At 65.9% G+C, this 54666-nt stretch carries 56 protein-coding genes and 1 pseudogene (1 of these 57 running past the window's edge); 32 read left to right on the top strand and 25 right to left on the bottom strand.

Going from position 1 to position 54666, the window contains the following annotated elements; genetic code table 11:
- From ccoG to V8Z74_RS05500, 7 genes are all read right to left on the bottom strand, one after another.
- Positions 1 to 637 carry the 5' portion of a cytochrome c oxidase accessory protein CcoG gene (gene ccoG, locus V8Z74_RS05530; protein ID WP_349708386.1) on the bottom strand. It extends 806 nt beyond the left edge of the window, so the window shows 637 of its 1443 coding nt (coding positions 1-637); it begins with the start codon at positions 635 to 637; its stop codon lies off the left edge, out of view.
- An 82-nt stretch (positions 638 to 719) separates the two neighbouring features.
- Entirely contained in the window at positions 720 to 1637 is a 918-nt protein-coding gene (gene ccoP, locus V8Z74_RS05525) for a cytochrome-c oxidase, cbb3-type subunit III (RefSeq protein WP_066470542.1), read from the bottom strand.
- Positions 1638 to 1663: 26 nt separating this feature from the next.
- Positions 1664 to 1801 carry a cbb3-type cytochrome oxidase subunit 3 gene (locus V8Z74_RS05520; RefSeq protein ID WP_066470545.1) on the bottom strand — a complete coding sequence of 46 codons (138 nt, stop codon included), beginning with the start codon at positions 1799 to 1801 and terminating at the stop codon, positions 1664 to 1666.
- A gap of 18 nt (positions 1802 to 1819) precedes the next feature.
- Entirely contained in the window at positions 1820 to 2452 is a 633-nt protein-coding gene (ccoO, locus tag V8Z74_RS05515; protein WP_066470557.1) for a cytochrome-c oxidase, cbb3-type subunit II, read from the bottom strand.
- 19 nt (positions 2453 to 2471) lie between these two features.
- On the bottom strand, positions 2472 to 3908 hold the full coding sequence (gene ccoN / locus V8Z74_RS05510; protein WP_349708384.1) for a cytochrome-c oxidase, cbb3-type subunit I: 1437 nt from the start codon (positions 3906 to 3908) through the stop codon (positions 2472 to 2474).
- 63 nt (positions 3909 to 3971) lie between these two features.
- On the bottom strand, positions 3972 to 4109 hold the full coding sequence (ccoS, locus tag V8Z74_RS05505; protein WP_066470565.1) for a cbb3-type cytochrome oxidase assembly protein CcoS: 138 nt from the start codon (positions 4107 to 4109) through the stop codon (positions 3972 to 3974).
- A complete protein-coding gene (locus tag V8Z74_RS05500; RefSeq protein WP_502879453.1) occupies positions 4109 to 6622 on the bottom strand; it encodes a heavy metal translocating P-type ATPase in 2514 nt (837 codons plus the stop codon). Before V8Z74_RS05500 ends, ccoS begins: the two co-directional genes overlap by 1 nt.
- A 119-nt stretch (positions 6623 to 6741) precedes the next feature.
- Here V8Z74_RS05500 and V8Z74_RS05495 point away from each other — a divergent pair, with 119 nt between their 5' ends.
- Positions 6742 to 7185 (top strand): universal stress protein, encoded by a 444-nt coding sequence (locus tag V8Z74_RS05495; RefSeq protein WP_066470568.1) that lies wholly within the window; start codon positions 6742 to 6744, stop codon positions 7183 to 7185.
- 248 nt (positions 7186 to 7433) lie between these two features.
- On the opposite strand, the gene V8Z74_RS05490 is transcribed toward V8Z74_RS05495, so the two are convergent.
- From V8Z74_RS05490 to lgt, 4 genes are all read right to left on the bottom strand, one after another.
- Positions 7434 to 8987 carry a malonate--CoA ligase gene (locus V8Z74_RS05490; protein ID WP_349708455.1) on the bottom strand — a complete coding sequence of 518 codons (1554 nt, stop codon included), beginning with the start codon at positions 8985 to 8987 and terminating at the stop codon, positions 7434 to 7436.
- Between the two features lie 223 nt (positions 8988 to 9210).
- Positions 9211 to 10173: a Bug family tripartite tricarboxylate transporter substrate binding protein gene (locus tag V8Z74_RS05485; protein ID WP_349708453.1), complete on the bottom strand. Its 963-nt coding sequence runs from the start codon at positions 10171 to 10173 to the stop codon at positions 9211 to 9213.
- Positions 10174 to 10358: 185 nt separating this feature from the next.
- Positions 10359 to 11783, bottom strand: a complete 1425-nt coding sequence (locus V8Z74_RS05480) for a malonyl-CoA decarboxylase (RefSeq protein ID WP_349708382.1) — start codon at positions 11781 to 11783, stop codon at positions 10359 to 10361.
- 237 nt (positions 11784 to 12020) lie between these two features.
- On the bottom strand, positions 12021 to 12863 hold the full coding sequence (gene lgt / locus V8Z74_RS05475) for a prolipoprotein diacylglyceryl transferase (RefSeq protein ID WP_349708381.1): 843 nt from the start codon (positions 12861 to 12863) through the stop codon (positions 12021 to 12023).
- A 125-nt stretch (positions 12864 to 12988) separates the two neighbouring features.
- Between lgt and V8Z74_RS05470 the strand changes: the two genes are divergently transcribed.
- Both V8Z74_RS05470 and V8Z74_RS05465 read left to right on the top strand, forming a co-directional pair.
- Complete coding sequence (locus V8Z74_RS05470) at positions 12989 to 14053, top strand: GlxA family transcriptional regulator (protein ID WP_349708379.1); 1065 nt, start codon at positions 12989 to 12991, stop codon at positions 14051 to 14053.
- 147 nt (positions 14054 to 14200) lie between these two features.
- Positions 14201 to 15400 (top strand): MFS transporter, encoded by a 1200-nt coding sequence (locus V8Z74_RS05465; protein ID WP_349708377.1) that lies wholly within the window; start codon positions 14201 to 14203, stop codon positions 15398 to 15400.
- Positions 15401 to 15470: 70 nt separating this feature from the next.
- Here V8Z74_RS05465 and V8Z74_RS05460 read toward each other — a convergent pair whose 3' ends face one another.
- Together V8Z74_RS05460 and ilvD are read right to left on the bottom strand one after the other, a co-directional pair.
- Positions 15471 to 16412: a Bug family tripartite tricarboxylate transporter substrate binding protein gene (locus V8Z74_RS05460; RefSeq protein ID WP_349708376.1), complete on the bottom strand. Its 942-nt coding sequence runs from the start codon at positions 16410 to 16412 to the stop codon at positions 15471 to 15473.
- A 325-nt stretch (positions 16413 to 16737) separates the two neighbouring features.
- Entirely contained in the window at positions 16738 to 18597 is a 1860-nt protein-coding gene (ilvD, locus tag V8Z74_RS05455; protein WP_349708375.1) for a dihydroxy-acid dehydratase, read from the bottom strand.
- 153 nt (positions 18598 to 18750) lie between these two features.
- Here ilvD and V8Z74_RS05450 point away from each other — a divergent pair, with 153 nt between their 5' ends.
- The 5 genes from V8Z74_RS05450 to V8Z74_RS05430 all read left to right on the top strand — a co-directional run bounded on the left by V8Z74_RS05450 (position 18751) and on the right by V8Z74_RS05430 (position 27033).
- The gene (locus V8Z74_RS05450; RefSeq protein WP_066470588.1) at positions 18751 to 19416 is read left to right on the top strand and encodes a response regulator transcription factor; all 666 of its coding nucleotides are present in this window, start codon (positions 18751 to 18753) and stop codon (positions 19414 to 19416) included.
- Positions 19413 to 20870, top strand: a complete 1458-nt coding sequence (locus tag V8Z74_RS05445) for a sensor histidine kinase (protein WP_349708373.1) — start codon at positions 19413 to 19415, stop codon at positions 20868 to 20870. The genes V8Z74_RS05450 and V8Z74_RS05445 overlap by 4 nt, the downstream gene beginning before the upstream one ends.
- Before the next feature lie 237 nt (positions 20871 to 21107).
- Entirely contained in the window at positions 21108 to 22334 is a 1227-nt protein-coding gene (locus V8Z74_RS05440; protein ID WP_066470595.1) for an efflux RND transporter periplasmic adaptor subunit, read from the top strand.
- A 39-nt stretch (positions 22335 to 22373) separates the two neighbouring features.
- Positions 22374 to 25559, top strand: a complete 3186-nt coding sequence (locus V8Z74_RS05435) for an efflux RND transporter permease subunit (protein WP_349708371.1) — start codon at positions 22374 to 22376, stop codon at positions 25557 to 25559.
- A gap of 28 nt (positions 25560 to 25587) precedes the next feature.
- The gene (locus V8Z74_RS05430; protein WP_349708370.1) at positions 25588 to 27033 is read left to right on the top strand and encodes an efflux transporter outer membrane subunit; all 1446 of its coding nucleotides are present in this window, start codon (positions 25588 to 25590) and stop codon (positions 27031 to 27033) included.
- A gap of 75 nt (positions 27034 to 27108) precedes the next feature.
- On the opposite strand, the gene V8Z74_RS05425 is transcribed toward V8Z74_RS05430, so the two are convergent.
- On the bottom strand, positions 27109 to 27348 hold the full coding sequence (locus V8Z74_RS05425; protein WP_066470604.1) for a TIGR04438 family Trp-rich protein: 240 nt from the start codon (positions 27346 to 27348) through the stop codon (positions 27109 to 27111).
- 104 nt (positions 27349 to 27452) lie between these two features.
- Between V8Z74_RS05425 and V8Z74_RS05420 the strand changes: the two genes are divergently transcribed.
- The 3 genes from V8Z74_RS05420 to V8Z74_RS05410 all read left to right on the top strand — a co-directional run bounded on the left by V8Z74_RS05420 (position 27453) and on the right by V8Z74_RS05410 (position 28942).
- On the top strand, positions 27453 to 27758 hold the full coding sequence (locus V8Z74_RS05420) for a c-type cytochrome (protein ID WP_066471804.1): 306 nt from the start codon (positions 27453 to 27455) through the stop codon (positions 27756 to 27758).
- A 347-nt stretch (positions 27759 to 28105) separates the two neighbouring features.
- On the top strand, positions 28106 to 28369 hold the full coding sequence (locus V8Z74_RS05415; RefSeq protein ID WP_349708369.1) for a hypothetical protein: 264 nt from the start codon (positions 28106 to 28108) through the stop codon (positions 28367 to 28369).
- A 258-nt stretch (positions 28370 to 28627) separates the two neighbouring features.
- A complete protein-coding gene (locus V8Z74_RS05410) occupies positions 28628 to 28942 on the top strand; it encodes a hypothetical protein (RefSeq protein WP_066470607.1) in 315 nt (104 codons plus the stop codon).
- Positions 28943 to 29043: 101 nt separating this feature from the next.
- Here the strand turns inward: V8Z74_RS05410 and V8Z74_RS05405 are convergent, their stop codons facing one another.
- From V8Z74_RS05405 to V8Z74_RS05395, 3 genes are all read right to left on the bottom strand, one after another.
- The gene (locus V8Z74_RS05405) at positions 29044 to 29442 is read right to left on the bottom strand and encodes a PRC-barrel domain-containing protein (protein WP_066470611.1); all 399 of its coding nucleotides are present in this window, start codon (positions 29440 to 29442) and stop codon (positions 29044 to 29046) included.
- Between the two features lie 664 nt (positions 29443 to 30106).
- On the bottom strand, positions 30107 to 30640 hold the full coding sequence (locus V8Z74_RS05400) for a P-loop NTPase family protein (protein ID WP_066471806.1): 534 nt from the start codon (positions 30638 to 30640) through the stop codon (positions 30107 to 30109).
- Between the two features lie 183 nt (positions 30641 to 30823).
- Positions 30824 to 31279: an Lrp/AsnC family transcriptional regulator gene (locus V8Z74_RS05395; protein WP_066470614.1), complete on the bottom strand. Its 456-nt coding sequence runs from the start codon at positions 31277 to 31279 to the stop codon at positions 30824 to 30826.
- A gap of 104 nt (positions 31280 to 31383) precedes the next feature.
- Between V8Z74_RS05395 and V8Z74_RS05390 the strand changes: the two genes are divergently transcribed.
- Positions 31384 to 32004 (top strand): LysE family translocator, encoded by a 621-nt coding sequence (locus V8Z74_RS05390; protein WP_349708367.1) that lies wholly within the window; start codon positions 31384 to 31386, stop codon positions 32002 to 32004.
- A gap of 43 nt (positions 32005 to 32047) precedes the next feature.
- Here V8Z74_RS05390 and V8Z74_RS05385 read toward each other — a convergent pair whose 3' ends face one another.
- On the bottom strand, positions 32048 to 33274 hold the full coding sequence (locus tag V8Z74_RS05385) for an MFS transporter (RefSeq protein ID WP_066470624.1): 1227 nt from the start codon (positions 33272 to 33274) through the stop codon (positions 32048 to 32050).
- A gap of 373 nt (positions 33275 to 33647) precedes the next feature.
- Between V8Z74_RS05385 and V8Z74_RS05380 the strand changes: the two genes are divergently transcribed.
- Complete coding sequence (locus tag V8Z74_RS05380) at positions 33648 to 34211, top strand: helix-turn-helix transcriptional regulator (protein WP_502879452.1); 564 nt, start codon at positions 33648 to 33650, stop codon at positions 34209 to 34211.
- A gap of 40 nt (positions 34212 to 34251) precedes the next feature.
- On the opposite strand, the gene V8Z74_RS05375 is transcribed toward V8Z74_RS05380, so the two are convergent.
- On the bottom strand, positions 34252 to 34749 hold the full coding sequence (locus tag V8Z74_RS05375; RefSeq protein WP_349708451.1) for a MerR family transcriptional regulator: 498 nt from the start codon (positions 34747 to 34749) through the stop codon (positions 34252 to 34254).
- A gap of 101 nt (positions 34750 to 34850) precedes the next feature.
- Here V8Z74_RS05375 and V8Z74_RS05370 point away from each other — a divergent pair, with 101 nt between their 5' ends.
- Positions 34851 to 35792, top strand: coding sequence for an NAD-dependent epimerase/dehydratase family protein (locus V8Z74_RS05370; protein WP_349708366.1), 942 nt, complete (start codon positions 34851 to 34853; stop codon positions 35790 to 35792).
- A 177-nt stretch (positions 35793 to 35969) separates the two neighbouring features.
- Here V8Z74_RS05370 and V8Z74_RS05365 read toward each other — a convergent pair whose 3' ends face one another.
- Both V8Z74_RS05365 and V8Z74_RS05360 read right to left on the bottom strand, forming a co-directional pair.
- Positions 35970 to 36368: an Hsp20/alpha crystallin family protein gene (locus tag V8Z74_RS05365; protein WP_083526474.1), complete on the bottom strand. Its 399-nt coding sequence runs from the start codon at positions 36366 to 36368 to the stop codon at positions 35970 to 35972.
- Between the two features lie 23 nt (positions 36369 to 36391).
- Positions 36392 to 36832, bottom strand: coding sequence for an Hsp20/alpha crystallin family protein (locus tag V8Z74_RS05360; protein WP_349708363.1), 441 nt, complete (start codon positions 36830 to 36832; stop codon positions 36392 to 36394).
- Positions 36833 to 37097: 265 nt separating this feature from the next.
- Here V8Z74_RS05360 and V8Z74_RS05355 point away from each other — a divergent pair, with 265 nt between their 5' ends.
- Positions 37098 to 37415 carry a hypothetical protein gene (locus tag V8Z74_RS05355; RefSeq protein WP_349708362.1) on the top strand — a complete coding sequence of 106 codons (318 nt, stop codon included), beginning with the start codon at positions 37098 to 37100 and terminating at the stop codon, positions 37413 to 37415.
- 66 nt (positions 37416 to 37481) lie between these two features.
- Here V8Z74_RS05355 and V8Z74_RS05350 read toward each other — a convergent pair whose 3' ends face one another.
- Positions 37482 to 38297 (bottom strand): IclR family transcriptional regulator, encoded by an 816-nt coding sequence (locus V8Z74_RS05350; RefSeq protein ID WP_349708361.1) that lies wholly within the window; start codon positions 38295 to 38297, stop codon positions 37482 to 37484.
- Positions 38298 to 38413: 116 nt separating this feature from the next.
- On the opposite strand from V8Z74_RS05350, the gene V8Z74_RS05345 reads away from it, so the two are divergent.
- The 15 genes and pseudogenes from V8Z74_RS05345 to V8Z74_RS05275 all read left to right on the top strand — a co-directional run bounded on the left by V8Z74_RS05345 (position 38414) and on the right by V8Z74_RS05275 (position 51613).
- Complete coding sequence (locus V8Z74_RS05345) at positions 38414 to 39418, top strand: Bug family tripartite tricarboxylate transporter substrate binding protein (RefSeq protein ID WP_349708360.1); 1005 nt, start codon at positions 38414 to 38416, stop codon at positions 39416 to 39418.
- Positions 39419 to 39441: 23 nt separating this feature from the next.
- Positions 39442 to 40326, top strand: a complete 885-nt coding sequence (locus V8Z74_RS05340; protein ID WP_349708359.1) for an amidohydrolase family protein — start codon at positions 39442 to 39444, stop codon at positions 40324 to 40326.
- 12 nt (positions 40327 to 40338) lie between these two features.
- Positions 40339 to 41343, top strand: a complete 1005-nt coding sequence (locus tag V8Z74_RS05335) for a Bug family tripartite tricarboxylate transporter substrate binding protein (RefSeq protein WP_349708358.1) — start codon at positions 40339 to 40341, stop codon at positions 41341 to 41343.
- Positions 41344 to 41373: 30 nt separating this feature from the next.
- Positions 41374 to 42059 (top strand): annotated as a pseudogene (locus tag V8Z74_RS05330) (RraA family protein).
- On the top strand, positions 42056 to 42985 hold the full coding sequence (locus V8Z74_RS05325) for an NAD(P)-dependent oxidoreductase (RefSeq protein ID WP_349708357.1): 930 nt from the start codon (positions 42056 to 42058) through the stop codon (positions 42983 to 42985). Before V8Z74_RS05330 ends, V8Z74_RS05325 begins: the two are co-directional and overlap by 4 nt.
- An 87-nt stretch (positions 42986 to 43072) precedes the next feature.
- Positions 43073 to 44044 (top strand): Bug family tripartite tricarboxylate transporter substrate binding protein, encoded by a 972-nt coding sequence (locus V8Z74_RS05320; RefSeq protein WP_349708355.1) that lies wholly within the window; start codon positions 43073 to 43075, stop codon positions 44042 to 44044.
- 64 nt (positions 44045 to 44108) lie between these two features.
- On the top strand, positions 44109 to 45101 hold the full coding sequence (locus tag V8Z74_RS05315; RefSeq protein WP_349708354.1) for a Bug family tripartite tricarboxylate transporter substrate binding protein: 993 nt from the start codon (positions 44109 to 44111) through the stop codon (positions 45099 to 45101).
- 31 nt (positions 45102 to 45132) lie between these two features.
- Positions 45133 to 46110 carry a Bug family tripartite tricarboxylate transporter substrate binding protein gene (locus tag V8Z74_RS05310; protein WP_349708353.1) on the top strand — a complete coding sequence of 326 codons (978 nt, stop codon included), beginning with the start codon at positions 45133 to 45135 and terminating at the stop codon, positions 46108 to 46110.
- Entirely contained in the window at positions 46107 to 46970 is an 864-nt protein-coding gene (locus tag V8Z74_RS05305; RefSeq protein ID WP_349708351.1) for an amidohydrolase family protein, read from the top strand. The genes V8Z74_RS05310 and V8Z74_RS05305 overlap by 4 nt, the downstream gene beginning before the upstream one ends.
- 11 nt (positions 46971 to 46981) lie before the next feature.
- Positions 46982 to 47896 (top strand): SMP-30/gluconolactonase/LRE family protein, encoded by a 915-nt coding sequence (locus tag V8Z74_RS05300; RefSeq protein WP_349708349.1) that lies wholly within the window; start codon positions 46982 to 46984, stop codon positions 47894 to 47896.
- 275 nt (positions 47897 to 48171) lie between these two features.
- On the top strand, positions 48172 to 48675 hold the full coding sequence (locus V8Z74_RS05295) for an MgtC/SapB family protein (protein WP_349708348.1): 504 nt from the start codon (positions 48172 to 48174) through the stop codon (positions 48673 to 48675).
- 126 nt (positions 48676 to 48801) lie between these two features.
- Positions 48802 to 48987: a hypothetical protein gene (locus V8Z74_RS05290; protein ID WP_066471818.1), complete on the top strand. Its 186-nt coding sequence runs from the start codon at positions 48802 to 48804 to the stop codon at positions 48985 to 48987.
- Between the two features lie 311 nt (positions 48988 to 49298).
- Positions 49299 to 49910 carry a DUF4124 domain-containing protein gene (locus V8Z74_RS05285; RefSeq protein ID WP_349708346.1) on the top strand — a complete coding sequence of 204 codons (612 nt, stop codon included), beginning with the start codon at positions 49299 to 49301 and terminating at the stop codon, positions 49908 to 49910.
- A 198-nt stretch (positions 49911 to 50108) separates the two neighbouring features.
- On the top strand, positions 50109 to 50891 hold the full coding sequence (blaOXA, locus tag V8Z74_RS05280) for a class D beta-lactamase (protein WP_349708449.1): 783 nt from the start codon (positions 50109 to 50111) through the stop codon (positions 50889 to 50891).
- A 476-nt stretch (positions 50892 to 51367) separates the two neighbouring features.
- Positions 51368 to 51613 carry a hypothetical protein gene (locus V8Z74_RS05275; RefSeq protein ID WP_349708345.1) on the top strand — a complete coding sequence of 82 codons (246 nt, stop codon included), beginning with the start codon at positions 51368 to 51370 and terminating at the stop codon, positions 51611 to 51613.
- Positions 51614 to 51675: 62 nt separating this feature from the next.
- On the opposite strand, the gene V8Z74_RS05270 is transcribed toward V8Z74_RS05275, so the two are convergent.
- Positions 51676 to 52029, bottom strand: a complete 354-nt coding sequence (locus V8Z74_RS05270; RefSeq protein ID WP_349708344.1) for a hypothetical protein — start codon at positions 52027 to 52029, stop codon at positions 51676 to 51678.
- Positions 52030 to 52155: 126 nt separating this feature from the next.
- Here V8Z74_RS05270 and V8Z74_RS05265 point away from each other — a divergent pair, with 126 nt between their 5' ends.
- Positions 52156 to 52515, top strand: coding sequence for a hypothetical protein (locus V8Z74_RS05265; protein ID WP_066470709.1), 360 nt, complete (start codon positions 52156 to 52158; stop codon positions 52513 to 52515).
- Between the two features lie 29 nt (positions 52516 to 52544).
- Here V8Z74_RS05265 and V8Z74_RS05260 read toward each other — a convergent pair whose 3' ends face one another.
- Positions 52545 to 53624 (bottom strand): SDR family oxidoreductase, encoded by a 1080-nt coding sequence (locus V8Z74_RS05260; RefSeq protein WP_349708342.1) that lies wholly within the window; start codon positions 53622 to 53624, stop codon positions 52545 to 52547.
- Between the two features lie 73 nt (positions 53625 to 53697).
- Between V8Z74_RS05260 and V8Z74_RS05255 the strand changes: the two genes are divergently transcribed.
- Entirely contained in the window at positions 53698 to 54081 is a 384-nt protein-coding gene (locus tag V8Z74_RS05255; protein ID WP_066470714.1) for a MerR family transcriptional regulator, read from the top strand.
- 260 nt (positions 54082 to 54341) lie between these two features.
- On the opposite strand, the gene V8Z74_RS05250 is transcribed toward V8Z74_RS05255, so the two are convergent.
- A complete protein-coding gene (locus tag V8Z74_RS05250; protein ID WP_349708340.1) occupies positions 54342 to 54575 on the bottom strand; it encodes a hypothetical protein in 234 nt (77 codons plus the stop codon).
- Positions 54576 to 54666: the final 91 nt, after the last annotated feature.

The raw sequence follows: 54666 nt of genomic DNA, 5'->3' as shown, positions 1-54666 counted from the left end.
CGAAGCCATAGAACAGCACCCAGAATATCTGCCAGCCGCCCTGCAGCGCCATCAGCTGCATGCCCAGTTCGCGGATGGGTACGAAGTAGCCGACAAAGGTGAATCCGGTCCATGCCGAGACCGCAATCCACAGCAGCTGCTTGAGCGACTTCTTCCAGAGTTTCTCGAAGGTCCAGCCGCTCTTGTCGATGCGCATGCGGGCGCTGCGGTCGCCCTCCACCTTGCGCTCGATCCACATGAAGATTTCGGTGTACACGGTCTGCGGGCAGGAAAAGCCGCACCACAGCCGACCGGCCACGGCCGTGAACAGGAACAGCGCCAGCGCGCAGATGATGAGCAGGCCAGCGAGGTAGATGAAGTCCTGCGGATACAGTACCAGCCCGAACAGATAGAAGCGCCGCGCCTCCAGGTCGAACAGCACCATCTGGCGCTCGCCCCAGTCGAGCCAGGGCAGGCCATAGAAGACCAGCTGGGTGGCGAACACCATGATCCAGCGCCAGCGCGAGAAAAATCCGGCGACGGAGCGCGAATAGACCTTCTGCTCGGACACGAACATCGGCACTTCGTGGAGCCCGCCCTCGGATTCGACGGGGGTGATCGGGATCACCTTGCGGGGTTTGCCGTGATCGGGTTGCATGGCAGTTCCTTAATATTTTTGTAATTTCTGAAAATGCAAACGCAAAAAAGGCGGCGCCGCCGGCACCGCCTTTCAGACGAGCTTACTGCGGGGCAGCACCGCTCTTGTTCGACAGGCTCCACACATAGGAGGCCAGCACGGCGATCTGCGCTTCGGTCAGCTTTTCCTTCTGGGCCGGCATCTCGTTTTGCTTGCCGTTGTTGACGATGTTCATGATTGCGGCTTCGCCGTAACCGTGCAGCCAGATGTCGTCGGTCAGGTTGGGCGCGCCCATGGCCTGGTTGCCCTTGCCGTCCATGCCGTGGCAGGCGGCACAGGCCACGAACTTGGACTTGCCCAGCGAGGCGCGCACGGAGTCGTGCGGGCTGCCCGACAGGCTCAGCACATAGTGGGCCACGTTGCGCACATCGTCTGCCGTCCCCACCGCCGCGGCCATGGGCGGCATGACGCCGATGCGTCCGTTGGTGATGGTTTCCCTGATCTTCTCGGGCGTGCCGCCATGCAGCCAGTCGCCGTCGGTCAGATTGGGGAAGCTCTTGCCGCCGCGCGCATCGGAGCCATGGCATTGCGCGCAGTTGTTCATGAACAGGCGCTCGCCGATGGCCATGGCCTGCGTGTCCCTGGCCATCTCCTGGGCAGGCATGGACGTGAACCTGGCATACAGCGGCTCCAGGTCCGCCTGGGCCTTGGCCACTTCCTTTTCATAGGCGCCGGTCTGGCTCCAGGCGAGCTTGCCGGTGTAGCTGCCCAGGCCGGGATAGATCGCCAGGTAGGCCAGGCTGAAGACGACGGTGATCACGAACAGCCCCATCCACCATTTGGGCATGGGGTTGTTGAGCTCGCGCAAGTCTTCGTCCCAGACATGGCCCGTGGTGTTGTCCGCCGCCGAAACGACCTTCTTGCGCGCCACCACGATGAGCAGCAGCAGACAGCCAAGAATGCCGAGCAGCGTGAGCGCGACGACATACATCGACCAGAAATTGTTGATGAAATCACTCATGGGATGTTCTCGTTATGTGAGCGGACTCAGTCCTGCAGGAAAGGCAGCTGGGCCGCCTCTTCGAAACGGGCCTGGTTGCGGCGGGCAAATGCCCACCACCAGATGCCGAGGAAGCACGCCAGCGATGCCAGCGTGACCACGATGCGCACGGTGGTGATATCCATTTCCGGTTCCCCCCTGGCTTACTTGACGGCACGGCCCAGGACCTGCAGATAGGCGATCACGGCCTCCATCTCGGTCTTGCCCTTGACCTGCTCGGCAGCGCCGGCGATCTCCTCGTCGGAGTACGGCACGCCGACCTTGCGCAGCGCCGTCATGCGCTGGGCCACGGCGGTGTCGTCGACCTTGCTGGCCTCCAGCCAGGGATAGGCCGGCATGTTGGACTCGGGCACCACGTCGCGTGGGTTGTGCAGGTGGACGCGGTGCCATTCGTCGCTGTACTTGCCGCCCACGCGGTGCAGGTCGGGGCCGGTGCGCTTGGAACCCCACTGGAAGGGATGGTCGTAGACGAATTCGCCGGCCACCGAGTAGTGGCCGTAGCGCATGGTCTCGGCGCGGAACGGGCGGATCATCTGCGAGTGGCAGTTGTAGCAGCCTTCGCGCAGATAGACGTCGCGGCCCATCAGCTGCAGCGGCGTGTAGGGCTTGAGGCCCGCCACGGCTTCGGTCGTGGATTTCTGGAAGAACAGCGGCACGATTTCCGCCAGGCCGCCGATGGCCACGACGAGCAGGATCAGCGTGATCAGCAGGAAGTTGCTGGTCTCCACCTTCTCGTGGGAAAAGCTCTTGGGAGCCGTATTGTTGTGTTCAGACATTGCTTGCGCTCCTCGATGCTCAGGCGTGGGCCACGGCGGCAGGCACGGCTACCTTGACGGAACGGCCGGACATGGCGGTCTTCCAGGTATTCCAGGCCATCACCAGCATGCCGCCCAGGTAGAGCAGGCCGCCGGTCACACGGATCACATAGAAGGGATAGGTCGCCTTCACGCTTTCCACGAAGGTATAGGTCAGCGTGCCGTCGGGATTGACGGCGCGCCACATTAGGCCCTGCATCACGCCGGCGATCCACATCGCGGCGATGTACAGCACGATGCCGATGGTGGCCATCCAGAAGTGCAGTTCGATGGCGGGCACCGAGTGCATCTTGGTCTTGCCGAACAGGCGCGGGATCAGGTAGTAGAGCGAACCCATGGTGATCAGGCCCACCCAGCCCAGCGCGCCGGAGTGCACGTGGCCCACGGTCCAGTCGGTGTAGTGCGACAGCGCATTGACGGTCTTGATGGCCATCATCGGGCCTTCGAACGTGGACATGCCGTAGAACGACAGGGACACGATCAGGAAGCGCAGGATGGGGTCGTCGCGCAGCTTGTGCCAGGCGCCCGACAGCGTCATGATGCCGTTGATCATGCCGCCCCAGCTGGGCGCCAGCAGGATCAGCGAGAACACCATGCCCACGGACTGCGTCCAGTCGGGCAGTGCCGTGTAGTGCAGGTGGTGCGGGCCGGCCCACATGTAGGTGAAGATCAGCGCCCAGAAGTGGACGATGGACAGGCGGTACGAGTAGACGGGACGGCCGGCCTGCTTGGGGATGAAGTAGTACATCATGCCCAGGAAGCCCGCGGTCAGGAAGAAGCCCACGGCGTTATGGCCGTACCACCACTGCACCATGGCATCCTGCACGCCGGCATAGGCCGAATAGCTCTTCATCCAGCCCGCGGGAATGGCCGCGCTGTTGACGATGTGCAGCAGCGCCACCGCCAGGATGAAGCCGCCATAGAACCAGTTGGCCACATAGATGTGCCGGACCTTGCGGATGCCGACGGTGCCGAAGAACACGATGGCGTAGGCCACCCAGACTGCCGCGATCAGCAGGTCGATGGGCCATTCGAGTTCGGCGTATTCCTTGCCCTGCGTATAGCCCAGCGGCAGGCTGACGGCGGCGGCCAGGATGACCAGTTGCCAGCCCCAGAACGTGAAGCTGGCCAGCTTGGGCATGAACAGCTTGGTCTGGCAGGTACGCTGCACCACGTAGTAGCTGGTGCCCATCAGCGCGCAGCCGCCGAAGGCGAAGATCACTGCATTGGTGTGCAGCGGACGCAGACGGCCATAGCTCAGCCAGGGAATGCCGAAGTTGAGTTCCGGCCAGGCGAGCTGGGACGCGATGAACACGCCCACGGCCATGCCAACCACCCCCCATACCACGGCCATGATAGAGAACTGTCTCACGACGGTGTCGTCGTAATAGACAGCATTGTTATTCGTAGCTTCCATCGGGCACCTCTAAGATTGCTTGCAAAGTGTTCATTGGTTTGTTCTCAGGCTGTTTGATCCACCTCAATCGTCACGGAGAATGCGCTCCCCCTCCTGTTCCACGCTCTCGAACTGCCCGCGATACACGGCCCACCAGAGCGCGGCCACGATGGCCAGCACCAGCACCACGGACAGCGGAATCAATACGTACAGCACTTCCATCAGCGGCCTCCTTGGGGACCTGCGGCCGCCATGCCCAAAGCCGGCGAGGCGCCTCCCGCGCCTGCCGTGGCGGCGGTGGACATGGCGGCATGCGCCACAGGCAGGCGCCGGGCCAGCCTCGCGGCATTGAGCACCACCAGCAGCGAGCTGGCCGCCATGCCCAGGCCGGCCAGCCAGGCCGGCATCCAGCCCATGAGGGCCAGGGGAATCGAGACCGCGTTGTAGGCTGCCGCCCAGCCCAGGTTCTGGCGCACGACGGACAGCGTGCGGCGCGCGAGCAGCACGCTTTGCAGCACCAGCTCCAGACTGTCGCCCAGGACGACAAAGTCAGCGCGCGATTGTGCCAGCGGCACTGCTTTGCCAAACGCAAAAGAGACATGCGCTCCAGCTAAAACCGGGCCGTCGTTGAGGCCGTCGCCGACCATGGCCACATGGTGGCCGGCAGCCTGCGCGGTCTGCATCTGCGCCAGCTTGTCCTGGGGGGTGCAGCCGCCCTGCGCCTGCACGACGCCCAGAGCCTGGGCCACGGCATGCACTGCGGCCGGACGGTCGCCCGACAGCAACTGCACGGCCACGCCGCCGGCCTGCAGCGCGCGGATCACGTGTGCCGCCTCGGGGCGCAGGTCCTCGCTCAGGTGAAATTGCGCCAGCGCCCGCCAGCCCTGCTCCGTGGCTTCGGCCAGCATCACGCTCTGGCCGGGCTCCTGCGGGGCCAGCTCGGCCACTTCGCAATGCCGGGCCGAACCCAGGCGCAGGTGCAGACGCGGGGGCCGCATGCCCTGTCCGCTCCCGCCTGCCGCCTCGACCCAGGCATCCAGGCCCGCGCCGGCCTGCTCCTGCACGGCATCCAGCTGCCAGCCGCACGCCGGGCCGGCCGGCAATCCGGCTGTCTGCGCCGCGGCGGCCAGCGCCCTGGAGACAGGGTGCATGGACTGGCGGGCCAGCAGTGCGGCCAGGGCCAGCACCTCGTCATGCTCCTGGCCGGGTGCCGCCGTCATGGCGCGCAGCACCAGGCCGTCGCGCGTGAGCGTGCCGGTCTTGTCGAACACCAGGGTGTCTACGGCGGCCAGCGCCTCCAGACCCTGCAGATTGCGCACCAGCACGCCATGGCGCGCCAACGTGCCGGCGGCCGTGAGCATGGCCACGGGCGTGGCCAGCGACAGCGCGCAGGGACAGGTGACGATGAGCACGGCCACGGCCACCATCACGGCCTTGCCGGGATCCGAGGGCCACCACCAGACGGCGGCAGCCAGTGCGGCCAGCAGCACGACCACCAGGAATGGGCGCGCCACCTTGTCGGCCAACTGGGCCAACCGTGGCTTTTGCAGCGAGGCGCTTTCCATCAGCTCGACGATCTGCGCAAAGCGCGTGCCCTCGCCCACGCTGTCCACGCGCATGTCGACCATGGCGTCCAGGTTGTAGCTGCCCGCCGTGACGCTGTCGCCCACGCCGCGCGGTACGGCCGTGGACTCGCCCGTCAGCAGGGCCTCGTCGGCATGGGTGCGGCCGCGCACGATGGTGCCGTCCGCCGGAAAGGCCTCGCCGGCCAGCACGCGCACCACATCGCCCACGCGCAGGCGGCGCGTGGCCACGCGCTCGAAGTCATCGCCGTCGCCGCCCTGCCCGTTGCCGCAGCCCCTGCTGCGCAGCACCGAATCGGGGAGGCGGTTCATCACGGCCTCCAGCGCGCCGGCCGTGCGGTCGCGCAGGCGCAGCTCCAGCCAGCGGCCCGTGAGCAGGAAGAAGACGAACATGGTCAGGGAATCGAAAAAGACTTCGCGGCCGAAGGGCCCCGAAGGATCGAAGGTGCCCATGGTGCTGATCACAAAGGTGATCAGCATGCCGATGGCCACGGGCAGGTCCATGCTCACGCGGCGCTGGGCGATGTCCTTGAGCGCGCTGCGCAAGAACGGCCCGCAACAGAACAGCACCACGGGCAGGGAGATCACCCACGAAGCCCAGCGCAGCAGCGTCTCCATCTCCAGCGACAGATCGCCGGGCTGGGCGATGTAGGCAGGCCATGCATACATCATGACCTGCATCATGCAAAAGCCCGCCACCAGCCAGCGCCACAGCGCGCGGCGCGTCTCGGCCTGGCGCAGCTCGCGCACAAAGGCATCGCGCGCCGGCAGCGCGCGGTAGCCGGCACGCGCCACCGCCTCCATCCACTGCGATGGAAGCACCTGGGCGGGGCGCCAGACGACGCGGGCGCGGCGCGTGGCTGCGCTGACTTCGGCCTCCTGCACTCCGGGCACGGCGCGCAGCGCCTCCTCGATGGTCAGCGCACACGCAGCACAATGCATGCCCTCCAAAACGACGTACGAATCCCACACCGGAGATTCGGCATCGTGTTCAGAGGGTTGCGAAGTCTTGCGGCCCGTAGGCCGTCCAAAGGAGTTCCACTCCTGTGGATCATCCAGCAGCAGGCTGACAGCCCGGGCCTGGACGTAGAGGCCAGAATCAACATCAGCCTGCCGTTGCCCGGTGGGCGTGACAGGGTTGTTCTGGTACATATGTCGAGCGTAATGGAGCACGATCATACTGACGTTGACATTAATCAAGCGTTAACAGCCAGAACAATCTATGCTTTCATTGCATAGACCGTAGAAGCCCATCAAGAAAGGAGTTGCATATGTACAACCGCATCCTGATCGCCACTGACGGCACGGAGCTGTCCGACAAAGCAGTGCACAGCGGGCTGGACCTCGCGGCGCTTTGCGGCGCCAGCGTGATTGCGCTCAAAGTGGTGTCGCACTATCCGCGCAGCTACCTGGAAGGCAGCGACCTGCTGGACATCAAGGAAGCCAAGCGCATCGAGGAACAATGGACCCAGCAGGCCCAGACGCTGCTGGACGGCATCAAGGCCTTCGGCCATGAGCGCAAGGTTGCCGTGACCACCGAGGTCGTGCATTCGGACCTGGTGGCGGAGTCCATCGTGGAAGCGGCCAAGAAGCATGACTGCGACCTGATCGTCATGGCTTCGCATGGCCGCAAGGGCCTGCAGCGCCTGTTGCTGGGCAGCGAGACCCAGCATGTGCTGACGCACTCGCACATACCGGTGCTGGTGCTGCGCTGAAGCGCTGCATTGCGGCCGCCGCGCCAGGGCCGCAGCCCCAATGCCCTGCTCCTGGCGCTCTCAAAACAAAAGCAGCTCGCGCACGAGCTGCTTTTGTTTGGGGCATTTTCCATACTGGCTTGGCCTGCCCGCCTGCGCTAGCTGCTAGCAAATATGCAGTCAAGGCAAAGATCAATTCACTTTGCCATGCATAGCCGTTCGGCCGGTTTGTGCTTTTCCGGACCCGACCGGCCTTCCCGGCAGCCGGGTCATGCGAATTCCCGCGCGTACTGGTCGCGCAGCAGCTTTTTCTGCACCTTGCCCATGGTGTTGCGCGGCAGGCTGTCGACCACGTAGCAACGCTTGGGCACCTTGAAGTGGGCCAGCTGCGCCCTGAGCGTATCGATCACGGCCTGGCCATCGATCTGTGCCCCCGCGCGCGGCACGATGACCGCCACGCCGACCTCGCCGAAATCCGGATGCGGCACGCCGATCACGGCGCTTTCGTCCACGCCGGGCAGTTCGTTGATGAAGCCTTCCACCTCGGCCGGATAGACGTTGTAGCCGCCCGAGATGATCAGGTCCTTGCTGCGCCCCACGATGGAGAAATAGCCGCGCTCGTCCTGCATGCCCACGTCGCCGGTCTTGAACCAGCCGTCCGCCGTGAACTCCTCGGCCGTTTTCTCGGGCATGCGCCAGTAGCCCTTGAACACATTGGGGCCCTGCACCTGGATGTTGCCGATCTCGCCGCGGCCCAGCGGCTGCCCGTCGTCGCCCTGCACGCGCACGCCCACGCCGGGCAGCGGAAAGCCCACGGTGCCGCCGCGGCGCTCGTCCTGGTTGTCGAAGCGCGGATCGGCCGCATAGGGGTTGGAGGTGAGCATGATGGTCTCGCTCATGCCGTAGCGCTCCAGGATGGCGTGGCCCGTGCGCCGGCGCCAGGCGCGGAAGGTCTCGATCAGCATGGGCGCCGAGCCCGAGATGAACAGCCGCATGTGCGCCGCCTTCTCGCGGTCCAGCCGTGCATCGGCCAGCATGCGCACATACAGCGTGGGCACGCCCATGAAGACGGTGGCGTCCTTGAAGCGGTCGATCACAGCGGCAGGCTCGAACCTGGAGAACCAGATCATGGGGCTGCCGTTGATCAGCGCGCCGTGGATGGCCACGAACAGGCCATGCACATGGAAGATGGGCAGCGCATGGATGAGCACGTCGCCCTCCTGCCAGCCCCAGTACACCTTGAGCGTGGCCGCATTGGTCAGCAGGTTGCCGTGCGTGAGCATGGCGCCCTTGCTGCGCCCCGTGGTGCCGCTGGTGTAGAGGATGGCGGCCAGATCGTCGGCCCTGCGCGCCACGGGCTCCTGCGCATCGCCGTGGTGGGCCGCGCGCTCCAGCAGCGTGCCGGTACGGTCCGTGCCCAGCGTGTATACATGGCCCACGCCCCGGTTGAAGGCCAGCTTGGAGACCCAGCCGAAATTGCCGGGCGCGCAGACCACGACGGCAGGCTCGGCGTCAGAGATGAAATACTCCATCTCCGCCCCCTGGTAGGCCGTGTTGAGCGGCAGGAACACATATCCGGCGCGCAGCGTGGCCAGGTACAGCATCATGGCCTCGACCGATTTTTCCACCTGCACCGCAATGCGGCTGCCCTCGGGCAGCTGCAGCGACTGCAGCAGATTGGCCATGCGCGCGCTGCCGCGGTCCAGGTCCGCCCAGGTGTAGTACAGGCTTCGGCCATCGGGCTCCACGGCCTCGACGGCGATCTGCTCCATCTGCTTGGGAAACGCGGCGCGCAAGGCGCTGAAAAGATTGGCTTGAGGCATTTCGGTCATCGTGATTCGGTCGGACTCGGTAACTACGGAAGCAAAACAATGCCAGCCCATCATAGGGCCGGACCGGGTTCATTCCTGTCGCCCGCCGGGCAGGCGCCAGCGCGGCATCACCGCGCAAAGGCCAACGCCGCCGTGCGGCATGAAAGGCCCCGGCGGCGGCATCGTCCCACTGCGCGCCATCTCCTCGGAGGAAAGCCGCGCAGCAGCACGGGCGCTATGAATCAATCTTCACGCCGGCGGCCTTGACGACCTGCGCCCAGCGCTGGATTTCGCTGTGGATCATGGCGGCGAACTGCTGCTGGCTCAGCCTGCCGTAGTCGGCGCCGTTCTTGGCCCAGGCCGCCTTGATGTCGTCGGCGGCACCGATCTTCTGCACCTCGTCGATCATCTGCTGCTGCACGGCCGCCGGCGTGCCCCTGGGCGCCCACAGGCCGTACCAGGTGGTCACGGTGAAATCGGGCAGGCCGCATTCGCTGGCGCAGGGTACGTCGGGAAAGGCGGGGTTGCGCTGAGCGCCCGCCACCATCAGCGCCCGGATCCGGCCGCTCTTGATGTGCTGGGCCGAGGAGCCCAGGCCGTCGAACAGCATGTCCACATTGCCGGCAATCAGGTCCTGCAGCGCGGGTCCCGCTCCCTTGTAGGGGATGTGGGTGATATCGGTATGGGTCTGCAGCTTGAACAGCTCGCCGGCCAGATGGTGGGAGGAGCCCGGCCCCGCCGAGGCGTAGTTGAACTTGCCCGGATGGGCGCGTACATCGGTGAGCAGCGCCTGCAGTGTCGTATGCGGCACCTTCTTGGGATTGACCACGACCACCTGGGGCACGCTGGCCAGCAGCGCCAGCGGTATGAAGTCGCGCTCCAGGTCGTACTCGAGCCGGGGATAGACTGAAGGCGCGATCACGTGATGGGTGCCGCCCATGAAGAAGTTGTAGCCGTCCGCCGGTGCCTTGGCCGCGATGGCGGCGCCCAGCGTGCCGCCGGCACCGCCGCGGTTGTCCACCACCAGCGTCTTGCCCGTGGCCTTGGCGAACTGGCTGGAAAACGGCCGGGCAAAGGCGTCGGTGCCGCCGCCGGCCGGGAAAGGCACGACCAGGTTCACGGGCCTGGCAGGCCAGTCGCCGCCCGCCCGCGCCATGCCGGCCCAGCCGGACAGGCCTGCGGCTGCCACCGCCCCCATCGATCTGAGCAGTGCGCGCCGCCGCGCCTGCTCCTGTCCCCACTGCCCGCCCTCACCTGCGCACTCCTGCGGAAAAACCTGCATCGCATGCCTCCTGATGTGCAAGACCTGGCGCTTGCATGGATGCGCCGGCCCGCTTGTGGTTGGACAGCGCAGGGCAAAGACAGAGGCAGTTCAGGAACGCATCATCCTTTGCACAGGGATTCGATCTCCGAAGACACCGGAATCTTGCCCTGCGCCAACAGGCTGCGGTGCCTGTCCAGGCGCTTGAGGTCATACAGATAGTTGACCATCAGCCCCATGGACTGCTTGAGCCCCTTGGACGACAGGTCTGCCGCCCAGTTCAGGCGCTCCACGCGCGCACCGTTGCCAAGGTGAAAGCGTGCCACGGCATCCAGCGGACGGCCCTTGGCAGTTTCCCGGCCCAGGTAGCGGGCTGCGCAGAACAGGGCGACCTGCCGCACGGGAGATTTGTCCTTGAGCGATGCGGGGTCCTCCAGCGCGGCCAGCAGGTGCGCGGCATCCAGGCCGCCGGCGGCCTTCTCCAGCGCGGCCTTTTGCTTGTCGTCGAGTTCCTGCAGCACGGCATCGCCCTGCTTGGCCAGCCAGCCGCGCAGGCCCGGGATCGGCGACAGCGTGGCGAAATGCTTGAGCCTGGGGAACTCCTGGGTGAGCGTTTCCACCACATGCTTGATCAGCGAATCGCCGAAGCTCACGCCCTTGAGGCCGGTCTGCGTGTTGCTGATCGAATAGAAGATGGCCGTGTTGGCCTTGGCGATGTCCACCGCGGCGGCCGACTCGTCGAGCAGCGGCGCAATGCTGCCCGCAAGCTTGTCCAGCAGCGCCACCTCCACGAAGATCAGCGGCACGTCGGGCATGCGCGGATGGAAGAACCCGTAGCAGCGGCGGTCGCTGTCGAGCCGGTTCTTGAGGTCGGCCCAGCTGCGGATGTCGTGCACGGCCTCGTACTGGATCAGCTTTTCGAGCAGCGAAGCCGGCGAATCCCAGCTCAGGCGGCGCAGCTCCAGCAGCGCCACGTCGAACCAGCTGGAAAACAGATGTTCGAGTTCCGCATCCAGCGCCACATAGCGCTGTTCGGCCCTGGGCAGGGACAGCAGCTGGGCGCGCATGTCGACCAGAAAGCGCATGCCGCCCTGGGGCTGGGCAAAGCGCTGCAGCAGCCGCGTACGCGAGGACAGCAGCGCGCGGCGCAGGCGCATCTCGGCCTCGCTGCGCTCGGCATCGCTGCCCGCCTGATCATACTGCTGGCGCGCCGCCTGCAGCGCCTGGGCGTCGGGCCCGAACTGCTCGACGATCAGTGTCCAGAAATCCTTGCGCTCCGGCAGCGGGGCCTTGGCATACCACTCCATCAGCGCCTGGGCATGGCGGCCGCCCTCCACATCGCTGAGCGCGGCATCGGCCACCTGCTGCAAATCCTCCAGCAGGCGGCGCAACTCGCGTGGCGACAGGGCTTCCTGCCCGCGCCGCAAGGTGGCCTCCAGGCGCTGCGCCAGCGGGCGCTGCTCGGACTCCCCCTTGCCGGCTTTCCCGCCTTCCACGCCGCGCACCCACAACTTGGTCTGCTCAATCCAGTCTGCTGCCCAACTCATCTGCTGCCTTTGTTGTTTCAAATGCTCTCAATGCCGAAGCATATAACGCCTGCATGCATTGGCCTGCAGAGCATTATGGCCATGCATTCGGCGCCGCGGAGTCATCCAACATCCATCGCTGCAGCGCCGCAACAGCGAAACGGCGGCCCCCTCCATCAGGGTCTTTTCATCCCGGGATGGCCCGGCAATGAAAAACGCAGGCACGGGGCCTGCGTCGATGGAAGGGAAAGGAGCTCCTCAGCCCGCCGAGCGCTGCACCTCATAGGGCGCGCGCCTGCCGCACCACAGCCACATCGCGATACCGCCCACGATCATGGGCACGCACAGCCACTGGCCCATGCTCATGCCCAGCGACAGCAGGCCCAGGAAGTCGTCGGGCTCGCGGAAATACTCGGCCGTGAAGCGGAAGACACCGTAGCCCACCAGGAAGACCGCCGCCACCTGCCCCGGCCTGCGCTCCTTGCGGGCATAGAGCCACAGGATGATGAACAGCAGCAGGCCTTCGAGCAGGAACTGGTAGATCTGCGAAGGATGGCGCGGCAGCATGGAGCCGCTTTGCGGAAACACCATGCCCCAGGGCAGGTCGGGGCTGGCAAAGCGGCCCCAGAGCTCGCCGTTGATGAAGTTGCCGATGCGGCCCGCCGCCAGGCCCGTGGGCACGCAGGGCGCGACGAAATCGGCCACCTCCAGCCAGGGGCGCCGGCGCGAATGGGCAAACCACAGCATGGCCGCGATCACGCCCAGCAGGCCGCCGTGAAAGCTCATGCCGCCCTGCCAGACCGCAAAGATCTCCAGCGGATGCGTGAGGTAGTAGCCGGGCTTGTAAAACAGGCAGTAGCCGAGCCGCCCGCCCACGACCACGCCGACCACGCCGAGGAACAGGATGTCTTCCACGTCCTTGCGGGCCCAGGCCCTCTCGCCCGTCATGTATTTGAAGGGCGGATGGCGCAGGCGGCGCGTGCCCAGGAACAGGAACAGCGCAAACGCGGCCAGATAGGTCAGGCCATACCAGTGCACGGCCAGAGGGCCGATCTGCACTGCCACAGGATCAATGTGCGGATACATCAGCATGGCAGGCATTGTGCCGCAGTGCAGCACCCACCCGGCGAAACCGGCTCTGCCGGCAGTTAGCGCGCCGGTCCGGTGGCAGAAACTGTGCGGTCGATGTCATTGCTGCCACAGGCCATTGCCTGCACACTGCGCCCATGCCTTCACGCCCCACCCGCTCCAACAGCCGCCCCGCGGCCCAGCCGGCCCCGCCCCTGCCCCGGGCGCGGCCCGGGCACCGCATCCTCTGCACCGCCTACGAGGGCGCCATGAGCCTGGACATCACCGGCCCCATGCAGGTGTTTGCCACGGCCAACGATGTGCGCGCCCGCCAGGGGCTGGCGCCGTTCTATGAGCTGGCGCTGCTGGCCGCGCGCTCCGGCGCGGTGGCGACCAGCTGCGGCCTGCAGCTGCTGGCCCGCCAGGCATGGAGCGAATGCGCGCCGGACGGCAACTGCACGGTGCTGGTGCCCGGCGGCGACGGCGTGGAGCTGGCACAGCACGATGCGGGCCTGCGCCGGTGGTTGCGACAGGCGGAGCCCGTGGTGCAGCGCCTGGGCTCGGTCTGCTCGGGCGCCCTGGTCCTGGCCCGCGCCGGCCTGCTGCACCAGCGCACGGCAACCACGCACTGGTGCCGCATGGACGAGCTGAGGGGGATCCACCCGAGCATCGCCGTGGATCCGGACCGCCTGCACACCTACGAGGCCTCGCATCCGCAGGGACGCCACATCTTCACCTCGGCCGGTGTCACGGCAGGCATAGACCTCGCGCTGGCCCTGGTGGAGGACGACCTGGGCAGCGCTATGGCGCTGGCCGTGGCCCGGCATCTGGTGATGTTCGTGCGGCGCCCCGGCGGGCAGGCCCAGTTCTCGCCGCTGCTCACGCCCGAGCCTGCGCATGCGCCGCGCCTGGCCAGGCTGCTGGAGTGGATACCCGGGCAACTGGGCGGCGACCTCAGCGTGGAACGCCTGGCCGAGCAGTCCTGCCTGCCGCCGCGCACGCTGGCGCGCGTGTTCCGGCGCGAGCTGGGCACCACGCCGGCGCGCTATGTGGAGCAGGTGCGCGTGCAGGCTGCCGCCACGCTGCTGGGCCAGCGCCAGGCATCGGTGGCCACCGTGGCCCGGCTGTGCGGCTTCGGCCATCCCGAAAGCCTGCGCCGCAGCTTTCACAAGCACCTGTCGGTCAGCCCACAGGCCTTTGCCGAACGCTTCGGCACAGGCTGAATTCATAGGAAATCAGCAGCAAACGCTTTGCTGGCAAGCGCCAGCAGCTACTGAATCCATAACAAGCCCGATGCTCCCGCATGGCGCCATCCAGGTGCCAGGGGGGCGCTTTGCCCTTGCAAGCAAAAAAGAGAAGAAAGGAAAAACATGCTGCTTCGCTATCCCGCCCTGGGCCTCTTGAGCCTGGCCCAGGCGCTGTACTGGTCGTGCTCCATCATCGGCATTGCGCTCACGGGCCTGGTCGGCCAGCAGCTCACGCCCTGGCCCTGGCTGGCCACGCTGCCGCTGCTGGTCGTCGGCAATCTGCTGGCCATCGGGCGCCTGGCGCGCTGGATGCAGCGGCACGGCCGCGCGCGCGGCCTGCAGCGCGGCGCCCTGCTGGGCATGGCGGCGGGCCTGGTGGCGGCCTTGGCGCTCTACCAGCGCAGCTTCGTGCTGTTTGGCGCAGGCATGCTGCTGCTGGGAGCCTACCAGGCGTCGAGCGGCTTTTACCGCTTTGCCGCGCTCGACGGCGTGGATGCCGCGCACAGGGGGCGCGCCGCGTCCTGGGTGGTGGCCGGCGGTATTGCGGCCGCGCTGCTGGCGCCCAGCCTGGCGCTGCAGGCGCAGGGCTGGCTGCCCCTGCCCGCGCCCCTGCACATGGCCGGCGCCTATCTGGCCATCACGCTGCTGGCCGCCTGCGCCGCCGCGCTGCTGCACTGGCTGCCGGCGCCCGCACCGGCAAGCGCCGGGCAGGCCGGCGCGACGGCGGCCGAACTGGCCGGCCAGCGCAAGGCCTTGCTGCGGCGCCCTGCCATTCGCCAGGCTTTGCTCGTGACCGCCTGTGGCCACGGCCTGATGATTCTGGTCATGAACGCCACTCCGCTGGCCATGCACGGGCTGGGCATGGGGATGGCGCATTCCACCCATGTGATCCAGTGGCATGTGCTGGGCATGTTCGCCCCCTCGCTGCTGGCCGGCCCGGCCATCGACCGGCTGGGCGCCCGGCGCGTGGCCTGGCTGGGCACTGCGCTGCTGGCGGCGAGCGCCGCGCTGGCCCTGGCCGGACTGACGCAGCCGTACTTCCTGGCCAGCTCGCTGCTGCTGGGCGCGGGCTGGAACCTGATGCTGCTGGCCGGCACCACGCTGCTGTCGCAGGCCCATACCCCCGACGAACGCGCCGCAGCCCAGCCCCTGATGGAATGGAGCAACAACGGCATGGCCGCGCTGATGTCGCTGAGCTGTGGCGTGCTGGTGCAGACCCTGGGCTGGCGGGCCATCAATCTGGCGATGCTGGCGGCGATTGCGCTGCTGGCGGCCTGGCTGTGGCGCAGCGAGCGCCGGTTGCCCCGGCTGGCCGCCGTCTGAAAATAGAGAAAAACGTTCGCCAACCCTTATGCATGCCGCGCCGGCAGCTCCCGTTTCAGAAGCGCCATGCTCAGCGGCCTGCAGGCAGCTGGATCCGCTGCTCCTGCACGATTTCGCGCACGGTGCGCTCGGACTCTTCCATCATTTCCTGCAGGCGCTGCGGCGATCCGCCCAGGGCCTGCACGCCCATGGCCTGCAGCTTTTCCTGGACGGCGGGATCTGCCAGCGCCGCGTTGGCGGCCGCATTGAGCGTCTGCACCACGGCCGCCGGCGTGCCCCTGGGCGCGACCAGGCCGAACCAGGTGATGGCCAGGCTGTTGAGTCCCTCGTGGCCCAGCTCCCTGAGCGTGGGCACCTGGGGCAAGGCCGGCAGGCGCTGCTGCGCGGCCACGGCAAACGGAATCAGGCGGCCGGAAGCCACATGGGCCGCCGAGGAAGGGTACTGGTCGCTGAGCACCTGGGTCTCGCCGGAGAGCACGCTGCTGACCACGGGGCCCTGCCCCTTGTAGGGAATGTGGTGCAGCTGGATCTTGAGAGCGGCATTCATGCGCAGCACGATCAGGTGCCCGATCGAGCCCACCCCCGACGAACCGATATTGAGCTGGCCGGGCCTGGAGCGCGCCAGCGCCACGAACTGGCCGAAGGTATGCACGCCCAGTGCGGGATGCACCGAAAACACCGAGGGAATCGATGCCAGGGCGACAACGGACACGAAGTCCCGCGCCGGGTCGAGTCTGGACGACGGGGGCATCAGGACCGGATTGGCAGCCAGGGTGCTGATCGTGCCCAGGCCCAGGGTATAACCGTCGGCCGGAGCGCGGGCCACGGCTTCCGCGCCGGCCAGGCCGCTGCCGCCGGCCCGGTTGTCGACCACCACGGACTGGCCCAGCGGCGCGGCCATGGCATCGGCCACCACGCGAGCCACCATGTCGGTGGAGCCGCCCGGCGTGAACGGCACGACCAGCCGTATGGGGCGCTGCGGATACGGCGCGGGCGCGGCATGGGCCGGCACGGCAAGGCAGCAGGCCAGCAGGAGGCCGGCCAGCCTTGGCCTTGGCCTTGGCCTTGGCCTTGGCCCTGCCCCGGCCGTCCGAAAACGCCGGGCACGCGGCCCTGCGGGTGCCGCTTCATGGTTCACGCTTTGCTGCCGCATGCCTTCTGGCCCTGTTCGCCCGCCCTATCGTCAAGAATGCACTCCGCACCCGCCTGCGCCCAGGTCAGCCTTGCCGTCCTGGCGCGGCCCGGAGCAATAAAAAAAACCGCCGCAGGCCCGAAGGCAAGGCGGCGGTCGGATTGTCGGCCAACGCGCGCACGCGCGTTGACGCCAAGGTGAAAACTCAGTCCTCCAGCAAGGACAGATCGCGCACGGCGCCGGTATCGGCGCTGGTCACCAGCTTGGCATAGGCCTTGAGCGCGGCCGAGACCTTGCGCGGGCGCGGGTTGGCGGGCTTCCAGCCCTTGGCATTCTGCTCCTCGCGGCGCTTGGCCAGTTCCTCGTCGCTGACCAGCATGTTGATGGTGCGGCTGGGAATGTCGATGCGGATGCGGTCGCCGTTCCTCACCAGGCCGATGGCGCCGCCGGCGGCCGCCTCGGGCGAGCAATGGCCGATGGACAGGCCCGAGGTTCCGCCCGAGAAGCGTCCGTCGGTCAGCAGCGCACAGGCCTTGCCCAGGCCCTTGGACTTGAGGTAGCTGGTGGGATACAGCATTTCCTGCATGCCGGGGCCGCCCTTGGGGCCTTCGTAGCGCACGATGACCACGTCGCCGGCCTTGACCTGATCGTTCAGGATGTGCTCGACGGCCTCGTCCTGCGATTCGACCACATGGGCCGGGCCTTCGAAGACCAGGATGGACTCGTCCACGCCGGCGGATTTGACCACGCAGCCATTGAGGGCGATGTTGCCGGTCAGCACGGCCAGGCCGCCCTCCTTGCTGAAGGCGTGGTCGTAGGAGCGGATGCAGCCTTCGGCGCGGTCCAGGTCCAGGCTGGGCCAGCGGGTGTTCTGGCTGAAGGCGACCTGCGTGGGGATGCCGGCCGGGCCTGCCATGTAGAAGGTCTTGACGGCTTCGTCGCTGGTGCGGGTGACGTCCCACTGGGCCAGCGCCTCGCCCATGGTTTTGGCATGCACGGTGGGCACGTCGGTGTGCAGCTTGCCGGCGCGCTCGAGCTCGCCCAGGATGGCCATGATGCCGCCGGCGCGGTGCACGTCCTCGATGTGGTATTTCTGGGTGTTGGGCGCCACCTTGCACAGCTGGGGCACGACGCGCGAGAGACGGTCGATGTCGGCCATGGTGAAGCCGATGCCGGCCTCCTGGGCAATGGCCAGCAGGTGCAGGATGGTGTTGGTGGAGCCGCCCATGGCGATGTCCAGCGTCATGGCGTTCTCGAAGGCCTTGAAGCCCACGGAGCGCGGCAGCACGGACTCGTCGTCCTGCTCGTAGTACTGGCGGGCCAGTTCCACGATGCGGCGGCCGGCGCGCTTGAACAGCTGCTCCCGGTCGGCGTGCGTGGCCACCACGGTGCCGTTGCCGGGCAGGGACAGGCCCAGCGCCTCGGTCAGGCAGTTCATGGAGTTGGCAGTGAACATGCCCGAGCAGGAACCGCAGGTCGGACAGGCCGAGCGCTCCACCTGGGCCACCTGTTCGTCGGTGTAGTTCTTGTCGGCCGCGATCACCATGGCATCCACCAGGTCCAGCTTCTTGAACTCCATCACATGGGTGGTGGGGTTGGCCAGCTTGGTCTTGCCGGCCTCCATGGGGCCGCCGGAGACGAAGATCACCGGGATGTTCAGGCGCATGGCGGCCATCAGCATGCCGGGGGTGATCTTGTCGCAGTTGGAGATGCACACCAGCGCGTCGGCGCAGTGGGCATTGACCATGTATTCCACCGAGTCCGCAATGATGTCGCGGCTGGGCAGCGAATACAGCATGCCGTCATGGCCCATGGCAATGCCGTCATCCACGGCGATGGTGTTGAATTCCTTGGCCACGCCGCCCGCGGCCTCGATCTCGCGCGCCACCAGCTGGCCCAGGTCCTTCAGGTGCACGTGGCCGGGCACGAACTGGGTGAACGAGTTGGCAATGGCGATGATGGGCTTGTCGAAGTCGCCATCCTTCATGCCGGTGGCACGCCACAGAGCGCGTGCGCCGGCCATATTGCGGCCGCCAGTGGAGGTTTTGGAGCGGTATGCGGGCATGGGGTGAATCTGCTTGTAAGACGAAAACAGTCCATTATGTCCCACCCTGCAAGACCATTGCGGCCCCGGCAAGCGCCATGGCAGGCGCTTGTGCTTCCCGTTTGAGGCAAAAATAGCGGTCATCCGAATTCCCGCTTTCCCCCAGGCAAAACCATGCGTGTACTCGTCGTTGAGGATGATCCCGCCCTGAGATTGGGCATTACCCGTATGCTGCAGGCCGAGGGCTGGCAGGTGGACGCCGTCACGGATGGCGAATACGCCCTTTCCGCAACGGCAACGGAGCACTACGACGCGGCCGTGCTGGACCTGGGCCTGCCCAGGCGCAGCGGCCAGGAAGTTCTGCTCAAGTGGCGCAGCCAGGGCAAGGACCTGGCCGTCATCATCCTCACGGCCAACGACGGGCTGTCCAGCCGCCTGCAGGGCCTGAACAACGGCGCCGACGACTATCTGCCCAAGCCCTTCGAGCCCGAGGAGCTGGTGGCGCGCCTGCGCGCCATCACGCGCCGGCGCAGCGGCAACGCGAGCAACGTGCTGGCCATGGGTGCCCTGAGCTTCAACACCGACACCAAGGAATTGCATTTCGACGGCGAGCGCCTGGCACTGAGCCCGCGCGAGACCGCGCTGCTGGAGCTTTTGATGTCCTCGCACGGCACGGCCGTGCCCAAGACGCGCATCATTTCGGCCATGTCCAGCTGGGAAAGCAACTTCAGCGCCAACTCGGTGGAGATCTACATCCTCAAGCTGCGGCGCAAGCTGGCGCCGGCGGGCGTGACCATCGTCACGCTGCGCGGCGTGGGCTACGCGCTGGAGGCCTTGTGAGCCTGCGCCTGAACCCGCTGGGCTGGATCAATCCCAGCCTGCTCAAGCAGCTCATGCTGCCCGTGGTCGCGCTATGGGTGGCCTGCGCAGTGCTGGCCGCCGGCGCTGCCTACCTGCTGGCCGGGCGCAGCACCAACACCTCGTTCGACCGCCTGCTGGCCGACGATGCCCAGGCCCTGGCCGCCCAGCTGCGCTGGAACAACGGCGTGGCCAGCTTCATCGCCAGCAAGGAAACAGCCGATTCGCTGGTCTTCGACTCGCTGTCGCTCAGCCATTACTCGGTGCATACGGCCTCGGGACGCAAGCTGGTCGGAGACCTGCACCTGGAGACCGCCGAGGTAGAGGCCCGCACCGACACCCAGCCCATCTTCTTCAGCCAAGTCAGCCCGCATGGCACGCACTTGCGGGCCGTGGCCCTGCGCCTGCAGCCCTCGCCTTCGGACGAGGCAGTCTGGGTGATGGTGGCCGAATCCAAGCTCAAGCGCCGACAGGTCAAGGAGGAGATCGCCACGGCCATCTTCCTGCCGGCGGCGCTGGCCGGCTTCATCATCATTCCGCTGTTCTACTACAGCATCCGCGCAGCCCTGTCGCCGGCGCGCCGGCTCAGCGCACTGGTCGTGGCCCATGGCGATGCCGACCTCTCGCCGCTGCCTGTCGAAGAGGTGCCCGAAGAGCTGCGCGAGCTGGTGGCGCACACCAATCTGCTGCTGCAGCGGCTGCAGGCCTCGGTGGACGAGCAGCGCCGCTTCATCGCCGATGCGGCCCACCAGCTGCAGACGCCGATGGCCGGCATACGCCTGCTGGTAGGCGACATGCGGCGCATACAGCGCGCCGACCCCGACCAGCCCATGGACGCCCAGGTGCTGGCCCAGCTGGACGAGGTGGCCACGCGCGGCGCACGCATGGTCAAGCAGCTGCTGGCCTATGCCCGCGTTGCGGACAACACCGCGAACAACAGCGACAGCGCGGCCCTCCAGTACGAGCGCTTCGACGCCGTGGACGCCATTCTGGAAGCGGCGGCGCGCTGGCAAGCCCCGGCCCGGGCGGCCCACAAGACGCTGGTCGTCGAGGACCATGTTCCCGCGGCGCTGGATTTCCATCTGCAGGGTTCGTCCATGCTGCTGGGCGAAGTGGTCTCGAACCTGCTCGACAACGCCATCCGCTATGGCGGCCCGCATATCCGGCTAGACCTGCACCACCGCTCCACCACGCTGATCGTGCGTGTGCGGGACGACGGACCGCCGCTGGATGCAGCCACGCGGGAGAATCTGCTGCTGCCCTTCTGGCGCGGCAACCACGGCCTGCCCGACGGCTCGGGCCTGGGCCTGTCCATTGCCCAGCGCATCGTGGAAAGGCTCGGCGGCACGCTGAGCCTGCTGGCCGACAGCAGGCAGGGAACCTGCTTCGAGATAGAGCTGCCCTGCGGCACCGCTTCGCCGGGCGTGCAGGCCTGAGCCTGCTGCCGGGAGGCGCCGGCAAAGCCTTCTGCCGCCGTCTTTCCGATGTCTCGCCGTTGTCTCGCGCGAGACAGCCAAGTGCTGCAGAAAAAAGCAGCTGCCGCATGGCGACCTGCCGGCATCAAGCCAATGTAAAGCTTGCCCGATTTAAGTTCGCACCATCGTGGCCAGCTGCGCCGGTTTTCCGGGCAGCGGCCGATACAGGAGCAGCTTGAGAATAAGGAGGGCTGGAACATGTCGACACAGGCCCCAACACCGCAATTCCCCGCCAGAAAACGCCTCATCATTGCCGCAGCCGCGCTGGCCTGCGCGGCTGCCGTCGCAGGCATCGTCTATCTCGGTTCGCACAACTCCGAAGCCGCCCAGGCGCCCGAGGAGTCGGTGGCCGGCAAGGTCGACAAGGGCATGGTCCGGGTCCAGCCCGACCAGCTCCCCTCCTTCGACGTGGACCTGCCCCAGAGCCACAGCTTCAGCAACGTGCGCCACGCCATCGGCGTGATCGACTTCAACCAGGACCGAACGGCCAAGGTCTATTCGCCCTACCAGGGCCGCGTGTCCAGGGTGCTGGTCAAGGCCGGCGACGACGTCAAGGCCGGCCAGGTGCTGTATACCGTGGCTGTCCCCGACATGTCCCAGGCGGCCTCCGCATTCATCTCCAGCGCGGCTGCCCTGCGCAATGCCAACGAGACGCTCAAGCGCGCCGAGGCGCTGGCCAAGGACAGCAGCATCCCGCAGAAGGAATACCTGCAGGCGCAGACCGACCAGCAGACGGCCAAGGCTGCCTATGACGCGGCGCGCCAGAACCTGCACCTGTTCGACCTCGGCGACGCCGACATCAACCGGCTGGAGCAGGACAGGCGCGTGGGCCTGGAGTTCGCGGTCAAGAGCCCCTTGAACGGCCGCGTGACATCCCGTGCCGCGCAGCCGGGCCAGCTGGTACAGCCCGGCACCGACCCTGCGCCCATGGTGGTGTCGGACATGCGTTCGTTGTGGATGGTGTCCTATGTGCCCGAATCCGAGTTCAGCCAGTTCCGCCTGGGCCAGAGCGTGCAGGTACGGGTCTCGGCCTGGCCCGGCAAGACCTTCGGCGGCACGATTTCCTATGTGGGCGACAGCCTGGATGCCGACAGCCGCCGCTTCGTGGTCCGTGCCGACGTGGCCGACCCCGACCATGTGCTGCGCCCGCAGATGACGGCCGACTTCACCATCACCGTGGCTGCGCCCGACGAAAGCCTGGCCGTGCCGGCCGAGGCCGTGGTCCGCGAGGGCGACGGCAGCGACGTGGTGTGGCTGGCCATGGGCAAGGACGCCAAGGGCCCGCTGTTCACGCGCACCAAGGTGACCAGGGGCAAGACCCAGGACGGCTGGGTTCAGATCACCCAGGGCCTGAGCGCGACCCAGCCCATTGCACGGCACAACGCGCTCTTCCTGAGCAGCCTGTACGACACCACGGCGCAGTGATGCTGCTGCAACACCGCTAGAAGAAACAGGAGCACTGCCGTGTTTAGACCATTGCTGGCCTTTGTGCTGTCGCGCAGAGCCATCGTCATGCTGGGCCTGCTGGCCTTCATGGGGCTGGGGCTGTTCGCATTTTCCAAGCTCAACGTCGAGGCCTACCCCAACCCTGCGCCGGTCATTCTGGAGATCACGGCCCAGGCGCCCGGCCTGTCGGCCGAGGAGATGGAGCGCTACTACACGCGCCCCATGGAAATCGGCCTGGCCACCACGCCGAACGTGGACAACATCCGTTCCACCTCGTTCTACGGCCTGTCCTTCGTGCGGGTGACGTTCAAGTACGGGACGGACTACTACTTCGCGCTGAGCCAGGTGGCCAACAACCTGCAGGCCAACGTCAATCTGCCCAATGGCGTGCAACCACAGATCCAGGCTTCCAGCCTGGTGGGCGAGATCCTGCGCTACCAGGTCAGGGGCCCGTCCAACTACAGCCTGACCGACCTGCGCACGCTGCAGGACTGGGTGATCGAAAAGCGCCTGCTCACCGTGCCGGGCGTGGTGCAGGTCGTCACCTGGGGCGGCACCACCAAGGAATACCATGTGGATGCCGACCCCAAGCGACTGGAGGCCTACGGCATCACGCTCAAGAGCCTGCTCGACGCCATCGGCAATGCCAACGTCAATGTGGGCGGGCGCGCCATCAGCGTGGGCGACCAGTCGGTCAACATCCGCGGCCTGGGCCTGGTCAGGAACCTGGACGATGTGGCCAACATCGTCGTCGGCCAGAAAAGCGGCCAGCCGGTGCTGGTCAAGGACATTGCCTCCATCAAGGAAGGCACGGTGCCGCGCCTGGGCGAGGCCGGGCGCGACAAGCAGGACGACGTGGTCACCGGCGTGGTTATCATGAACCGCACGCTGCACACCAGCGATGTGATCGGCAAGGTCAAGGCCGCCGTGGAAAAGATCAACTCCGACGGCACGCTGCCTGCCGGCGTCAAGCTCGAGCCCTACTACGACCGCGCCGTGCTCGTGGGCGTGACGACGCACACGGTGCTGCACAACCTGATCTTCGGCTGCCTGCTGGTGTTCTTCATCCAGTGGGTATTCCTGGGCGACCTGCGCAGCGCCGTCATCGTCAGCGTCAACATCCCGTTCGCCCTGTTCTTCAGCATCATGATGCTGGTGATGACCGGCGAGTCCGCCAACCTGCTGTCGCTGGGCGCAGTGGACTTCGGCATCATCGTGGACGCGGCCGTGATCCTCGTGGAGAACGTGTTCCGCAATTTCCAGCGGCCCATCGCCATACGGGCGTCCATGCTGCGCGCCATGGCCAAGGGGCCGGACGGCGCCCGCACCAGCCCCAGTGGCGGCTGGACCACGCGCCTGCGCACCATCTACCTGAGCGCCACGCAGGTGGACAACTCGGTGCTGTTCTCCACCTGCATCACGATTGCCGCCTTCACGCCGCTGTTCGCCATGCAGGGGGTGGAAGGCCAGATCTTCGGCCCCATGGCACGCACCTACGGCTATGCGCTGGCCGGCGCGCTGATCGCGACCTTCACCGTCACGCCGGTGCTGGCCAGCTACCTGCTGCCCGCCAAGGTCACGGAAAAGGAAACCTTCATCGTCCAGGCCATCCACCATGCCTACGAGCCCGCGCTGAAATGGGTGCTGAACAACACGCGCCTGGTGCTGGCCGCCGGTGCCCTGGCACTGGCCAGCGGCGCGCTGATGGCCATGCACCTGGGCAGCGAGTTCCTGCCGGCGCTGGAGGAAGGCAATCTGTGGATCCGTGCCTCCATGCCGCCCACGATCTCGCTGGAGGCCGGCCGCGACAAGGCCAACCGCATGCGCAAGATCATCGACGAGTATCCGGAAATCATCACGGTGGTCTCGCAGCACGGCCGCCCCGACGACGGCAGCGATGCCTCGGGCTTCAACAATGTGGAGCTGTTCGCCCCGCTGGAGCCTTTCGAGAAATGGCGCCCGGGCATGACCAAGACCCGCCTGATCAACGAGCTGCAGGCCAAGTTCGCTGCGGAGTTCCCCGGCGTCACCTTCAACTTCTCGCAGTACATCCAGGACAACGTGCAGGAAGGTCTGTCGGGCGTGAAGGGCGCGAACTCGGTCAAGATCATCGGTCCCGACCTGACCACGCTGGAAAAGCTGGCCGACCAGATCTATGGCGTGATGTCGCATATCGACGGCGTGGCCGATCTGGGCGTGTTCCATGTGCTCGGCCAGCCGAACATGAACATTCAGATCGACCGTGAAAAAGCGGCGCGCTACGGCCTCAACACCGGCGACGTGACCAGCGCCATCCAGACCGCCATGGGCGGCACCCAGGCGACCACGGTGCTGGAAGGCGAGAAGCAGTTCGCGCTGACGGTGCGCTTCAACGAAAGCAGCCGCAGCTCGCCCGACAACGTGCGCAATCTGCGCATCGGCTACACCACGGCCTCGGGCGCCACCTCGTACATTCCGCTGTCCGACATCGCCACGATCACGCTGGATACCGGCGCCACCTACATCTACCGCGAAAGCAACGAGCGCTACATCCCCATCAAGTTCTCGGCCCGCGGCCGCGACCTGGGCGGCACCGTGAGCGAGGTGCAGCGCCGCATCCGCCAGGAAGTGCACCTGCCCCAGGGCTACCGCGTGGTCTTCGCCGGCGAGTTCGAGGCCCTGCAACAGGCCAAGGCGCGCATGATGATCGCGATTCCGGTGGCCATCTGCCTGGTGTTCGCCCTGCTCTACGCATTGTTCAACGACTTCACCTACTGCCTGCTGACCCTGGCCTCCGTGCCGTTCACCGTGATCGGCGGCATCCTGGCACTGTACATATCCGGGCAGGTGCTGAGCATCTCCGCCATCATCGGGTTCATTTCGCTGCTGGGCGTCTCGGTGATGGACGGGATACTGATCCTTTCCTACTACCGCGACCTGCGCGGCAAGGGCCACCTGCCCCACCAGGCCATGGAAGAGGCCTACCGCGGCCGCATGCGTCCCTTGCTGATGACGGCCCTGTCCGCCTGCATCGGCCTGCTGCCCGCCGCGCTTTCGCACAGCATCGGCAGCGAGGTGCAGCGCCCGCTGGCCACCGTGGTGGTGGGCGGCATGCTCATCGGTCCGGTGTTCCTGCTGCTCGTGGTGCCGGCACTGCGCCTGACGGTGCTGCGCCGCATGAAACTGACAAAGCGCCGTGAAGGCCTGGGAGGCAAGCGTGCCTAAGAACATGCCCATCGCAATGGCTGGTGCCATGAAAGGCAGCACATCCACTCTCACGGCGATCGCCCTGGCCGCTGTGCTGGCCGGCTGCGCAGCCGGCCCCGACTATGTGCGGCCGCAGGTCGCCAGTCCGCAATCGCTGACGCGCGACGCCCTGTCCACCGCAACGCAAGGCACTGCCGCGCCGTCCGTCGACGCCCAGTGGTGGAAGGCCTTCGGCTCGGCACCGCTGAACGCCATGGTCGAGGATGCGCTGCGGCAAAGCCTGACCATAGAGGCGGCCGAAGCCACCCTGCGTGCGGCGCACCAGAACGTCGTCGCCCAACGCGGTTATTTCTACCCTTCGGTCCAGCTGGGCTACAGCCCTTCACGCCAGAATACCGGCCAGTCCATGTCGCCGCCGCTCAACAATGGCGACTCGCTCTACACTTATCACACGGCGCAGCTGAGCGTTTCCTATGCACCCGATCTGTTCGGCGCCAACCGCCGCCAGGTGGAAGGACTGCAGGCGCAGGAGGAAGGCCAGCGCCTGCAGTTGCAGGCCGCGCGCCTGAGCCTGGCCGGCAACCTGGTGGCAGCGACCATCCAGGCATCCATGCTGCAGGAGCAGGCCGCGCTGATCGGCCAGGCCGTGGAGGCTGCACAAGAGCAACTGGCACATATGCGCAAGCAGCAGGCCAACGGCTATGCCAGCGGCATGGACGTGGCCACGCAGCAGACCCTGCTGATCCAGCTGCAGCAGCAGTTGCCGCCCCTGCAGAAGTCGCTGGAGCAGACACGCAATCTGATCGCCACGCTGATGGGGCGTACACCCGACCAGTCGCCACCCGTGCTGCCGCTGTCCGGCTTCAGCCTGCCGGCCGTGCCGCAGGCGGTGGCGTCCCAGCTGGTCGAGCACCGCCCCGATATCCGCATTGCGGAAACCCAGGTGCAGCAGGCCAGCGCCGCCGTGGGCGTGGCCACCGCAGCGCGCCTGCCTCAGCTTGCCATCACGGCCGCCTATGGCGGCGGCGCGACCACTTTTGCCAAGATGTTCTCGGCCGGCAACATCACCTGGGCCCTGGGCGCCAACCTGCTGGCTCCGCTGTTCAACGGCGGGACCTTGCTGGCCCACCAGAAGGCCGCGCAGGCCGAGCTGCAGGCGGCGGCAGCCACTTACCAGGGCACGGTGCTCTCGGCCTTCCAGGACGTGGCCAATGCGCTTTATGCACTCGATACGGACACCCATGCCTTGCGCATGAGCCAGGAAAGCGAACAAGCCAGCCAGACCACCTTGCGCCTGACCAGCTCGCAACTCCAGGCAGGCTATGCCAGCCGCCCCACCTATCTCGCGGCCCGGCAGTCGTGGCTGCAGGCACGCGCCGCGACGGTGGCTGCCCAGGGCAGCCTGTACGGCGATGCGGTGGCGCTCTATCAGTCACTGGGCGGCGGCGTGCTCAACGACCCGCCGGCCGATACCCGGCCTCCAGCGCCGTAATAGCCCGGCCATCCTCCAGCTCTCCCTCTTGCCCGGTCTGCTTGCAGCCGGGCTTTTTTACATGCGCCCTGCCGCTCAACGGCGGCGCGAACCGGGCTGCATGGCGGCTTTCTGGCGCTCGATGCGTTCCTTCTTGCGCTGGTCCATCTTCTGTGCCGCCTTGCGCTTGGTATAGCCCGACCAGTCTGCCCAGGCCCACCATGCGGCCGCTGCGGCATACACGCCCAGAATCGGCCACCAGGACCACGCACCCACAGGGCCAAGTTCGGCCAGCTTGAGCAGCGACAACACAACCGCCAGTCCCAACAAATACATACACCCTCCCACTTAACTCACTAGTATCTACATCTTTGCGTACACAATGAGCCCACTACAATGAGTCGGCCCACAAAATTTAGTCAAACTCACAGGAACTCATGATGAAGCAAACGTTGATCGCCTTCGCTCTGTCCGTGGCTGCCGTGGCTCCCGCCATGGCCGACCAGGCCCTGGCACAGTCCAAGAACTGCATGGCCTGCCACGCAGTGGACAAAAAGGTCGTCGGCCCCGCCTTCAAGGACGTGGCGGCCAAGTATGCAGGCCAAAAGGATGCCGCTGACAAGCTGGCCGCCAAAGTGATCAAGGGCGGCAGCGGCGTCTGGGGTCCCGTGCCCATGCCCGCCAACCCCCAGGTCAACGAGGCCGAAGCCAAGAAGCTGGTGGCCTGGGTGCTGTCGCAGAAGTAATCGCTTCGACACAGTCCTGCGCGAGATGCCGCCTCCCGAAAGGGTGAGCGGCATTTTTCATGGCGGGCAGGCAGACGGCCGTCCCGCTCCTCAAAGCCTGCATGGCCACCCGACAAACGGGCAAGCCGCTATCCGACAGCCCGATCGAATGCCAGATACGTTAAATGGCTGGCGGCCAGTGTGCCGTCTCAGGAGCGCCATCAATGCAAATCAGGAAATACTCCGCAATCGGAGCAATCGCGTTGGGAATCGTCGCCACGCTGGGTCTTTCGGGCTGCGTCGCAGTGCAGGAGGCTCCGCCACACCGTGCCCCGCATCCACAGCCGGCGGCCGTGCAGATACGGACCATGCCCGAAGTCATTGTCGAGGAGCGCAGTCCCCCGCCTGCCCCCAACTGGCATTGGGTCAACGGATACTGGAAATGGGAATACAGCCGCTGGAACTGGCATCCGGGGCGCTGGGTCGCCACTGCGGTTCCCCCCATGCCCAAGCCCATCATCGAACAATGGGGGCCTCCTCCCAGCCCGCGCCATTACTGGGTTCCGGGCCACTGGATCTGGCATCCTGAAATGAACAACTGGTTCTGGGTCAACGGACGCTGGTATTCCTGAACCGCGTCCCCGCTTTCAGGCCGCTCCATGCGAGCGGCTTTTCTTTTTCCTGCCTTCTTTTTTCAAAGAGCCTCTTTTCCGCGTGCCGCCCATGGCAGGCGATATTCAGGCAAATCAACAAGAGCCGGAAATAGCCTCCTCCCAAAAGGAACAGAGGGATAACCCATACATTTGCTCACCCTAACTGTTCAATTAAAACAAGACCCATAATCATTTGCACCCTAATATGGGCCGTTTCCACCCGACCCGGGAAACGCAATGAACCATACCCCCGCCCATTTGATCCTCGCCGCCCATGTGCGGGAGCTGGCTCACCGCGTGCGACACGAGCGCCTGGAGGCTGCCCTGGCCGACTGGGAAAGCAGGGCCGGTCCGCTTCCCGCAAAACCTGTGCTTCCCTCCACACCCCAGGAACTTCTGGAATTCTCCCGTGCGGAAAAAGCCGAGAGCGATTTCAAAAAAGCCAGGTCCGCCTTCAGGACACAATGGCTGGACTCTCACTCGGCCCTGTCGTTTTCCCGGGACGCGCTTGCATTGCTGGTGCAAGTGGCCGATGAAATTGCGCCTTGCTAGCACTGCGACATCCGCCCCACGCATTTCGGGGCAAGGATCAGGACATGAAAAGCCCGCAACGCAAGGCATTTGCGGGGCTTTGACGCAGCAGGCCGAGGTCGCTATCTTGCGTATTCGAATTTCGGCAGCGCCTTGATCGCGTCCTTGGTGGCGCCGGCCAGCATGATCTTTCCGTTGTCGATCCGGAACTGGTTGATGGGAATGGCAACGTCATGCTTGCCCATGCCCAGAAAGCCACCGGCGCCGATGATGGCATAGGAAAGCGCCTTGTCGGGCGCAACAATGACATCGTCGACCTTGCCAACGACCCTGCCTTCGTCGTTGTAGACCTTCTTGCCGAGAATCGACTTCTTGAGACTCCAGCCGGCAGCCACGGCCTGTATCTCGGTGGCTGTCACGCCCAAAGTGGCGGTACCGGCCACCTGAGCCCAGCCCGAAGAGACAACGCCCACAGCCAGCGCAGCGCCGACCAGCCCTGTTTTCAATGTCTTGAGATCCATCGTCCGAACTCCTTTCCACACATCGAATCCCTATTAGGAACCTCGGAGGCCGGATCGCTCATCGGAGAGTGAACAGTACCGCCGTAAGCCAAGGCATGGGAGTCCATAGTCCCATGCCTACAGCCAGTGCGCAGGCAGGCCGGTCCTGCACTGAGCCACCACGCCCCCACCGGGGAGCCCGATGCACCAGCACGAAAGCCCCGCCATCTACAAAACGCTGGCCGGCGCCATCGGCCAGGAGGGCGATACCCGGGACGCATGTTTGGAGTTATCAATCAGCCCTCGGTCCAGAAGCTGCTCCAGGCCGCCTTTGCCGGCAAGCGCTTCATCCCCGAAATTGTCCCCATCATGGAGGATGATGATGACACCCACTGAGCGTCTTGCCGCCCACCCGGCCCTTGCAGAAGCGACCATTCTGTCTTTGCAGGCCCGGCTGGAGTGGCTGCCCATCGAGACCGCGCCAAAGGACGGGCGCTGCATATTGCTGTACACCGGCGACGGCATCGTCGAATGCGCCTGGAGCTTCGGGTTCTGGGAGCCGCAGCCTTCCTGTCTTGCAGCACACGATGGCATAGGTACCGTGCTTTCCGACAGCCCCACCACTGGATGCCGCTGCCTCCTCCACCAAGGCCCAGGCTGGCATCTGCCTGATGCAAGCGATGGCCTAGGCCTTTCTGCCCTGCATGGCCGCCAGCCAGCGCCTGGCCTGGCTTGGCTGGCTGAACTCCAGCCACTGAAGCTGCGGATACTGCCGGCTTTCGCGCAGCCAGGCATATTTGCGCCGGTTCTTCGCAAATGTCCTGCATGACCACAGAAGAATCGAATCCCTGGAGAAAAACGCCTTGGCCCAGGTTTCCCGGTTGCCGTGGGAGAGCGTCGTCCGCAAGGCAACCCGGCACGCCGTGCGCCAGAGCACCCGCGAAAAAACGGTCAAGCGGCCATAGTTCAGCCACACGACATGCGTGGCACGCGACCAGAGAAGATCCCGCACGGCATGGTAGTTGCCGTCGGCCACCCAGGCCTGGCCTTCAATGGCCACAGCCACCGCACTTTCAAACTCCTGCGCCGCCACAGGCTGCCACCCGGGGCCCCAGTAGAGCCGGTCCAGCTCGATGTACGGCGACTGCAATGCCTGTGCCAGCGCAGCAGCAAAAGTGGACTTGCCGGCACCGCTGGTTCCGATGACTACCACGCGCATGATTTTCCTGAGCCTGTCTTCCTGTCTGGAGCTGCCATTGTCGGCTTGCCGATCGATGAAGCCGTCCATTGCCTGCAGCGAAACTCTTGATCCGGCCCGCAGGCGAGAACTTCGCGGTGCGGGAAAGCCGGCGTGCAGGACAGCCAAGAATGCACTTCCCGAAGACCCCCATGCAACGCCGGCTCAATCCACGGCCGAGGTCAGGGGCCGGTTGCTCACCACATCCTTCATCACGAGAGTGGATGTCATGCGCTTCATGCCAGGCAGGGAGGTGAGGCGTTCGTCATAAAGGCGCTGAAAAGCCGGCAGATCGCGGGCCACGATATGCAGCAGGTAATCCGGATCGCCAAACAGTCTCTGGGCCTGGATGACGTTGTCCAGCGCCGCCACGGCAGCCTCAAAGTCTGCGACGGACCTGCTGTCGTTCAGCGTGACGAATACCAGCGCGGCAAACTCCAGGCCCAGCGCGGCCGGGTCCAGCTCGGCACGGTAGCCGCGTATGACGCCCGACGCCTCCAATGCACGCACACGCCGGTGGCATGGCGACAGGCTCAGCCCCACGCGATCGGCCAGTTCCGTGACGGTCAGGCGACCATCCTCCTCCAGTGCTGCAAGAATCTTCCTGTCCAAAGCATTCATTTGGAAATAAATTCCATTTATTCAATTTTCCAAGACAAATATTGGAAGCACATTCTCACTGGCAGTCAATATCCTTCCCGCTTTACAGCTTGTTGGGAAATCTTGTGTCATTGTCCGCAGTCGCCGCCTTCTGGGCCGTTTCGTTTCTTCTGGTCCTCACTCCGGGAGCGGATTGGGCCTATGTCATCTCCGCCGGGTTGCGGGGGCGCGCTCTGGTGCTGCCCGCCGTGGCCGGCCTGGCCTGCGGGGCGCTGCTTGCCACATTGGCCGTTGCGGCCGGCGTGGGCTCACTGGTGGCACGCAGTCCCGTGGTACTTACCGTGCTTACCATGGCGGGCGCCGCCTATCTGCTGTGGCTGGGCATTGGCATGTGGCGCCATCCTGGCGTTGCAAGCTCCGCGACGGACCACGGCGACGAAGGAGCATGGCGCTGGATGGTCAAGGGCGCGGGCACCAGCGGGCTCAATCCCAAGCTGATGCTGTTGCTGCTGGCGCTGCTTCCGCAATTCGTGCGGCCATCCGCCTCCTGGCCAGTCGGCATGCAGATCGTGGTGCTCGGGGCCGTGCACGCCGCCAGTTGCTGCGTGGTCTATTTCGGCGTGGGCCTGGCCTCCCAGCGAGTGCTCGGGGCCCGCCGCTCAGCGGCCCTCGTCGTTTCACGGCTGTCAGGCGGCCTCATGGTGGCGATTGCGGTGTTGCTGCTCGCGCAGGGGCTGCTTCGCTGACCGGACTGCAGCCCATGGCAGCAAAGGCCGGGGGCGCGCTCCGTTACCCCTTTTGCCCGGCCGGCCGCGTCCGCGGCAGAAAGGCGGTCGCCAGGCCCAGCAATGGCAGGAAGGAGCAGACCTGGTAGACCCAGGTAATGCCATGCGTGTCCGCCAGCTGCCCCAGGCCTGCCGCGCCCAGCCCGCCAAGGCCGAACATCAGGCCGAACATGACTCCCGACACCATGCCCACACGCCCGGGCACGGCTTCCTGCGCATACACCACCAGTGCCGCGAACGCGGACGACATCACCAGTCCGATCGCAATGGCCAGCACCGCCGTCCAGAAAAGGCTCGCATGGGGCAGTGCCAGCGCAAACGGCGCCACGCCCAGAAAGGACACCCAGATCACGGCCTTGCGGCCGATACGGTCGCCCACGGGGCCTCCGGCAAAGGTGCCCAGAGCCACCGCAGCCAGGAAGATGAACAGATAGATCTGGCTTTCGCGCAGACCGATGCCGAAACGCTCGATCAGATAGAAGGTGAAGTAGTTCGTGAATGCGGCGATATAGACGAACTTGGCGAACATCAGAATCGCGATGACCACCATGGCCCGGATGACGGCGCTGCGTTCCAGGCCTGCGGCCTGGTTGCGGGCCATGCTCCGGGCCTGGGCCTGGCCGTGGCGCAGCGTCCAGCCCGTGATGCGCATCAGTACCCAGATGGCCAGCAAGGCCACCAGCATGAACCAGGCAATGGCAGGCTGGCCGTAGGGTACGACCAGTGCGGCTGCCAGCAAGGGGCCGATGGCCGAACCGGTATTGCCGCCCACCTGAAAGGTGGACTGGGCAGTCCCAAAACGCCCGCCCGAAGCCATGCGGGCCACGCGCGATGCCTCGGGGTGGAAGGTCGCGGAGCCGATGCCCACCACGCACGCAGCCACGATCAGCATGGGATAACTGCCGGCAAGCGACAGCATGGCAATGCCTGCCAGGGTCATCGTCATGCCGGCCGGCAGCAGGTAAGGTTTGGGATGCTTGTCGGTATAGAGGCCGATCCAGGGCTGCAGCAGCGATGCCGTGACCTGGTAGGCCAGCGCAATGCCGCCGATCTGGCCAAAGCTCAGGGAAAACTGCGTCTTCAGCATTGGATACACGGACGGCAGCAGGGCCTGGATCAGATCATTGAGCAAGTGCGCAAAGGCGGCGGCTCCGACAATTCGGAACGCAAAGCCCTGGGACGGAGGAACAGGCGGTGCATCGGCGGCAACGGCGGCGCTTGGTATGGACATGGTCGAGGAATTGGCGCAAGGATGACGGCGCACGCCCATGCCTCAAGCCTGGCCAAGGGACATGCCGGGAAAAGCGCGATTCTAGAAATCGGGCTACAGTCTGTCTTGCGCAATTGAGCGCCAGATATTTTCAAAAAGGACATGCCTGACCGCCCCACCCCCGAGACATTGGCGCAGGACCTGGCACGTGTCGAAAACAGCAGCGCACCGGTGTCCTGCCGCGCCACCAACTATCCCCCGGGGTGGGAAGTGCTGCCGCACGCACACACCAAGCATCAGCTGATCCATGCGCTGCAGGGCGTGATGGTGGTGCATTCCGAAGCAGGCCATTGGGTCGTCCCCCCCCAGCCGCGGCCTCTGGATGCCGGCCGGCATGACCCACTCCATACGCTGCATCGGCGAAGTGCACATGCGCAGCCTCTATGTGCAGCGCCATGCCGCACCGCAGCTTTTCGAAAATTGCCAGGTCGTGGGCATCAGTGCGCTGCTGCGCGAACTCATCCGCGCGGCCATGGAAGTTGGCCCTGCGTATGCGCCAGACTCGCGCGACGGACGCCTGATGCGCCTGCTGCTCGACGAACTGCATGCACTGCCCGTGCTGCCGCTGCATCTTCCCATGCCGTCGGACGCCCGCGCGCAGAAGATCTGCCGGCGTCTGCTGCAGCAGCCGGACGACGCCTCGACGCTGGCCGACTGGGCTGCGCACCTGCAGATCGACGTGAAGACCATCCAGCGTCTGTTTGCCAGCCAGACCGGCATGACCTTCGGCCAGTGGCGCCAGCAGGCGCGCCTGCTCAGGGCCCTGGAGCTGCTGGCCACCGGCGAAAGAATCATAGACATCGCGCTGGCGCTGGGCTACGAGAGCCCCGGCGCATTCGCGACGATGTTCAGAAAGCATTTCGGCCTGGCTCCCAGCCAGTTCTTCGATGCCCGCTGAAGCGCCCGTGCGCGGCTTCGCCGGCGAAGACGCGCCTGGCTCACGGCCTTGCAGCCGAGCGCCGGGCCCGCCCCGGGCGGCCGGCTTCTGCGCCGCTCCTGGAGCGCGGTACCGCGGACGCCGTCGCATCTGCTTGCGCCAGTCCCAACCCGGACAGCACACGCCGGGCATTGGTGGCGCAATCCATGTCGTCGGGCTTGGCCTCGATCTGCGCCATCAGCTCGACCAACTCGGACTTGCTCTGCGCGAGCTGTGCCTGCATGGACTCGATATCCCGCACCTTGCGGCGCAGCGTATCGAGCAAGCTGTCGTGCTCCCACCGCGACAGGCCATCGGGCAGCAGCACACGCAACTCGTCAAGACTGAAACCCGCGCGCTGGCCGACCGCAATCAGCCTGAGCACCAGCACCGCCTCGTCGGGATAGCTCCGATAGCCGTTGGCTTGCCGCTGCGCCGGCTTGAGCAGGCCTATGCGCTCATAGAAGCGGATGCGCGAAGTCGCAAGGCCGGTGCGCTGCGCAAGTTCGCCGATATTCATGTTCGGGATGCTCCAGGTGGAATCGGAGTTTGACATTAAACCTTGCTTCAAGGTTAACCTTTTGCCAGTTTCATGAAAGCACACTTGAAAAGGCATACGCAATGCAGACGATATTGGGAGCCAACGGCCAGATCGCAACAGAGCTTGCAAGAGAGCTGAAGCGCAGCCATACCGGCGATCTACGGCTGGTCAGCCGCAATCCGCGCAAGGTCAACGACACCGACCGCCTCATGCCCGCCAACCTGCTCGACGCCAAGCAGACTGCGGCGGCCGTCCAGGGCAGCAGCATCGTCTACTTCACTGCCGGCCTGCCGCCGGACACGGAACTATGGGAGGCACAGTTCCCCACGATGCTGAAAAATGCACTGGAGGCCTGCCGGGCCGCAGGCGCCAGTTTCGTCTACTTCGACAATACCTACATGTATCCCCAGGATGCACGGCTGCAGACCGAGGACACGCTTTTTGCGCCGGTCGGGCGCAAGGGCAAGGTACGCGCGGCCATGGCTTGCATGGTGCTGGAGGAAATGGCGCGGGCAGACATTCCCGTGCTCATAGGCCGCGCTCCGGAGTTCTATGGCCCCGGCAAGACACAGAGCTTCACCAATGCACTGATCATCGAAAAACTGCAGGCCGGGAAAAAACCGCGTGTGCCCGTGCGCGACGACACGCGGCGCACGCTCATCTGGACGCCCGATGCCAGCCGGGCACTGGCGCTGCTGGGCAGTACCCCCGATGCCTATGGACAGACCTGGCATCTGCCTTGCTGCGATGACCGTCCCACCTACCGGCAGTTCATTGCCATGGCCAGCCAGGCATTCGGGGGCAACGGCTCCTACACCGTGGTCGGCAAATGGACCCTGACCCTTGCCGGCCTCTTTTCGAAGCAGGTGCGCGAGATCCAGGAGCTGCTGCCGCGCTACGCGCAGGACAACCTCTTCGACTCCACCAAATTCAAGCGCCGCTTTCCGGGCTTCGATGTGACCAGCTACGGTCAGGGTGTGGAGCTGATCCGGCAGGAGTGGGCGCACGGACAGGCTGCGTAAAGGGGTTCGCAGCATCAGTGCTCCCATAGGGGCAGGCCGAGGCAGGTGCTCCCAGCCGGCGACACTTCTGATGCGCATGGCGGACGCGCTTCAACGCGCCGGCAGACTCCATGGCTGCCGGCGCGTTACGCGGTCCGCTTCAGCCATGGATGACTGAAGCGCGCAGCGGCAGCCCGGTCAATCGACCTGCACCTCGATGCGCCGCGGCTGCGCATGGGCAGCCTTGGGAATGCGCAGTGTCAACACGCCTTGCGCGAGTTCAGCCGACACCTTCTCCGTGTCGAGTTCCTTGCTCAGGGTGAAGGTGCGGTGGTAACGCGGCAGGCTCACCTCGCTGTGACTCGACGTGAGTTCCTCGGGCACGGCCGTGGACAGCATCGCGTCGATGGTCAGCGTGTCCGACTCCACCGAAAGATGCAGGTTCTCGCGCGAAACACCGGGCAGGTCCGCGTAGAGCGTGATGCCGCCGGCATCCTCGATCACGTCCACGGGAGGACGCAAGGCGGGCGCTTCCGCAGCGCCCTGGGCCGACCGCGACGGCATGGTGTCGGAAGTGCGGGTTTGAATGTCGCTCATGGCAATGTCCTCCATTGATTGATTCAGTTCACTTCGATGCGCCTGGGCTGTGCAGAGGCCCTGCGGCGGATGCTGATGCGCAACACCCCGTCGGTCATGCGCGCCTGCACGGCATCCGGGTCGGCATCCTCTGAAAGCGTCAGCGCACGATGGAAGCGGCCCGAGAACCTCTCGTTGATGTGCAGCGCAGCCTTGCTGCCATCCATATCCGACAGCGGGGTCTTTCGCTCGCCCGAGATGGTCAACAGGCCTTTTTCCAGGTTCACTTCCAGCGAGGCCGGGTCCACCCCGGGTGCGAACGCATAGATCTCAAGGCTTTGCGGCGTGCTGCCGACATTCAGCGCCGGAAAGCCCTGCCCTGCAAAGCCCCGGATGGTGGGCGAAAGGTCGAAGGCCTGCTGCGTCTCGCGCTGCAGGCGGCTCAGTTCTGCGACGATGTCGAGCGGAAACAAGGATCGGTACATGGCGAAATCTCCGTTGATGGGTGAGATCAATGGCACCGGCACTCCGTCGTACCGGGGCCTGAGCCGGAATTAGGGACGGTCCCTTTTTCTTCAAGAGGGCAGCGAGAGAAGGCAGCCGGCATTCGAAGGAGGCCGACAAACAGGCCTTCCGCAAGCCAACATGCGCATCACGCCCAGTCCTACAAGGCCCGGTCCTTGAAACGCACGGCAACGCCACCAGTTCTTACGACGTTCGCAGATGGTCAACGAGCAAAGGAGGAATGACATGACCACAGAACTGCTGCGCCGGATCGCCCGATCCAGGCTGCCACTCACACTCAGTTCCCGCGAAGAGGTCGAAGCGGTGCGCCAGTTGCGCAAGCAAGGGCTGGTTCTGGCGCTGGTTCCAGCGCCGTCAGATCCCGTGAACCTGTCCGGCACGGCAACCGCAGCCCAGGTTCTTGCCATCACACCCGAGGGCCTGGACCGGTTGGCCAGCGCGCCTGCGTCACAGCCACACCGCATGGCACTGCCGCCTGGCTGGATACCGTGGCTCCGAACCGAAGGCTCCGGTTACCGGCATCAGGCGGGCGCTCGCGCCTGATCCGGCCTGTCCGCCAATGCAGGCTCCGGCGCCGGCAGGCCTTTCGTGCCGGACCTGCACGCGCGGCTACGGATGCCAGCGGCTCGGCGGCAGTTCGGCCGGTGCGGCCGAGGCATTGCCTGCCAGCGCGTAAGACAGCTGGCGGGCCGTGTTCATCACCTGGGGCGCCAGTGCCTCCAGCGTGGCGGGCGGCAGGCGCGACTCGGGACCGGAGATGCATACCGAGCCCAGCAGCCGCCGGTTCATGCCGAAGACCGGCGCCGACACGGTGGCCACGCCCGGTTCGCGCTCGCCGATCGACCACTGGTAGCCCTGCTTGCGGATCTGCTCATAGAGCCGCCCCGGCTCGCCGGAGAACGCCAGGATCACCCGCCCCGGCGATCCATGCTCTAGCGGCAGGCCCTCTCCCATGCGCGCATGGTGGCGCAGCGCCTGCGGCCCCTCGACGCGCACCAGGCAGGTGCGCACATTCCCCTCGCGCACATAGAAGGCCGCGCTTTCGCCACTGCTCTGGGAAAGCGCGCGCAGCGCGGGCTCCAGCACGTTCTGCACATCGAAGCCTGCCTGGTAGCGCGCGCCCAGCCAGCCCGTGGCCGGCCCCAGGCGCCACTCCCCATCCTCTCGCTGCACCAGGTAGCCCGACTGCGCCAGCGTGCGCGCCAGCCGCAGCACCGTGGTCTTGTGCAGGCCGCAGCGGCGGCTGAGTTCGGCCAGCGGCAGGTGCGATTCGCCCAGCACGAAGGCATCCAGTATCTGCAGAGCACGCGTCACGGCAGCCACCCCGCCGTCGGCACCCGATTGGGCAGGCTCACGGCCCGAATGTGTGCCGCCCGCAGCGGGTTGCTGCCGCGGCGAGGAAGAGCGGTTACGAGGGTTTTCCATGGCAGTTTTGTTTCACTGTACGCAACTCAATTGTATGCCGTGAAACGTTTTTCCAGAATGGCAGCCACGCGGTGCCCGTGGCGGGCAAAGCCGCAAAACATACAAGGAGACTTGCCATGCACTTTTCAACACCCTCCCGCACCCTGGCTGCCTGCGCGGGTGCCGCCCTGCTCGGTCTGATGGCCGCAGCCATGCCGGCGGGACCGGCCTTTGCCCAGGCCGACTATCCGAGCAAGCCGATCCGGCTGATCGTGCCGTTCCCGCCGGGCGGCGGCACCGACATGATTGCGCGCGCCGTGGCCCAGAAGGTGGCCGAGCAGAACAAGTGGAACGTGGTGGTGGACAACCGCCCTGGTGCCGGCGGCAACCTGGGGGTGGACGCGGCGGCCAAGGCGGCGCCCGATGGCTACACGCTGGTGGTGGGCCAGACCAGCAACCTGGCGATCAACCCCACGCTGTACCCCAAGCTGCCGTACAAGCCGCTGAAGGACCTGGCCCCCGTGGCCCTGCTGTCTTCGTCGCCCCTCGTGATGGTGGTGCCGGCGAATTCGCCGTTCAAGACCTTCGCCGACGTGGTGGCCGCCGCCAAGAAGCAGCCCGACGGCATCACCCTCGGCTATCCGGGCAATGGCACGGTGGCGCACCTGGCCGGCGAGCTGGCGGAGAACGCGGCCGGCATCCAGCTGCGCCATGTGCCCTACAAGGGCGCGGCCCAGGCCATGACGGACGTGATGAGCGGCCAGGTCGAGCTGTACATGTCGTCCATTCCAACGCTGCTGGGCCAGGTGCGCAACGGCAAGCTCAAGCCCCTCGTCGTCACTTCCCCCAAGCGCTCGGCGCAGCTGCCCGACACACCATCGCTGGCCGAGTCGGGCTACAAGGGCTTCGACGCGGTCACGTGGTTCGGCGTGCTCGCACCCGCCGGCACGCCGGCACCCATCGTGGGCAAGCTCAACCAGGCCATCAACGAAGCGCTCAAGCAGCCCGACGTGGCGGAAAAACTGCGCTCCGAAGGCGGCGAGGTGCTGGGCGGCAGCCCCGAGCAGTTCAGCCAGCTGCTCAAGGCCGAACTGCCGCGCTGGGGCGAGATCGTCAAGCGCTCGGGCGCCAGCCTGGACTGATTCCCCACTGCCCTGAGACGACCATGGACAGCGTACCGTTCTCGGCCGGCCGGCAGCGCCCGCAGGCCGTGGTGCCGGCCGGCGCCTGCGACTGCCACGTGCATGTGTACGACGCGCGCTATCCCGCAGCGCCCGGTGCCCGGCTGCTGCCGCCAGATGCCTTTGCCGCGGACTACCGCCAGCTGCAGCGCAGGCTGGGCCTTTCGCGGGTGGTGCTGGTCACGCCGTCCACCTACGGCACGGACAACCGCTGCATGCTGGCCGGGCTGTCGGCACTGGGGCCCGGAGCGCGCGGCGTGGCCGTGATCGGCGGACAGGAGAGCGATGCCGAACTGCTTGACCTGCATGCCCAGGGCGTGCGCGGCGTGCGGCTGAACCTGTCGCTGGGTGTGTCGGGCACGGCAGAGCAGCTCGAGCCGCTGGCACGCCGCATAGCGCCGCTGGGCTGGCACCTGCAGCTGCTGATGGCGCCCGAACTGCTGGCGTCGCTGGGCCCGGTGCTGCGCCGCCTGCCCGTGCCGCTGGTGTTCGACCATCTGGGCCGCATCGCGCCGCAGCAGGCGGGCCGCCACCCGGCCCACGCGCTGCTGCTGGAGCTGCTGCAGGCCGGCCGGGCCTGGATCAAGCTGTCCGGCGGCTACATCGTCAGCCCGCAGCGCAGCGTGGAAGACCCGGCGCTCGACGAGCTGGCCGCCGGCTACCTGCGCGCCGCGCCGCAGCGCGTGCTGTGGGGCAGCGACTGGCCGCATGCCACGGCCAGCGCCGGCATGCAGCCCATGCCGGACGACGCGCGCCAGCTCGACCGGCTGGCCGCATGGCTGAACCGCACAGAAGGCGCGGCCACGCTGCAGCAAGTGCTGGTGGACAACCCCGCCCGGCTCTATGGCTTCGGCGCCGCTTGTACCTGAAAGGAACTACCCATGATCTCTCCTCATTCGCCCCTGGGCGCGCAGGGCGCTGCCCGCCGCTGCCTGCTGGCCGTGTGCGCCGCAAGCCTGGTTGCCTGCCCGGCGCTGGCGCAGGAATGGCCCGCCGGCAAGCTCATCACCTACGTGGTGCCGTACCCGCCCGGCGGCGGCACCGACGTGCTGGGCCGCAACATCGCCCAGCGCCTGGGCCCGGCCTTGGGTACCAACGTGATCGTGGACAACAAGCCCGGCGCTACCGGCACCATCGGCGCGGCCTTCGTGGCGCGCGCCCAGCCCGACGGCCTCACGCTGCTGGGCACCACCATCGGCCCGCAGGCCATTGCGCCGCACCTGCTGGGCAAGCTGCCCTACGACCCCATCGCGGGCTTCGAGCCGGTCATCACCCTGGGCACCATCCCGCACATCCTCGTGGCGGGCGTGGCCCAGCCGTTCGCCACGGTGGGCGAACTGGTCGCCGCCGCCAAGGCCAGGCCGGGCGAGCTGGCCTATGCCTCGGGCGGCAACGGCACCATCCTGCAGATGCAGGGCGAGCTGCTGCAGCAGCAGAGCGGGGCGCGCTTCATCCACGTGCCCTACAAGGGCGACACGCCCGCGCTGCAGGACACGCTGGGCGGCCAGGTGCAGTTCATGTTTGCGCCGGCCGCCGCCGCGCTGCCGCACATCCAGGCAGGCAAGCTGCGCGCGCTGGCCGTCACCTCGGCAGCGCGCCTGCCGGCGCTGCCGCAGGTGCCGACCATGGCCGAGGCGGGCTTCAAGGACTTCGTGGTGGAGCAGTGGCACGCCGTGTTCGCCCCTGCCAAGACCCCGGCCGCCACCGTGCAGCGCCTGAACGCCGAGATCGGCAAGGTGCTGAAGGACCCGGCCATCACCGCGCTGGCCGAGAAGCTGGGCATCACCCTCGCGGGCGGTACTCCCCAGCAGCTCGGTGCCCTGCAGAAAGCCGATTCCGCCAAATGGGCCAAGGTGATCCGTGACGGAAACATCAAGGCTGACTGATTTTTTGCTTTTTTCACCCAAGGAACCACCATGACCCAACTCCCCGAAATCATCCGTGACATCGAGCGCGTGAGCGCCGATGTCGTCCAGAAGGCATCGAGCTTCCAGGCCGCCATCCTCGCCGACGTGGCGGGCCGCCGCGGCACCATGAATGCCCGCGTGGCGCCCGTGCACCCGAACATGAAGCTCGCCGGCCCGGCCTTCACCGTCGAGGTGCGCCCCGGCGACAACCTGATGATCCACGCCGCCATCGCGCTGGCCCAGCCCGGCGACATCCTGGTGATCGACGGCAAGGGCGACCAGACCGCCGCCCTGATGGGCACGCTGATGCTCAGCGCCTGCAAGAAGCGCGGCCTGGGCGGCGTGATCGTGGACGGTGCGATCCGCGACAAGCTCGAGCTGCTGGAGCTGGACTTCCCCGTGTTCAGCGCGGGCTTCAACCCCGCCGGCCCGACCAAGTTCGTGCCCGGCCGCATCAACCACCCCATCTCCTGCGGCGGCGCCACGGTGAACCCGGGCGATCTGGTGGTGGGCGATGCCGACGGCGTGGTGGTAATCGAGCGCGCCAAGCGCCCGCGATGATGGCCCTGGCCGTGAAGAAGGTGGCCGACGAGGCCGCGCGCATCGAAGCCATCGCGCGTGGCGACACCGCTGCCAAGTGGCTGCCGGCCGCGCTGCGCGCCGCCGGCGTGCTGAAGGAAGGGGAAGCACTGTGAGCCGCGCCACCATCCTCATCACGGCCGCCGACCTCGCGCCCCAGGCGCTGGCGCTGCTGACCGATTACGACATCGTCTACGCGGGCAAGACGCCGAGCGAGGACGACGTCGTCGCGCTGTGCCGCCAGCACAACCCCGTGGCCATCATCGTGCGCTACAGCAAGGTGGGCCCGGCCGCCATGGACGCCGCGCCTGCGCTGAAGGTCATCTCCAAGCACGGCAGCGGTACGGACACCATCGACAAGGTGGCGGCGAAGGAACGCGGCATTGAGGTCGTGGCCGCCGTGGGCGCCAATGCGGCGGCCGTGGCCGAGCAGGCGCTGGCGCTGCTGCTGGCCTGCGCCAAGTCGGTGCCGCAGCTCAACGAACGCATGCACCAGGGCCACTGGGACAAGGCCACGCACAAGAGCCTGGAACTCGGCGGGCGCACCATCGGCCTCATCGGCCTGGGCGCGATCGGCCTGCGCTTCGCGAAGATGGTCGATGCGCTGGGCATGCGCGTGCTCGGCTTCGACCCCTTCGCCAAGAACCTGCCGGACTTCGTGCAGCCTGCCGACCTGGAAACCATCTGGCGCGAGAGCGACGCGATTTCGCTGCACTGCCCGCTGACCGATGACAACCGCGGCTTGCTGGGCGCCGAGACGCTCGCGCGCTGCAAGCGCGGCGTGATCGTGGTCAACACCGCGCGCGGCGGCCTGATCGACGAGGCGGCGCTGCTCGCCGCGGTGCAAAGCGGCCAGGTGCGCGCGGCAGGCCTCGACAGCTTCGCCGTCGAGCCCATGGTGGCCGGCCACCCGTTCCAGCACCAGCCGGGCTTCATCCTCAGCCCGCACATCGGCGGCGTGACCAGCGACGCCTACGTGAACATGGGCCTGGGCGCGGCGCGCAATGCGCTGGCGGTGCTGAACCGCGCGGCCACGGCCTGAAAAGAAGGGGTGGACGAATCCGCCATGCCGGATTCATTCGCCCCTTCTGATTCCCATCCGTTTCAATTCCCAAGGAGACCACACGCCATGAACCGCCGCAATTTCAACGTGCTGGCCGCTGCGCTGGCAGCCGCAGGATTCAGTGCGCTTCCCGCCGCCGCATCGACCTGGCCGAGCAAGCCGATCACGCTGGTGGTGCCCTACGCGCCGGGCGGAACGGCCGATGCCCTGGCCCGGGTGCTGGCCCAGCACCTGGGGACCAGGCTCAAGGCGTCCGTCGTCGTCCTGAACAAAGCCGGCGCCAGCGGCGTCATCGGCGCGGCATCGGTGGCGCAGGCCCAGCCCGACGGCTACACGGTGCTGTACGACGCCACGCCGCTGTCCATCAACCCCCACCTGCAGAAGCTGCCGTTCGATGCCGAGAAGGACCTGCAGCCGGTGTCGCTGGTGGGCGTGACGCCCATGCTGGTGGTGGTGCCCAAGAACTCGCCCTACAACACGCTGCAGGAGCTCATCGCGGCAGCGGCCAAGGCGCCCGGCAAGCTGACCTTCGCCTCGGGCGGCCAGGGCACCGTGCAGTACATGGGGGCCGAGCTGTTCAACCAGGGCGTCGGCATCAAGCTGCTGCATGTGCCGTATCGCGCCGGCGGACTGGCGCTGCAGGCGATTCTTGCGGGTGAAGTGGACATGGGCTTCTTCAACCTGCCGGCGCTGAGCAGCCACATCAAGGGCGGGGCGCTCAAGCCCCTGGCCATCACGTCGGCCAAGCGCAACCCCTTGTTCCCCAACGTTCCCACCATCGGCGAAGCCGGCGTGAAGGGCTACGAGGTCTACGAATGGAACGGCATGTTCGTGCCCAGCGGCACACCGGCCGACATCGTGGCCCGGCTCAACGCCGCCGTGCGGGAAGTGCTGGCCATGCCGGAGGTCAAGGCGCGCTTCGACGCGCTGGGCTCGGAGATCGTGGGCTCGCAGCCGGATGAGTTCCGCAAGCGCCTCGCGGCAGAGTCCGCTCGCTGGGCAGAGACCATCAAGGCCGCAGGCATCAAGAAGGAGTAGGCGGGGCAGCGCGGGCTCGGCGCCCATGCCATGCGCATCGATTGAGACTGCAAGGAGACTCCAAATGTTCAAGCCAAATCGGCCTCTGGCGCTTACTGGTAAGTCGCTGGCAGCTACTATATTGGTAGCATCCGGCTTGTGCCACGCACAGCCGGCTGCCTATCCGTCCAAGCCGGTGCGGCTGGTGGTGGGCTTTGCGGCCGGCGGCCCCACCGATGTGGTGGCCCGCGCCTTTGCCGACCATGCCGGCCGCGCGCTGGGGCAGCCCTTCGTGGTGGAGAACAAGCCTGGCGCGAACACCATCCTGGCGGCGCAGGCCGTGGCCAGCGCGCCGGCCGACGGCTACACGCTGCTGTTCGGTGCCACCAACCACACCATGATCCCGGCGCTCTACGGCTCGCGCGTGAAGTTCGACGCCATCCAGTCCTTCCAGCCGCTGTGCACCGTGGCCACCAGCCCCACCGTCTTGGTGGTGGGGCCTGCACTTCAGGCACGCACGCTGGGCGACTACCTGGCGCTGGCGCGCAAGGAGCCGGGCCGGGTGACGGTGGGCTCGCCCGGCGTGGGCAGCTCGGTCCACTTTGCGACCGAGATGTTCGCGCAGGCCAACGGGCTGCGCTTCAGCCACGTGCCCTACAAGGGGGCAGCGCCGGTGGTGACCGACCTGATGGGCGGGCAGCTCGACAGCTCGTTCGCCACGCTGGGCTCGGTGCTGCCCCAGATCCAGAGCGGCAAGCTCACGGCGCTGGCAGTGGCCGCGCCCAGGCGATCGGCGCTGTTGCCGCAGGTGCCCACCTTTGCCCAGGCCGGCGGCGGCGACTTCTCGGCCGATGCCTGGTACGGCGTGCTGGCCCCCGCGGGCGTGCCCGCACCCGTGGTACAGGCGCTGGAGGCCGTGGCCGCCGGCTTTGCGGGCAGCGCCGCCGCGGCCGACAAGCTGCGCGGCCTGGGCCTCGAGGCCGCACCGCGCTGCGGCGCGCCGTTTGCCGAGCAGGTGCGCCGCGAAGTGGCCACCTATACCCGCATCGCGCGGGAGTTGGATATCAAGGCCGATTGAGAAACCTCTTACCCGTAAGGATGACTTTTCCATGAACCGCATGTATTGCTTTCCAGCCCTGTTCGCGGCGGCGGCGCTGGCCTGCGCCAGCCTGAGCGTCCAGGCGCAGACTGCCTATCCGGGCAAACCCGTCAAGATCGTCGTACCGTACCCGCCCGGCGGCGCGGTGGACCAGGTGACGCGCCGCATCGCGCAAAAGCTCACCGAGCAGACCGGCCAGAGCTTTTTTGTCGAGAACAAGGCCGGCGCCACCGGCACCATCGGTGCAGCGCAGGTGGCGCGCTCGCCCGGCGACGGCTACACGCTGATGGCCAACGACACCACGTACTCCATCCTGCCGCAGGTCTTCAAGAAGCTGCCGTGGGACCACGCGCAGGATCTGGTGCCCGTGGCCGGTTTCAACTTCGCGCCCACGGCGGTGGTGGTGCCGGCCAACTCGCCGTTCAAGACACTGGGCGACATGGTGGCCTATTCGCAGGCCAACCCCGGCAAGCTCAACTACGGCACGGGCGGCGCCGGCACCATGCCCCACTTTGCCACCGTGGCGCTGGAAGGCGCCAGCGGCCTCAAGGCCACCCACGTGCCGTTCAAGGGCGCGGGCGAGGCCACGATGGCGCTTCTGAGCGGCACCATCGACTTCCAGATCGCCTCCACCCCCGGCGTGATGGGCCAGGTGCGCGGGGGCAAGGTACGCCTGCTGGCCGTGAGCGGCGAGCAGCGCCTGAAGGCGCTGCCCGGCGTGCCCACCTTCGCCCAGGCGGGAGCGCCCGGCTACAAGGTCGTCAACTTTACGGGCCTGTGGGCCGCCAAGGGCACGCCCGAGCCGGTGCTGGAAAAGCTGCGCAAGGAAATCGCAACCGCCATGGCCAGCCCTGACGTGCAGTCGTTCGCCGACGACCTGGGCGCGGTGCCCGACGTGGTCAGCGGCAAGGCGTTCGCCGACAAGCTCCAGGCCGACGCCGAGTTGTGGGAGCGCGTGGCGGCGAAGGTCGGGATGGACAAGCAATGACCGTCGCCGTACCCCATTCCACGGGCCTGAACCGGCCCGTGCAGATGCCGCCGCCGCTGGCCTGCGACAGCCACATGCACATTTTCGACCCGCGCTTCGCGCCGTCGCCACACTGGACGCGCCAGCCGCCCGACGCGCCCGTGGCCGCCTACCGGCTGCTGCAGCAGCGCCTGGGTACGCAGCGTGCGGTGGTCGTCACGCCGTCGACCTACGGCACCGACAATGCCTGCACGCTGGATGCGCTGGCGCAGCTGGGCGACAGCGCCCGCGGCGTGGCCGTGGTGGCCGAGGATGTGGGCGATGCCGAGCTGGACCTGCTGGCGGCGCGCGGCGTGTGCGGGCTGCGCGTGAACTTCGTCACACCGCAGTCCTGGGGCAAGACCACGCAGCAGATGCTGACCACGCTGGCCGGCAAGGTGCAGCGCCTGGGCTGGCACATTCAGGTCTTCGTGCATCCGGAGCAACTGGTGCAGCTGGCCTCGGTGCTCGCTGCGCTGCCGGTGCCGCTGGTGGTGGACCACCTGGGCCGCATCGATCCGGCCGAGGGCACGCGCGGGCTGGCCTATGATGCGCTGCGCCGGCTGCTCGACGGCGGCAATACCTGGGTCAAGCTCTCGGGCGCCTACATGCGCTCCACGGTGCATGGCCCGTCGTATGCCGACACGCTGCCGCTGGGCCGGGCGCTGGTGCGCGCCGCGCCCGAGCGGCTGGTCTGGGGCAGCGACTGGCCCCATACCACCGAGGTGCCGGGCAGCGTGAACGACGCCGACCTGGTCGACCTGCTGGCCGCCTGGGCCGTGACGCCGGCCACGCTGGAGCGCATCCTCGTCGACAACCCGGCGCACCTGTACGGTTTTTGAAGGAATCCGCCATGTTTCTGCTGCAAGCCCCCGAAATCCGCGAGCTGGAGTTGTTCAGCGAGATGCCCGAATCCCTGCGCCGCCGCGAGCGCAGCGCCTGGGCCGATGCCAACCGCGGCGGCGCGGTGACCGACTCCTTCCTCGAGGGGCCGGTGTTCGACGACGCCGGCAACCTCTACGTGACCGACATCCCCTGGGGCCGCATCCTGCGCATCGACCCGCAGGGCCGGTGGTCGCTGGTGGCGGAGTACGACGGCGAGCCCAACGGCATGAAGTTCCTCGATGCCGGCACGCTGCTCATCACCGACTACAAGAACGGCCTGATGCGCCTGGAGGTAGCCAGCGGCCAGGTCAGCCCGTACCTGGAGCGCCGCAACAGCGAGCGCTTCAAGGGCGTGAACGACCTGGTCTTCGACAGCCAGGGCAACCTGTATTTCACCGACCAGGGACAGAGCGGACTGCACGACCCCTCGGGGCGGCTGTACCGGCTGCGGCCGAACGGCCAGCTCGACCTGCTGCTGGCCAACGTGCCCAGCCCCAACGGCGTGGCGCTGTCGCCCGACGAGCGCGTGCTGTACCTGGGCGTCACGCGCGGCAACTGCGTGTGGCGCGTGCCGCTGCTGCCCGATGGCAGCGTCTCCAAGGTGAGCCAGTTCTTCACGTCCTACGGCCCCAGCGGCCCGGACGGGCTGGCCGTGGACGCGCAGGGCCGCCTGCTGGTGGCCAACCCGGGCCTGGGCGTGGTCTGGGTGCTCAACGGCCGAGCCGAGCCGGTGCAGGTGCTGCGCGGCGTACCCGGCAGTTCCATCACCAACCTGGCCTTCGGCGGCGCGGACCGCCGCCAGCTCTATGTGACCGACTCCACGCACGGACGCGTGCTGCGCGCCACGATGGACGTGGCAGGGCTGGCGCTGCACCGGAGGTAGGCAAGGCGGGCAGCCGGCGGGCTGAATGATGCGGATGCAGGGAGCCACCGGCAGCCGGGCCCCCGCGCGGCAGGCCGGGCGGGCCGCCCATGCGCCGTTCCGGTACACCCTGCCTTGCGCTTGCAGGTATTTGCACTTTTCGGAATTGGCCTTTCTGTACCGGCTGGAAATCCGGGAACATCGGCGGGTACCGTGGAAACAAGCGGCAGTGGCGGACAGGTCCTGCTGATGCAGGCCTACCCGCCGCTTTGCCGGAGCGCCTTAGCGTGGCGCAAATGAACGAAGTTCTCAGCACCGTCGCCAGCACGATCGGCAGCGAGTTCGCCGATGTTCTCGACATTGCGCAGATGACGCGCAACATCCTGCGCCTCACGCTGGCGGCGGCCCTGGGCGGGCTGCTGGGCTGGCAGCGCGAAAGCCAGGGCAAGGAAGCCGGCCTGCGTACCCATATGCTGGTGGCCATGGGCTCGGCGCTGTTCGTTCTGGTGTCGCTTCAGGCAGGAATCGGCGCGCCGGATGCCTCGCGCGTGATACAGGGCCTGACTGCCGGCGTCGGCTTTCTGGGCGCCGGCGCCATTCTCAAGGCCGAGAAACGGGACACCCCGCTTCATGTCAAAGGCCTGACGACAGCGGCCGGCATCTGGCTCACGGCGGCCATCGGCGTGGCGGCAGGCCTTGGGGAAGAATCCACGGCCATCATCAGCACCCTGCTGGCCCTGCTCGTGCTCAGCGCCGTACCGCTGCTGAGCAGGCGCGGATCAAGGCCGCCGCCGCAATAGCGCCACTGCGCCAGAATGCCGCAAGACCTCCGGCAGGCCCATGCAAGAAAAATTGACTGGACCCTTTTGCCTTATCAAGGTAACGTCCAAGACGGGATCAGCAACTTGACCGAGGACTCCTTTCACATGAGCCAAACCAAGGAACCCACTGTTCACCACATCGTGGAATCAAAGCGCTGGGAGCAGCAGAGGGAGCAGGAACGCATCACATATCCTTCGCAGCAGGCCATCCCCATACAAATGGACTGGCGCACACGCGAGAACTACTCGGCCACCGATCTGGACTATCGCGGAAGAAACAAGAGCAGGTAAGACGCGCCGGCCCGAAAGGCCCTGGCATGCCAAGCCATGGCATCGGCTTCAGCCGCCCGCCCGGGCGGCTTTTCATTGGCAAGTTCAAGCAGCGAATGGTGCAGCCATGCCGAGCAAGATCCCGGGGGAATCGTGGGCAGCGTAGGCACCGAGGTGCACGCAATCCCGCCACGGGAGGCTGACGCACTCCTCATCGCCGCCTGTGGCTGCCCTGTACGGGTGCGCTGGGAACCCCGGAATAATGGCAGCAGCCAGGCTTGTACAGGTGTTCCGCTACCATCGGGCAGATCGCATAGACAGATGGGGGACGGATGCGACTGTTTGCCTTGGCCGTACTTTCTGCATTTCTGGCCCAACCTGCTGCCGCCCAGGTCTATCGGTGCACCGACTCCTACGGCGCCATCACGCTCACCGACAGGCCCTGCCCCAGCACGCAGTCTGGTGGCCTCATCGAACGCAAGCGTACCGATGAGGAAATCCAGCAGGAAAGAATGCAGGCCGCCGAGGCGATGGAACGCAGGAGCCAGCAGATGGAGATGCAGCAACGCATGCCCGACCAGCAGACTCAGGGTCCGCAGGCAGCCCCTGCTCAGCGTCCAGACCAGTCTCTGGCCTGCCAGGAGGCTCGCAAGGAACTGGAGTTCGTCTCCAGCGTTCGCACCGTTTCGCAGGACGAGCAGCGCGTGAGGATCAATGCCGCCATCGGCAGCGTCAACGCGGCATGCGGATCCAACACTCCTCTCATGCAGGAGCCCTCCCAAGTGGTCGTGCCGCCGCCGCGCCCCCCGATACCGATTTCCAGTTGCCACGCGGGATTTTGCTCGGACATCAACGGGAGCAACTACAACCGGAACGGCTCTCTCCTCATCGATCAGGAGGGCCGGGCCTGCCAGATACTTGGCAATATGGTCCAGTGCCATTGATCAGTACGGTGCTGGACTGCGGGAAAGCCCAGCCCGCCAAGCAGAGTTTCCGCAGGAGCCGGATTGCCGGCAGGCGCCTGCCACCTCGACCCGCAAGGAACTTTCCCACCCACCGTGGGCCGGCATTGTCACTGCTCCAGCCCCCGAAAACCGCATTCGCCTCACCTTTAAACTGGGCGCATGAATCGACGAAATCTGATGTTATCCGCCCTGGCAGCAGGGTTTGCCCAAGTGACGGCAGCCCATCCGCAGTTTCAGGAAATGGCCGATTGGTCGCGGTTTTTCACCGCGGCCGATGCACAAGGCAGCATCGTCGTTCTCGATGCCCGGGACAACTCTGAAACGACCTACGTTCACAACCCGTCGCGTGCCGAGCGCCGTTACTCTCCCGCCTCCACTTTCAAGATTCCGCATAGTCTGTTCGCACTTGATGCAGGGCTGCTGCGTGACGAATTCCAGGTCATTCCATGGGATGGCGTGAAGCGGCCCACCGCGGCGTGGAACGTGGACCAGAACCTGCGCTCCGCGATGAGGAATTCCACCGTCTGGGTGTATGAGCGCTTTGCCAAAGAACTCGGCGATGCACGCGAGGCCGCCTACATGCGAAAGATAGGGTATGGCAATGCGGTCGCCACGGGCGACAAGCCATTCTGGGTTGAGGGCGACCTCGCTATCTCATCCATCGAGCAGATTGCCTTCCTGCAACGGCTGTATCGCAATCAACTGCCTTTCCTGGTCGAACACCAGCGGCTTGTGAAGGACGTGATGCTCAATGAGGCGGGCCCTGACTGGATATTGCGCGCCAAAACAGGCTGGACCGGAAAAATAGGCTGGTGGGTGGGCTGGGTGGAGTGGCCCAGCGGCCCTGTCTTCTTCGCCTTGAACATGGACACGCCGAACAGGCTCGGCGACCTGGCCAAACGCCAGAGCATTGCACGCAACGTGCTGCGTTCCATCAACGCGTTACCTGTTGCACCATAGATTCCGACTGCGGCCCTCAGCGCCTGCCACCTCGGTAGCGCCTAAAAAATGCCTTGCGGGCTATGCAAAGCCAACCGTTGAATCTTGTGCTGGCGCTCTTTGTGCAAGCCATCGCCGGCCAACTGCTTTTGAGAAAGGACGGTAGCGGCACCGCCCTTCCGGGAAACTCCATGAAGTTCCAACCCACCGCCTTTGCGGCTTGCTTTCGCCGTATCCGACTCGAACGACAGCTCTTGTGCACAAGATGCAGGAAGCTGATACATCAAAGCGATGGGCTTCTACACCATCGGGCGGCCCTTGAAGGTTGCTCCCGAGCAAGCCAATGGACATCAAGCCGCAAAATATTCCTCATCCTTGATCTGCATCATGCAACGCCTCAAGCAACGCCGGGGCAGCCATGGGCTGCGCGATAGAGTGTGGCGGCCGCCCTGCGGACGTAGGCCGGCTTCACAACATGCTCTGCAGAGGGAGGCCCGATGGGCAGGATCCATGCGACTTTCGTGGGCGGGCCGCTCGGCGGCAGGCTCCTTGAGGTGGAAAATCTGAGCGCCTATCGCGCCTTTGACCAGCAAACGGGCGAGGAAGTGGTCTACCAGCGCCATACCGCCGTCGTGCCGGCCAGCGCTGGCAAGGACATCGCCATATACGTCATCATGGGTCAGACGGATTCGGAGGTGCTGAGCCACATGCTGACGGGCGTGATCAGGCCGCGGCAAACCTAGGCCAAGCGCGCAATCAAAGAGCCTGCCGGAATTTGGCTGCGTCTGATCCTCCGGGCACTTTGCTAAATTCCACACCATGGATGCAGCGGGAAAACAGAAGCTTTTCGGATTGCGGCGGCGGATGTGGCAACTGCAGTTCTGGCCGGCTGCACCATCGCTCCAGCGTTTCGGCAAGTCGATCTTGACGGCTGGCAAGGCATGCCGGTACGGGCGCTGGATACCCACCCCGCCTTTTCAACGATGCCGATGACGGTACACACCGCATCACCGTGCGTTGAAGTCCGCGACTGCGTCAGCACCAGATGAGGCGCATACTGCTGCGGAACGACATTTTCTTGAAGTTGCGCCGACCACGTTGATGCTGCTATTTGCCACAGTTTCTTTTCCATCAAAGACAGCCACGTCATCGAGTACATGCAGTCAGGCCCAAGCCTGGCCGACAATTCGGCCAGCCCGCAGTGGCGCCACCTGAACCTGGATCTTGAGTGAAGTCCCATCATGCACCCACTGCGGCTTGCGTGCCCGCATCGCGCTGGCTATGGATGCTGGGCACCGATGCCCTGCTACTGGCCCTGCTCTGGTATGAGCATCTGAACCCGACCTCGGCAGCTTTTCGCCTGGGCTTGCTGTTGACGATGATCGTCACCGCCAATGCCGGGGTTGCAGCGCTGGGACAGGCCAGGCAGGCCCGGTCTGTCCGAAAGGTAGTTGGCTCATCGATGGGCCGTTTGCGCTCCTCGCCCTTGCCTGCTGCCTATCGGCTGACGAGCGGGCTTGGCGATGCGTTGATCGTGCTCACCTTGATATGGACCTGCCATACCTGGCTTGCTGCAGCGTACGGAGCGGCTGCATTGGGTTTCCAGCTGGCACAGGCCACCGGGCAACGGCAGGCCACGCCTTGAACATCGCGTGGTGCTGCGCTGGGGAGAAGTCAGCGGATGTTGCCCCTGGTCATGCAATGTGAATGGACGAACACGGCAGTGTGCTGCAAGGACTGGCGCATATCCGGTTTGGCCAGCCCATGCCGGTTGGCAAATTGCTCGGCCGCCGTTGTATCAAAACGGGTAGTCTGGATAAAGTCCAGGGCTTCGGTACTTGAATTCAAAAACCGCGCGACGGGGGGAATGCTCAGGAGCACCTTCAGCAATCGAAGCGGGATGTGATGCTTGGGAGACTTCAAGCCAATAGGTCGTGTCACCTGCACCATGAGTTCTCGCAAGCTGGGACTTTGGTCATCGAGCGCCAGCAGTTCCTGGCCCGCCATGGCAGGATCAAAAGCACAAGCGGCCATCAGCTCGACCAGATAATCCACGGTGACCAACGGCAGCCAGTGATCGGGAGTGCCCGGCACTGCAGTCAGCCTTCCCTGCACAAGGTTGCGTATCAGTTCCACCAGCGGCTGGCCGTCAAGGATATGCCCCGTGCGGCTGTGACCACAAACCGTCGCGGGGTGGACAACGGTCATCTCCCCGCCCTTGGCGGACATGAGCTGCAGAGTCGCAAAATGCGCTTCCAGCTTGCTCCCTTCGTAGGCACCGACACGCCGGTAGACAGCCCGCCAATTCGTCAGCTCCGGGTGACGAGGGTCAATTCCGATGCGTTGCAGATGTTCATGGTTTTTCAGCATGTAGCCGCCAGTCATCACCAACCGGCTTTTTTGCTCGACTGCCAGCAACGCCACGCGCTGAGCCCCTTCTACATTCACCGCACGAGAATGCTCCAAGGAAAGCCCCCATGCGAAATGGGCGCCCAGGTGGAATACGACGCGGGACTGCCTGAGCACCTCCCGGTCGGCAAGGCTTAGCCCGAGGTTGTCGTGTTCCAGATCGCCAGCAACGGCAAATACCCGGGTTGCCACCCCTCCCAATTTGTCGACTTGCTCCCGCAGTGCAGCCAGCCGCTCCGGACGACGCATCAACACCCGAATGGTGTGACCTTTTGCACTCAGGTACGCCAACAAATGTTGGCCGATGAAGCCGGTTCCCCCGGTGACAAAACACTCCACGCTCATTTCACTGTTCCTTGGTAAGGTGAGAAATCAAGTGTAAAGTGTCGATCTAACTCCATAGTCAAGCGATATTTTCATGAAAATCAGCGAACTCGAGGCTCGCAGCGGCATCAGCCGCCATACGCTGCGTTACTACGAGCAAATCGGCCTGATCTCACCGCTGCGGCAGCCTAACAACTACCGCGTTTACACAGTGCAAACGCTGCAGCAGCTGCAATTCATCCAGCGCGCGCAAAGCATGGGTTTTTCCCTTGGGGAAATCGGCGAGATTCTGGAAGCCCAGCGAAACAAGACGATCGACTGCGCTGCCGGCGCCAGACTCATCGAAAAGAAGATGGCAGAAATCAGACAGAAAATCGCCGATCTCAAAAGCATTTATCGGTATCTGGATAAAGAGCGTGCCAGCCTCGAAGCCAGTGCCGCCAGCCAGCTGGAGCAACTGCACAACTCGTCCCGCTGAACTGTGCGCATCCAGAAACTGGAAGTTTCAGCCGCTTCCCCGTTTCAGGCACCCTTTTGCATTCTCCATAACCTTTTAGCAGACGCCGGCCGTTATGAGCAGGCGTGCCTGCACTTCCAGGCTGCTCGCAACCTCTGCAAAGCAGGCCTGGGACAGCGAGGCACCGCAGATTGCTTTCTTCGATGCGATCACAAGTGATGGTTGTCCGACGAATGCCGGTTTCATCGCATTGCACCAGATTGGCCGCTCCCGCTTGGGCGTCACGGAAGGCTCAAATCCATACCGAGCATTCTGGCGAGGCCAAAAGTGAAAAGCAGCACACCCAAAAGCAACAGGATGAAAACGGCAGCGATTTTGCCGCCCGTGCGTAGCAGTGCGCGCCTGTCCGTACCCATCTTGCCTTGGTCGTAATGCCACTTGATGGCGAAGAACATGCAGGTCCCGAATATGAGGACCTTGAAGGTAATGAAGACTACAGGGATCCAATCGATCATTTGAAAATTTCCAGCCTATGACTTGCCGCAGCCTGCCGTGAGGAGCCCCCCTCTGATGAGAGATGCCAAGACCTCAACGGGAGCCATACAA

This window comes from Comamonas sp. w2-DMI (assembly GCF_040187735.1).
Lineage (GTDB): Bacteria > Pseudomonadota > Gammaproteobacteria > Burkholderiales > Burkholderiaceae_C > Comamonas > Comamonas terrae.
Note: the sequence above shows the minus strand (reverse complement) of the source record. Positions and strands in the feature narration are given on the sequence as shown.

Coding starts and splice junctions, on each gene's coding strand:
- V8Z74_RS05440 (WP_066470595.1), top strand. CDS start 21,108: ATGTCGACACAGGCCCCAACACCGCAATTCCCCGCCAGAAAACGCCTC.
- V8Z74_RS05380 (WP_502879452.1), top strand. CDS start 33,648: ATGACCCACTCCATACGCTGCATCGGCGAAGTGCACATGCGCAGCCTC.
- V8Z74_RS05450 (WP_066470588.1), top strand. CDS start 18,751: ATGCGTGTACTCGTCGTTGAGGATGATCCCGCCCTGAGATTGGGCATT.
- V8Z74_RS05370 (WP_349708366.1), top strand. CDS start 34,851: ATGCAGACGATATTGGGAGCCAACGGCCAGATCGCAACAGAGCTTGCA.
- V8Z74_RS05495 (WP_066470568.1), top strand. CDS start 6,742: ATGTACAACCGCATCCTGATCGCCACTGACGGCACGGAGCTGTCCGAC.
- V8Z74_RS05300 (WP_349708349.1), top strand. CDS start 46,982: ATGTTTCTGCTGCAAGCCCCCGAAATCCGCGAGCTGGAGTTGTTCAGC.
- V8Z74_RS05345 (WP_349708360.1), top strand. CDS start 38,414: ATGCACTTTTCAACACCCTCCCGCACCCTGGCTGCCTGCGCGGGTGCC.
- V8Z74_RS05405 (WP_066470611.1), bottom strand. CDS start 29,442: ATGGATCTCAAGACATTGAAAACAGGGCTGGTCGGCGCTGCGCTGGCT.
- V8Z74_RS05415 (WP_349708369.1), top strand. CDS start 28,106: ATGCCCGAAGTCATTGTCGAGGAGCGCAGTCCCCCGCCTGCCCCCAAC.
- V8Z74_RS05305 (WP_349708351.1), top strand. CDS start 46,107: ATGACCGTCGCCGTACCCCATTCCACGGGCCTGAACCGGCCCGTGCAG.
- V8Z74_RS05375 (WP_349708451.1), bottom strand. CDS start 34,749: ATGAATATCGGCGAACTTGCGCAGCGCACCGGCCTTGCGACTTCGCGC.
- V8Z74_RS05310 (WP_349708353.1), top strand. CDS start 45,133: ATGAACCGCATGTATTGCTTTCCAGCCCTGTTCGCGGCGGCGGCGCTG.
- V8Z74_RS05365 (WP_083526474.1), bottom strand. CDS start 36,368: ATGAGCGACATTCAAACCCGCACTTCCGACACCATGCCGTCGCGGTCG.
- V8Z74_RS05485 (WP_349708453.1), bottom strand. CDS start 10,173: ATGGGGGCGGTGGCAGCCGCAGGCCTGTCCGGCTGGGCCGGCATGGCG.
- V8Z74_RS05430 (WP_349708370.1), top strand. CDS start 25,588: ATGAAAGGCAGCACATCCACTCTCACGGCGATCGCCCTGGCCGCTGTG.
- V8Z74_RS05275 (WP_349708345.1), top strand. CDS start 51,368: ATGGGCAGGATCCATGCGACTTTCGTGGGCGGGCCGCTCGGCGGCAGG.
- ccoN (WP_349708384.1), bottom strand. CDS start 3,908: ATGGAAGCTACGAATAACAATGCTGTCTATTACGACGACACCGTCGTG.
- ilvD (WP_349708375.1), bottom strand. CDS start 18,597: ATGCCCGCATACCGCTCCAAAACCTCCACTGGCGGCCGCAATATGGCC.
- V8Z74_RS05250 (WP_349708340.1), bottom strand. CDS start 54,575: ATGATCGATTGGATCCCTGTAGTCTTCATTACCTTCAAGGTCCTCATA.
- V8Z74_RS05480 (WP_349708382.1), bottom strand. CDS start 11,783: ATGAGTTGGGCAGCAGACTGGATTGAGCAGACCAAGTTGTGGGTGCGC.
- V8Z74_RS05335 (WP_349708358.1), top strand. CDS start 40,339: ATGATCTCTCCTCATTCGCCCCTGGGCGCGCAGGGCGCTGCCCGCCGC.
- ccoS (WP_066470565.1), bottom strand. CDS start 4,109: ATGGAAGTGCTGTACGTATTGATTCCGCTGTCCGTGGTGCTGGTGCTG.
- V8Z74_RS05285 (WP_349708346.1), top strand. CDS start 49,299: ATGCGACTGTTTGCCTTGGCCGTACTTTCTGCATTTCTGGCCCAACCT.
- V8Z74_RS05340 (WP_349708359.1), top strand. CDS start 39,442: ATGGACAGCGTACCGTTCTCGGCCGGCCGGCAGCGCCCGCAGGCCGTG.
- V8Z74_RS05385 (WP_066470624.1), bottom strand. CDS start 33,274: ATGTCCATACCAAGCGCCGCCGTTGCCGCCGATGCACCGCCTGTTCCT.
- V8Z74_RS05290 (WP_066471818.1), top strand. CDS start 48,802: ATGAGCCAAACCAAGGAACCCACTGTTCACCACATCGTGGAATCAAAG.
- ccoP (WP_066470542.1), bottom strand. CDS start 1,637: ATGAGTGATTTCATCAACAATTTCTGGTCGATGTATGTCGTCGCGCTC.
- V8Z74_RS05350 (WP_349708361.1), bottom strand. CDS start 38,297: ATGGAAAACCCTCGTAACCGCTCTTCCTCGCCGCGGCAGCAACCCGCT.
- V8Z74_RS05410 (WP_066470607.1), top strand. CDS start 28,628: ATGAACCATACCCCCGCCCATTTGATCCTCGCCGCCCATGTGCGGGAG.
- V8Z74_RS05255 (WP_066470714.1), top strand. CDS start 53,698: ATGAAAATCAGCGAACTCGAGGCTCGCAGCGGCATCAGCCGCCATACG.
- V8Z74_RS05260 (WP_349708342.1), bottom strand. CDS start 53,624: ATGAGCGTGGAGTGTTTTGTCACCGGGGGAACCGGCTTCATCGGCCAA.
- V8Z74_RS05360 (WP_349708363.1), bottom strand. CDS start 36,832: ATGTACCGATCCTTGTTTCCGCTCGACATCGTCGCAGAACTGAGCCGC.
- ccoO (WP_066470557.1), bottom strand. CDS start 2,452: ATGTCTGAACACAACAATACGGCTCCCAAGAGCTTTTCCCACGAGAAG.
- V8Z74_RS05425 (WP_066470604.1), bottom strand. CDS start 27,348: ATGTATTTGTTGGGACTGGCGGTTGTGTTGTCGCTGCTCAAGCTGGCC.
- V8Z74_RS05265 (WP_066470709.1), top strand. CDS start 52,156: ATGCTGGGCACCGATGCCCTGCTACTGGCCCTGCTCTGGTATGAGCAT.
- V8Z74_RS05315 (WP_349708354.1), top strand. CDS start 44,109: ATGTTCAAGCCAAATCGGCCTCTGGCGCTTACTGGTAAGTCGCTGGCA.
- V8Z74_RS05470 (WP_349708379.1), top strand. CDS start 12,989: ATGCCTTCACGCCCCACCCGCTCCAACAGCCGCCCCGCGGCCCAGCCG.
- V8Z74_RS05490 (WP_349708455.1), bottom strand. CDS start 8,987: ATGCCTCAAGCCAATCTTTTCAGCGCCTTGCGCGCCGCGTTTCCCAAG.
- V8Z74_RS05520 (WP_066470545.1), bottom strand. CDS start 1,801: ATGGATATCACCACCGTGCGCATCGTGGTCACGCTGGCATCGCTGGCG.
- V8Z74_RS05295 (WP_349708348.1), top strand. CDS start 48,172: ATGAACGAAGTTCTCAGCACCGTCGCCAGCACGATCGGCAGCGAGTTC.
- V8Z74_RS05400 (WP_066471806.1), bottom strand. CDS start 30,640: ATGCGCGTGGTAGTCATCGGAACCAGCGGTGCCGGCAAGTCCACTTTT.
- blaOXA (WP_349708449.1), top strand. CDS start 50,109: ATGTTATCCGCCCTGGCAGCAGGGTTTGCCCAAGTGACGGCAGCCCAT.
- V8Z74_RS05420 (WP_066471804.1), top strand. CDS start 27,453: ATGAAGCAAACGTTGATCGCCTTCGCTCTGTCCGTGGCTGCCGTGGCT.
- V8Z74_RS05465 (WP_349708377.1), top strand. CDS start 14,201: ATGCTGCTTCGCTATCCCGCCCTGGGCCTCTTGAGCCTGGCCCAGGCG.
- lgt (WP_349708381.1), bottom strand. CDS start 12,863: ATGCCTGCCATGCTGATGTATCCGCACATTGATCCTGTGGCAGTGCAG.
- V8Z74_RS05395 (WP_066470614.1), bottom strand. CDS start 31,279: ATGAATGCTTTGGACAGGAAGATTCTTGCAGCACTGGAGGAGGATGGT.
- V8Z74_RS05500 (WP_502879453.1), bottom strand. CDS start 6,622: ATGTACCAGAACAACCCTGTCACGCCCACCGGGCAACGGCAGGCTGAT.
- V8Z74_RS05355 (WP_349708362.1), top strand. CDS start 37,098: ATGACCACAGAACTGCTGCGCCGGATCGCCCGATCCAGGCTGCCACTC.
- V8Z74_RS05270 (WP_349708344.1), bottom strand. CDS start 52,029: ATGTACTCGATGACGTGGCTGTCTTTGATGGAAAAGAAACTGTGGCAA.
- V8Z74_RS05320 (WP_349708355.1), top strand. CDS start 43,073: ATGAACCGCCGCAATTTCAACGTGCTGGCCGCTGCGCTGGCAGCCGCA.